General features: G+C 46.4%; 58 protein-coding genes (2 of these 58 only partly in view). 50 read left to right on the plus strand and 8 right to left on the minus strand.

The features are described from left to right. The 41 genes from GN277_RS11565 to miaB form a co-directional block, all read left to right on the plus strand. Positions 1–381, plus strand: the end of a protein-coding gene (locus GN277_RS11565; RefSeq protein WP_159751175.1) for a 5-bromo-4-chloroindolyl phosphate hydrolysis family protein. The gene continues 915 nt to the left of window position 1, outside the view; the window shows 381 of its 1,296 coding nt (coding positions 916–1,296); its start codon lies off the left edge, out of view; it ends in the stop codon at positions 379–381. 21 nt (positions 382–402) lie between these two features. Beyond that, positions 403–1,536: a toxic anion resistance protein gene (locus tag GN277_RS11570; RefSeq protein WP_159751176.1), complete on the plus strand. Its 1,134-nt coding sequence runs from the start codon at positions 403–405 to the stop codon at positions 1,534–1,536. 167 nt (positions 1,537–1,703) lie between these two features. Then, a complete protein-coding gene (locus GN277_RS11575) occupies positions 1,704–2,171 on the plus strand; it encodes a ribosome maturation factor RimP (RefSeq protein ID WP_159751177.1) in 468 nt (155 codons plus the stop codon). 50 nt (positions 2,172–2,221) lie between these two features. Continuing rightward, positions 2,222–3,502, plus strand: a complete 1,281-nt coding sequence (gene nusA / locus GN277_RS11580) for a transcription termination factor NusA (RefSeq protein ID WP_159751178.1) — start codon at positions 2,222–2,224, stop codon at positions 3,500–3,502. A gap of 8 nt (positions 3,503–3,510) precedes the next feature. Then, entirely contained in the window at positions 3,511–3,792 is a 282-nt protein-coding gene (rnpM, locus tag GN277_RS11585; RefSeq protein ID WP_159751179.1) for an RNase P modulator RnpM, read from the plus strand. Beyond that, positions 3,776–4,102, plus strand: a complete 327-nt coding sequence (locus GN277_RS11590) for a L7Ae/L30e/S12e/Gadd45 family ribosomal protein (RefSeq protein WP_330587231.1) — start codon at positions 3,776–3,778, stop codon at positions 4,100–4,102. Before rnpM ends, GN277_RS11590 begins: the two co-directional genes overlap by 17 nt. Positions 4,103–4,116: 14 nt before the next feature. Continuing rightward, positions 4,117–7,146 (plus strand): translation initiation factor IF-2, encoded by a 3,030-nt coding sequence (gene infB, locus GN277_RS11595; protein WP_159751181.1) that lies wholly within the window; start codon positions 4,117–4,119, stop codon positions 7,144–7,146. Between the two features lie 16 nt (positions 7,147–7,162). Continuing rightward, positions 7,163–7,543 (plus strand): 30S ribosome-binding factor RbfA, encoded by a 381-nt coding sequence (gene rbfA / locus GN277_RS11600; RefSeq protein WP_159751182.1) that lies wholly within the window; start codon positions 7,163–7,165, stop codon positions 7,541–7,543. Next, the gene (locus tag GN277_RS11605) at positions 7,533–8,483 is read left to right on the plus strand and encodes a DHH family phosphoesterase (protein WP_159751183.1); all 951 of its coding nucleotides are present in this window, start codon (positions 7,533–7,535) and stop codon (positions 8,481–8,483) included. The genes rbfA and GN277_RS11605 overlap by 11 nt, the downstream gene beginning before the upstream one ends. Before the next feature lie 17 nt (positions 8,484–8,500). Then, on the plus strand, positions 8,501–9,433 hold the full coding sequence (truB, locus tag GN277_RS11610; protein WP_159751184.1) for a tRNA pseudouridine(55) synthase TruB: 933 nt from the start codon (positions 8,501–8,503) through the stop codon (positions 9,431–9,433). A 29-nt stretch (positions 9,434–9,462) separates the two neighbouring features. Beyond that, a complete protein-coding gene (gene ribF, locus GN277_RS11615) occupies positions 9,463–10,383 on the plus strand; it encodes a riboflavin biosynthesis protein RibF (RefSeq protein ID WP_159751185.1) in 921 nt (306 codons plus the stop codon). 17 nt (positions 10,384–10,400) lie between these two features. Next, complete coding sequence (locus tag GN277_RS11620) at positions 10,401–12,059, plus strand: Na/Pi cotransporter family protein (protein WP_159751186.1); 1,659 nt, start codon at positions 10,401–10,403, stop codon at positions 12,057–12,059. Positions 12,060–12,217: 158 nt separating this feature from the next. Further along, a complete protein-coding gene (gene rpsO, locus GN277_RS11625) occupies positions 12,218–12,484 on the plus strand; it encodes a 30S ribosomal protein S15 (RefSeq protein ID WP_159751187.1) in 267 nt (88 codons plus the stop codon). Positions 12,485–12,702: 218 nt separating this feature from the next. Beyond that, positions 12,703–14,790 (plus strand): polyribonucleotide nucleotidyltransferase, encoded by a 2,088-nt coding sequence (locus tag GN277_RS11630; RefSeq protein ID WP_159751188.1) that lies wholly within the window; start codon positions 12,703–12,705, stop codon positions 14,788–14,790. 153 nt (positions 14,791–14,943) lie between these two features. Next, positions 14,944–15,894: a stage III sporulation protein AA gene (gene spoIIIAA, locus GN277_RS11635; RefSeq protein WP_159751189.1), complete on the plus strand. Its 951-nt coding sequence runs from the start codon at positions 14,944–14,946 to the stop codon at positions 15,892–15,894. Continuing rightward, positions 15,885–16,406, plus strand: a complete 522-nt coding sequence (locus GN277_RS11640; protein ID WP_159751190.1) for a stage III sporulation protein AB — start codon at positions 15,885–15,887, stop codon at positions 16,404–16,406. Before spoIIIAA ends, GN277_RS11640 begins: the two co-directional genes overlap by 10 nt. A gap of 12 nt (positions 16,407–16,418) precedes the next feature. Beyond that, positions 16,419–16,613 carry a stage III sporulation protein AC gene (spoIIIAC, locus tag GN277_RS11645; protein ID WP_159751191.1) on the plus strand — a complete coding sequence of 65 codons (195 nt, stop codon included), beginning with the start codon at positions 16,419–16,421 and terminating at the stop codon, positions 16,611–16,613. Between the two features lie 31 nt (positions 16,614–16,644). Beyond that, positions 16,645–17,031, plus strand: a complete 387-nt coding sequence (spoIIIAD, locus tag GN277_RS11650) for a stage III sporulation protein AD (RefSeq protein ID WP_159751192.1) — start codon at positions 16,645–16,647, stop codon at positions 17,029–17,031. Further along, entirely contained in the window at positions 17,028–18,188 is a 1,161-nt protein-coding gene (locus GN277_RS11655; RefSeq protein WP_159751193.1) for a stage III sporulation protein AE, read from the plus strand. The genes spoIIIAD and GN277_RS11655 overlap by 4 nt, the downstream gene beginning before the upstream one ends. A gap of 9 nt (positions 18,189–18,197) precedes the next feature. Continuing rightward, positions 18,198–18,551, plus strand: coding sequence for a stage III sporulation protein AF (locus tag GN277_RS11660; protein WP_159751194.1), 354 nt, complete (start codon positions 18,198–18,200; stop codon positions 18,549–18,551). Positions 18,552–18,556: 5 nt separating this feature from the next. Beyond that, positions 18,557–19,165, plus strand: coding sequence for a stage III sporulation protein AG (locus GN277_RS11665; RefSeq protein WP_159751195.1), 609 nt, complete (start codon positions 18,557–18,559; stop codon positions 19,163–19,165). Positions 19,166–19,190: 25 nt separating this feature from the next. Next, a complete protein-coding gene (locus GN277_RS11670; RefSeq protein WP_159751196.1) occupies positions 19,191–19,823 on the plus strand; it encodes a SpoIIIAH-like family protein in 633 nt (210 codons plus the stop codon). Positions 19,824–20,021: 198 nt separating this feature from the next. Further along, positions 20,022–22,502 carry a cell division protein FtsA gene (locus GN277_RS11675; RefSeq protein ID WP_159751197.1) on the plus strand — a complete coding sequence of 827 codons (2,481 nt, stop codon included), beginning with the start codon at positions 20,022–20,024 and terminating at the stop codon, positions 22,500–22,502. Positions 22,503–22,691: 189 nt separating this feature from the next. Continuing rightward, positions 22,692–23,093: a hypothetical protein gene (locus GN277_RS11680; protein ID WP_159751198.1), complete on the plus strand. Its 402-nt coding sequence runs from the start codon at positions 22,692–22,694 to the stop codon at positions 23,091–23,093. A gap of 13 nt (positions 23,094–23,106) precedes the next feature. Further along, the gene (locus GN277_RS11685) at positions 23,107–23,766 is read left to right on the plus strand and encodes an HAD family hydrolase (protein ID WP_159751199.1); all 660 of its coding nucleotides are present in this window, start codon (positions 23,107–23,109) and stop codon (positions 23,764–23,766) included. A gap of 157 nt (positions 23,767–23,923) precedes the next feature. After that, on the plus strand, positions 23,924–24,421 hold the full coding sequence (gene ilvN / locus GN277_RS11690) for an acetolactate synthase small subunit (protein ID WP_159751200.1): 498 nt from the start codon (positions 23,924–23,926) through the stop codon (positions 24,419–24,421). Between the two features lie 91 nt (positions 24,422–24,512). Continuing rightward, a complete protein-coding gene (ilvC, locus tag GN277_RS11695; RefSeq protein WP_159751201.1) occupies positions 24,513–25,523 on the plus strand; it encodes a ketol-acid reductoisomerase in 1,011 nt (336 codons plus the stop codon). A gap of 185 nt (positions 25,524–25,708) precedes the next feature. Next, on the plus strand, positions 25,709–25,906 hold the full coding sequence (locus GN277_RS11700; RefSeq protein WP_159751202.1) for a YjfB family protein: 198 nt from the start codon (positions 25,709–25,711) through the stop codon (positions 25,904–25,906). 198 nt (positions 25,907–26,104) lie between these two features. Then, positions 26,105–26,428, plus strand: a complete 324-nt coding sequence (locus tag GN277_RS11705; protein ID WP_159751203.1) for a hypothetical protein — start codon at positions 26,105–26,107, stop codon at positions 26,426–26,428. A gap of 108 nt (positions 26,429–26,536) precedes the next feature. After that, the gene (gene yqfC, locus GN277_RS11710; RefSeq protein WP_244324684.1) at positions 26,537–26,836 is read left to right on the plus strand and encodes a sporulation protein YqfC; all 300 of its coding nucleotides are present in this window, start codon (positions 26,537–26,539) and stop codon (positions 26,834–26,836) included. A gap of 15 nt (positions 26,837–26,851) precedes the next feature. After that, on the plus strand, positions 26,852–28,123 hold the full coding sequence (locus GN277_RS11715; protein WP_159751205.1) for a sporulation protein YqfD: 1,272 nt from the start codon (positions 26,852–26,854) through the stop codon (positions 28,121–28,123). A 3-nt stretch (positions 28,124–28,126) separates the two neighbouring features. Next, positions 28,127–29,137, plus strand: a complete 1,011-nt coding sequence (locus GN277_RS11720; RefSeq protein ID WP_159751206.1) for a PhoH family protein — start codon at positions 28,127–28,129, stop codon at positions 29,135–29,137. 16 nt (positions 29,138–29,153) lie between these two features. Further along, positions 29,154–29,648, plus strand: coding sequence for an rRNA maturation RNase YbeY (gene ybeY, locus GN277_RS11725; RefSeq protein WP_159751207.1), 495 nt, complete (start codon positions 29,154–29,156; stop codon positions 29,646–29,648). A 13-nt stretch (positions 29,649–29,661) separates the two neighbouring features. After that, positions 29,662–31,332, plus strand: coding sequence for a putative polysaccharide biosynthesis protein (locus GN277_RS11730; protein ID WP_159751208.1), 1,671 nt, complete (start codon positions 29,662–29,664; stop codon positions 31,330–31,332). 99 nt (positions 31,333–31,431) lie between these two features. Next, positions 31,432–31,842 (plus strand): hypothetical protein, encoded by a 411-nt coding sequence (locus tag GN277_RS11735; protein WP_159751209.1) that lies wholly within the window; start codon positions 31,432–31,434, stop codon positions 31,840–31,842. 168 nt (positions 31,843–32,010) lie between these two features. Next, the gene (locus tag GN277_RS11740) at positions 32,011–32,232 is read left to right on the plus strand and encodes a DUF896 domain-containing protein (protein ID WP_159751210.1); all 222 of its coding nucleotides are present in this window, start codon (positions 32,011–32,013) and stop codon (positions 32,230–32,232) included. Continuing rightward, a complete protein-coding gene (locus tag GN277_RS11745; RefSeq protein ID WP_159751211.1) occupies positions 32,210–32,776 on the plus strand; it encodes a 5-formyltetrahydrofolate cyclo-ligase in 567 nt (188 codons plus the stop codon). The genes GN277_RS11740 and GN277_RS11745 overlap by 23 nt, the downstream gene beginning before the upstream one ends. Before the next feature lie 14 nt (positions 32,777–32,790). Beyond that, entirely contained in the window at positions 32,791–32,973 is a 183-nt protein-coding gene (locus tag GN277_RS11750) for a DUF4250 domain-containing protein (RefSeq protein ID WP_159751212.1), read from the plus strand. Positions 32,974–33,179: 206 nt separating this feature from the next. After that, the gene (locus tag GN277_RS29425; protein ID WP_204162739.1) at positions 33,180–33,344 is read left to right on the plus strand and encodes a hypothetical protein; all 165 of its coding nucleotides are present in this window, start codon (positions 33,180–33,182) and stop codon (positions 33,342–33,344) included. A gap of 63 nt (positions 33,345–33,407) precedes the next feature. Continuing rightward, positions 33,408–33,932: a hypothetical protein gene (locus GN277_RS11755; RefSeq protein WP_159751213.1), complete on the plus strand. Its 525-nt coding sequence runs from the start codon at positions 33,408–33,410 to the stop codon at positions 33,930–33,932. A gap of 68 nt (positions 33,933–34,000) precedes the next feature. Then, positions 34,001–35,476: a tRNA (N6-isopentenyl adenosine(37)-C2)-methylthiotransferase MiaB gene (gene miaB, locus GN277_RS11760; protein WP_159751214.1), complete on the plus strand. Its 1,476-nt coding sequence runs from the start codon at positions 34,001–34,003 to the stop codon at positions 35,474–35,476. A gap of 103 nt (positions 35,477–35,579) precedes the next feature. Here the strand turns inward: miaB and GN277_RS11765 are convergent, their stop codons facing one another. Next, positions 35,580–38,717 (minus strand): beta-L-arabinofuranosidase domain-containing protein, encoded by a 3,138-nt coding sequence (locus GN277_RS11765; protein ID WP_159751215.1) that lies wholly within the window; start codon positions 38,715–38,717, stop codon positions 35,580–35,582. Between the two features lie 135 nt (positions 38,718–38,852). Between GN277_RS11765 and GN277_RS11770 the strand changes: the two genes are divergently transcribed. The 3 genes from GN277_RS11770 (at position 38,853) to GN277_RS11780 (ending at position 42,364) form a co-directional block, all read left to right on the plus strand. Next, a complete protein-coding gene (locus GN277_RS11770; RefSeq protein ID WP_159751216.1) occupies positions 38,853–39,956 on the plus strand; it encodes an alkaline phosphatase family protein in 1,104 nt (367 codons plus the stop codon). Between the two features lie 93 nt (positions 39,957–40,049). Further along, positions 40,050–40,466 carry a putative ABC transporter permease gene (locus GN277_RS11775; protein ID WP_159751217.1) on the plus strand — a complete coding sequence of 139 codons (417 nt, stop codon included), beginning with the start codon at positions 40,050–40,052 and terminating at the stop codon, positions 40,464–40,466. A gap of 191 nt (positions 40,467–40,657) precedes the next feature. Continuing rightward, positions 40,658–42,364: an ABC transporter ATP-binding protein gene (locus tag GN277_RS11780; RefSeq protein ID WP_159751218.1), complete on the plus strand. Its 1,707-nt coding sequence runs from the start codon at positions 40,658–40,660 to the stop codon at positions 42,362–42,364. A gap of 100 nt (positions 42,365–42,464) precedes the next feature. Here the strand turns inward: GN277_RS11780 and GN277_RS11785 are convergent, their stop codons facing one another. The 5 genes from GN277_RS11785 to GN277_RS30170 all read right to left on the minus strand — a co-directional run bounded on the left by GN277_RS11785 (position 42,465) and on the right by GN277_RS30170 (position 44,530). Then, entirely contained in the window at positions 42,465–42,662 is a 198-nt protein-coding gene (locus GN277_RS11785; RefSeq protein ID WP_159751219.1) for a hypothetical protein, read from the minus strand. Positions 42,663–42,729: 67 nt separating this feature from the next. Further along, positions 42,730–43,227: a hypothetical protein gene (locus tag GN277_RS30155; RefSeq protein ID WP_244324685.1), complete on the minus strand. Its 498-nt coding sequence runs from the start codon at positions 43,225–43,227 to the stop codon at positions 42,730–42,732. Between the two features lie 202 nt (positions 43,228–43,429). Next, entirely contained in the window at positions 43,430–43,612 is a 183-nt protein-coding gene (locus GN277_RS30160) for a hypothetical protein (protein WP_159751220.1), read from the minus strand. 63 nt (positions 43,613–43,675) lie between these two features. Next, positions 43,676–43,861, minus strand: coding sequence for a hypothetical protein (locus GN277_RS30165; RefSeq protein WP_244324686.1), 186 nt, complete (start codon positions 43,859–43,861; stop codon positions 43,676–43,678). 231 nt (positions 43,862–44,092) lie between these two features. Beyond that, positions 44,093–44,530: a hypothetical protein gene (locus GN277_RS30170; protein ID WP_244324687.1), complete on the minus strand. Its 438-nt coding sequence runs from the start codon at positions 44,528–44,530 to the stop codon at positions 44,093–44,095. A gap of 170 nt (positions 44,531–44,700) precedes the next feature. Between GN277_RS30170 and GN277_RS11805 the strand changes: the two genes are divergently transcribed. From GN277_RS11805 to GN277_RS11830, 6 genes are all read left to right on the plus strand, one after another. Then, on the plus strand, positions 44,701–45,117 hold the full coding sequence (locus GN277_RS11805; protein ID WP_159751221.1) for a hypothetical protein: 417 nt from the start codon (positions 44,701–44,703) through the stop codon (positions 45,115–45,117). 56 nt (positions 45,118–45,173) lie between these two features. After that, positions 45,174–50,357, plus strand: coding sequence for a DUF4132 domain-containing protein (locus GN277_RS11810; protein WP_159751222.1), 5,184 nt, complete (start codon positions 45,174–45,176; stop codon positions 50,355–50,357). A gap of 94 nt (positions 50,358–50,451) precedes the next feature. Further along, the gene (mutS, locus tag GN277_RS11815) at positions 50,452–53,097 is read left to right on the plus strand and encodes a DNA mismatch repair protein MutS (protein ID WP_330587234.1); all 2,646 of its coding nucleotides are present in this window, start codon (positions 50,452–50,454) and stop codon (positions 53,095–53,097) included. Positions 53,098–53,137: 40 nt separating this feature from the next. Further along, complete coding sequence (gene mutL / locus GN277_RS11820; RefSeq protein ID WP_159751223.1) at positions 53,138–55,195, plus strand: DNA mismatch repair endonuclease MutL; 2,058 nt, start codon at positions 53,138–53,140, stop codon at positions 55,193–55,195. A 3-nt stretch (positions 55,196–55,198) separates the two neighbouring features. After that, positions 55,199–56,140, plus strand: a complete 942-nt coding sequence (gene miaA, locus GN277_RS11825; protein WP_159751224.1) for a tRNA (adenosine(37)-N6)-dimethylallyltransferase MiaA — start codon at positions 55,199–55,201, stop codon at positions 56,138–56,140. Next, positions 56,137–56,427, plus strand: coding sequence for a hypothetical protein (locus GN277_RS11830; protein ID WP_244324688.1), 291 nt, complete (start codon positions 56,137–56,139; stop codon positions 56,425–56,427). Before miaA ends, GN277_RS11830 begins: the two co-directional genes overlap by 4 nt. Before the next feature lie 63 nt (positions 56,428–56,490). On the opposite strand, the gene GN277_RS11835 is transcribed toward GN277_RS11830, so the two are convergent. After that, on the minus strand, positions 56,491–57,135 hold the full coding sequence (locus GN277_RS11835) for a restriction endonuclease subunit S domain-containing protein (protein ID WP_159751225.1): 645 nt from the start codon (positions 57,133–57,135) through the stop codon (positions 56,491–56,493). 5 nt (positions 57,136–57,140) lie between these two features. Further along, a protein-coding gene (locus tag GN277_RS11840; protein ID WP_159751226.1) for an HsdM family class I SAM-dependent methyltransferase crosses the window boundary here: on the minus strand, positions 57,141–57,671 show its 3' end. 687 nt of this gene lie beyond the right edge of the window; only the last 531 of its 1,218 coding nucleotides appear in the window; the start codon falls outside the window, past its right edge — the gene reads right to left on this strand; its stop codon occupies positions 57,141–57,143.

Raw genomic sequence — 57,671 nt, forward strand, 5'->3', positions numbered from 1 at the left:
AATGACGCTATCTCCGGCGCAGAGATATCTGCGAAGATTTCCCACATGGAGATGCTGGTGGATAAGATTTTCGACAGGGTAGAGCAGGAGCCTGAAGCTGTGGACGACATCCGCAGGCTGATGGAATATTATCTGCCCACCACCGTGAAGCTTTTGGAGGCGTACCGAGAGCTGGATGCACAGCCAATCGACGGCGAGAATATCCGTTCCTCTAAACGGGAGATTGAGGCCACGTTGGATACGCTGAACCTGGCGTTTGAGAAGCTGTTGGACGGCTTATTCCAGGAGACGGCGTGGGACGTTTCCTCGGATATATCGGTATTGCATACCATGCTTGCCCAGGAGGGGCTTACGGACGACGGCTTGCACAAGCCGAATTGATTGTGAAGGATGGGAGATAAGATGAAGAACGAATTTGAGAACTTTCAGGCGACTCCAAAGTTGACGCTTAACCCGTTTCAGGACGAGCCAAAACCTCAGATAGTGACAGAAGAAAAAGCGCCTGTGCTGGATGAGAATATTTTATCAGAGGAGGAACGGCGGGCGGTGGATGCCTTTGCCGCACAGATTGACTTGATGAACTCCAATGCGATCTTACAGTATGGGGCTGGGACCCAGAAGAAGATGGCGGATTTTTCCGAGGCGGCGTTGGAGAATGTGCGGACAAAGGATCTGGGAGAAGTGGGCGAGCTGCTTCAAGGAGTGGTGAAGGAGCTTCGCAGTTTTGACGAGGAGGAGGAAAAGGGCATCTTTGGAATCTTCAAGAAGGGCTCTGGCAGAATCCAGGCCATGAAAGCTAAGTATGCCAAGGCAGAGACGAATATCAACCAGATTTGCAGAGTACTGGAATCCCATCAGGTGCAGCTTCTTAAGGATGTTGCGGTGCTGGATAAGATGTATGAGCTGAATCTGACATATTTTAAAGAGTTGTCCATGTATATCCTGGCAGGAAAGAAGAAGCTTGCCGAGGTGCGAAGCACTAAGCTTCCCGAACTTCTTTCTAAGGCGTCGCGCTCAGGGCTTGCAGAGGATGCCCAGGCGGCAAGGGATTTAGATGCCATGTGCAACCGGTTCGAGAAGAAGATTCATGATCTGGAGCTGACTCGAACGGTTTCCATGCAGACGGCTCCCCAGATACGGCTGGTCCAGGGCAACGATACTTTGATGGTGGAGAAGATTCAGTCTACCATTGTCAATACCATTCCTCTCTGGAAAAGCCAGATGGTGCTGACCCTTGGCGTAGAGCATTCTGCCCAGGCTGCCGCCGCTCAGCGTGAAGTGACGGATATGACCAATGAGCTTCTGCGAAGGAATGCAGATAAGCTCAAGCTGGCGGTCACAGAGACGGCCAGGGAGTCGGAGAGGGGCATCGTGGAGATTGAGACTCTTAAGCATACCAACGAGACTTTAATCTCTACTCTTGATGAGGTGATGCAGATTCAGAGAGAGGGAAGGAAGAAGCGGGCAGAGGCAGAGCAGGAGATGGTGCGTTTGGAGCATGAGCTGAAGACAAAGCTTTTGCAGGTACAGGGCTAGTACGCTTTAGATAAAAACAAATAGGTCAGTGCACGAAAGGAATTATTTAGAAAAAAGCCTTGATTTTACAGGGATTTGGTGCTATACTGTGTAACAGTTACATAAGGAAATCGGCATAAGAGTGGACGGATGTTCACTCTTATTTGTTGGTAAGGAGGAATTTGCCGTTGACAAAGAGAGAGAGCTATGAACAGAAGACAGAAGATATCCTGAATCCCATAGTGGATGAGTACGGATTTGAACTCGTGGATGTGGAATATGTAAAGGAAGGCAGTACCTGGTATCTCAGGGCATATATTGATAAGCCTGATGGAATCAGTATTGACGATTGCGAAGCTGTGAGCCGCAGACTTTCGGATATCCTGGATGAGAAGGATTATATAGATGAGGCATACATCCTGGAGGTAAGCTCTCCCGGACTTGGCAGGCCTCTTAAAAAGGAGAAGGATTATAAGCGGAGTCTGGGAAAAGAAGTGGAGATTCGGACTTACCGTATGATTGAGAAGCAGAAGGAATTTACTGGAATTTTGAAGGAATATGACGAGACGACGGTAACCATCGAAGAGGACGGCGGGAATGTGAGAACATTTGAGAAGGCTGATATTGCGCTGATACGTCTTGCGTTTGATTTTTAAGAGATTGGCAAAGCTTTCGCGTTTGATTTTTTAGATAGGAGGATGATACGATGAATACGGAATTGTTAGAAGCGTTGAATATATTAGAAAAGGAAAAGGAGATCAGCAAAGAGACGCTGATGGATGCCATTGAAAATTCCTTACTGAATGCCTGTAAGAATCATTTTGGAAAAGCTGACAATATCAGGGTGATTATGGACAGAACGACCTGTGACTACAGACTGTTTGCGGAAAAGACGGTGGTGGAAGAAGTGGAGGATAAGCTGGAGGAGATCAGCTTAGAAGATGCCAGAGGTATTGACGGCAAGTATGAGCTTGGGGATATTGTGCAGATTCCTATTGAGTCCAAGTCTTTCGGCCGTATTGCGACTCAGAATGCGAAGAATCTGATTCTTCAGAAGATTCGTGAGGAGGAGCGAAAGGTGGTCTATGACCAGTATTTCGAGAAGGAGAAGGATATCGTCACCGGTATTGTACAGAGATATATTGGAAGGAACGTCAGCATCAACCTTGGGAAAGCAGATGCAATGCTGACGGAGAATGAGCAGGTGAAGGGGGAGGTATTTAAACCCACCGAACGTGTGAAGCTTTACATTGTGGAGGTTAAAAATACTACCAAGGGGCCGAAGATTCTGGTTTCCCGTACCCATCCGGAGCTTGTGAAGCGTCTCTTTGAGGCGGAGGTTACAGAGGTTAAGGACGGCGTGGTAGAGATTAAGAGCATTGCCAGAGAGGCGGGAAGCAGAACCAAGATTGCCGTGTGGTCCAATGATCCGGATGTGGATCCTGTGGGAGCCTGCGTGGGTATGAACGGAAGCCGTGTCAATGCCATTGTCAATGAGCTGAGAGGCGAGAAGATTGATATTATCAACTGGAGTGATAATCCGGCGATTTTAATTGAGAATGCCTTAAGTCCTGCCAAGGTCATTTCGGTTATGGCGGATCCGGATGACAAGACGGCGGGCGTAATCGTACCAGATTACCAGTTGTCCCTTGCCATCGGCAAGGAGGGACAGAATGCCAGGCTTGCCGCCAGGCTGACTGGCTATAAGATTGATATTAAGAGCGAGACCCAGGCGATTGAGTCCGGTGATCTTCCGGAGAATTATCTTGAGCTGAGTGAGGGCGTTTACGAAGAAGAATACGAGGAGACCTATCCTGAGGAGCATATAGAAGAATACGCAGAGGATGAAGGGCAGGCTGCTCCTTGGGAAGACGAGGGAGTTCATGATTCTGAGGCCGACGGTTATGACGGGGACAATGCAGAGGAATTTTCACAGGACGATTATGGCGAGGAAGACGAGATTATATTTCAGGAAGTAGAGGATTAGGTGATTATTTGAGTGCAAATAAAAAAGTACCCGTTCGCAGATGCGTAGGCTGTCAGGAGATGAAGGGTAAAAAAGAGATGATTCGAGTGATTCGGACGAAGGAGGGCCAGTTTATGCTGGATGCTACAGGCAAGAAAAACGGAAGGGGCGCATATATCTGCCCATCTGGAGAGTGTCTTAAGAAGGCGGTTTTGAATAAGGGACTTGAACGTTCATTTAAGCAGTCCATTCCGGCAGAAGTATATGAGGCATTGGAAAAGGAGATGGGATTACTTGGGTCAAAGGAGTAAAGCGTTGTCGCTCATTAGTTTGGCTACGAAGGCCCAAAAGACGGTCAGCGGGGAGTTTTGTACGGAGAAAGAAGTGAAGTCCGGCGCCGCCGCGTTGGTTGTCATAGCTAATGATGCGTCTGATAATACAAAGAAAAAGTTTAAGAATATGTGTGAGTTTTATCACGTGCCGATCTGTTTTTATAGAGACAAAGATACCTTGGGGCATGCAATGGGGAAACAGTTCCGGGCATCTCTGGCAATATTAGATCAGGGGTTTGCAAAGGGAATCAGAGAGAGTATGGATGCAGAAGATAACACAGTTGCATAGAGGAGGTAGTAAATATGGCAAAAATCAAAGTATATGAGTTGGCGAAGGAATTGGGTGTTCCAAGTAAGGAGGTACTTGAGTTCCTTGGCGGAAAAAATATAGAAGTAAAGAATCATATGAGCGCGCTGGAGGAGGCAGATGCTAATGTGGTAAGAAAAGGCATGGCAAAAGGCGAGCCGGCAGCGTTAAAGCAAGAGCAGGATGCTCCAAAGAAGAAGAATATTGTTCACGTTTTTCGTCCGCAGAATACCCAGAACGGAGCCAGGCAGGGAAAGAGAACAACAGGAAGAACGGCTCCGGCAGGCAGCGGACGGGGGGCTCAGACACAGGGGAAACCTATGCAGGTGAACAATGGCCGTCCAGCTAAGTCAGCTATGGCGCGTCCGGCAGGGGCTCCATCGGCTTCGGCTAAGTCGGTTATGGCACGTCCGGCAGAACCGGCGAAGCGTCCGGCAGCGTCCGACATCGTGGCGGCAACGGAGGCGGCAGAACCAATGAAGCGTCCAGCAGCGCCGGCAGAAAAGCCGCAGAATGTACAGCAGACGGCCAGAGAGGCAGAAAAGCCAGCAGACAGAGGCCCAGACCGTCCGGCAGCTTCCGAGAGGAAGCCGGCGCCAAGGCGTCAGGAGCGTTCTGAGCGCGGTGAGCGTTTTGAACGGGGACAGGACAGACGTACAGATTCCAGAGGCCCAAGGCCCCAGCGCGGGGAACGCTCTCAGGAGGGACGCGACAATCGTTTCCAGGGAGGAGACCGCGACAGAAATCGTGACAACCGCTTCCAGGGAGGGGACCGCGACAGAGACAGAAATCGCGACAATCGCTTCCAGGGAGGAGACCGCGACAGAGATAGAAACCGCGATAACCGCTTCCAGGGAGGGGACCGCGACAGAGACAGAAATCGCGACAATCGTTTCCAGGGAGGAGACCGCGACAGAGATCGCGACCGCGATAACCGCTTCCAGGGAGGGGATCGTGACAGAGACAGGAACCGCGATAACCGTTTCCAGGGAGGAGATCGTGACAGAGATCGAGATAGAGTACAGGGACGCAGACCCGGAGAAAGAGGCGACCGCCGCGGAGGCGAAAAAAGAAGCGGCAATTCCAGTATCCCGTCTCCTGCTGTGGAAGGGCAGAAGCCTCAGCGCAGCAAGGGAAAAGGTAAGGAAGACCATAAGAAAAAGGAATACCGCCGTGAGGAGGAGGAAGACAGGAATCTTAAGGGCAAGAAAAAGAATGACACAAAGCAGCAGTTCCAGAAGCCTCAGCAGCGTGAGCAGAAGGTGGAGGAAGAAATTAAATCTATCGTGATTCCTGAGGTTTTGACCATCAAAGAGCTGTCAGATAAGATGAAGATCGTGCCTTCTGTCATCGTCAAGAAATTGTTTATGCAGGGCAAAATTGTGACTGTGAACCAGGAGATTGACTATGAGACTGCGGAAGGAATTGCGTTGGAGTTCGATGTACTCTGTGAGAAGGAGGAGGTCGTAGACGTAATCGAGGAGCTTCTTAAGGAGGACGAGGAGGATGAAAGCACCATGAAGAAGCGTCCGCCTGTAGTCTGTGTTATGGGTCATGTTGACCATGGCAAGACCTCCCTTCTGGATGCGATCCGTCATACGAATGTCATTGACAAAGAGGCAGGCGGCATTACACAGCACATCGGCGCTTATGTGGTGGATGTAAATGGTGAAAAGATTACCTTCCTGGATACGCCGGGACATGAGGCATTTACTGCCATGCGTATGCGCGGAGCCAGCTCTACGGATATCGCAATCCTGGTGGTTGCTGCGGATGACGGCGTGATGCCTCAGACTGTGGAGGCGATTAACCATGCAAAAGCGGCAGGCGTTGAGATTGTGGTTGCAGTCAATAAGATTGATAAGCCCAGCGCCAATATTGAGCGTGTGAAGCAGGAGCTCACCGAGTATGAACTAATTCCGGAGGACTGGGGCGGAAGCACAGTGTTTGTGCCAGTATCAGCTAAGACCGGACAGGGGCTTGAAGACCTGATGGAGATGATTGTCCTGACTGCAGAGGTGCTTGAGCTTAAGGCTAATTCTGACCGCCGCGCCAGAGGGCTTGTGCTGGAGGCTCAGCTTGACAAGGGAAGAGGCTCAGTGGCCACCGTCCTGGTACAGAAGGGTATTCTGCGGGTAGGAGATTCCATTGCGGCAGGCTCAGCCTATGGTAAGGTAAGAGCTATGATGGATGATAAGGGCAGACGTGTAAAAGAGGCGGGTCCTTCCATGCCAGTGGAGATTCTGGGCTTAAATGACGTGCCCAACGCAGGAGAAGTGTTTGTAGCGTGCGAGAATGATAAAGAGGCTAGAAGCTTTGCGGAGACGTTTATCTCACAGAGCAAGGCGAAGCTGATTGAGGATACGAAGTCAAAGCTGTCTCTGGATGATTTGTTCAGCCAGATTCAGGAGGGTAATTTAAAAGAGTTGGGAATCGTCGTAAAGGCGGATGTACAGGGCTCCGTGGAGGCTATGAAACAGAGCCTTCTGAAGCTGACCAACGAGGAGGTTGTGGTGAAGATCATCCATGGCGGCGTGGGCGCCATCAACGAGTCCGACGTAAGCCTTGCGTCTGCCTCCAACGCAATCATCATTGGATTCAACGTGCGTCCTGATGCGACAGCGAAGGAGACGGCGGACAGAGAAGGCGTGGATATCCGGCTGTACCGCGTTATCTATAATGCGATTGAAGACGTAGAGGCAGCAATGAAGGGTATGTTAGACCCGATCTTTGAGGAGAAGGTGCTTGGCCACGCAGAAGTACGTCAGACCTTCAAGGCGTCCGGAGTGGGAACCATTGCCGGTTCTTATGTACTGGATGGAACCTTCGAGAGAGACTGTTCTGTACGCCTGACCAGAGATGGAATTGTGATCTTTGAAGGACCTCTTGCATCCCTTAGACGATTCAAGGATGATGTAAAAGAAGTCAGAGCGGGATACGAGTGCGGATTTGTGTTCGCTAACTTTAACGATATTAAGGAAGGCGACCTTGTAGAAGCATTCAAGATGGTAGAAATCCCAAGATAGATAGGGGTGTAAGAAAATGAGAAAGAGAAGCATAAAGAATACCAGGGTCAATACCGAGGTCCAGAGAGAACTCAGTGATATTATCAGGAATATGAAGGACCCCCGCGTCGCGCCATGGACCTCCGTGGTCGCGGCGGAGGTTGCGCCGGATCTTAAGACCTGTAAGGCGTATATCAGTGTGCTTGGCGGTAAGAAGGAGCAGGAGGATACCATTGCGGGTCTTACCAATGGGGAGGGGTTCATCCGGCGTGAGCTTGCCCGTACGCTGAATATGCGGAACACGCCGGAGATACATTTTGTGTTGGACCAGTCCATTGAGTATGGGGTAAATATGTCCAGGAAGATTGACGAAGTGACCAGGAATATTTCAACGGAAGGGGATGCTGATGCTGAATAAGATTCTGAAAAATGCCGTGACAATCGCTATCGGCGGTCATATCCGTCCGGATGGGGATTGTGTAGGATCAAGTATGGGATTGTACCATTATATTAGGGATAATTACAACGATAAAAAAGTGGACGTGTATCTGGAGGAGATACCAGATAAATTCTACTGCCTGAAATCCACGGAACTCATCCGGCATGAGATTGCAGAAGATAAAGAGTACGACCTGTTTATCAGTCTGGACTGTGGCGATAAGGAGCGTCTGGGATTCTCTGCCTCTCTTTTTGACAAGGCCAAGAGAACCTATTGTATTGACCATCATATCAGCAACACGGGATTTGCTCAGGATGAATATACTGTGGCGGACGCCAGCTCCACCTGTGAGCTGGTCTACCAGCTCATGGAGTATGATAAGATTTCCCTGGATACGGCGGAGGCCCTCTACCTGGGTATTGTGCATGATACGGGTGTATTTCAGTATACCTGTGCGACTCCCTCCACGTTCCGAATGGCGGCAAGCCTTCTGGAGAAGGGGGTGGATGGCGCCAGACTTATTCAGGACACATATTATGAGAAGACCTATGCCCAGAACCAGATTTTGGGACGTACCCTCCTTGAGAGCATACTGTTTATGGATAAGACCTGTATCGCGTCCTACGTGACCAAGAAGACCATGGATTTCTATGGTGTGAAGGTAAAGGATTTAGACGGAATCGTAAGCCAGCTTCGGGTCACAAAGGATGTTGAGGTAGCAATCTTCATGTATGAGCTGGAGACGAATGTTTTCAAGGTAAGCTTACGCTCCAAGGAGAGAGTGGACGTGAGCAAGGTTGCAAAGTATTTCGGCGGCGGCGGCCACAAGAAGGCTGCCGGACTTACTATGGCGGGGACGTACTACGATGTGCTCAATAATCTGTCCAGGCAGATTGAGGCCCAGATGATGCAAAAATAAAGATGGCGGGGATACATATGATACATGGAATTCTGAATGTGCGAAAGGAGAAGGGCTATACGTCCCATGACGTGGTGGCGAAGATACGGGGAATTACCCATCAGAAAAAAATTGGCCATACAGGAACCCTTGATCCGGATGCGGTCGGGGTTCTGCCGGTGTGTCTTGGACGGGCAACCAGGCTGTGTGATCTAATTACAGACAGAGATAAGACCTATGAAACTGTGCTGCTTCTTGGACGGGCGACAGACACTCAGGATACCAGCGGACAGACGATTCGGATGGGAGATACGTCTCACCTTACGGAAGATGAGGTGAGAGAAGCAGTCATGGGATTTGTGGGAGACTATGATCAGATACCGCCCATGTACTCGGCTCTTAAGGTGAACGGCAGGAAGCTTTACGAGCTTGCCCGTGAGGGAAAAGAAGTCGTAAGAAAGGCAAGGCAGGTTCAGCTTCTTGGTATCGAGCTTCTTAAAATCCAGCTTCCCAGGGTGCATATGAGAGTAACCTGCTCGAAGGGAACCTATATCCGTACCCTGTGCCACGATATCGGAGATAAGCTTGGGTGCGGCGGTTGTATGGAAGAACTGGTACGCATACGCGTAGGTCGGTTTTTATTGGAGGACAGCGTAACTCTTGATACGCTGGCAGAGAAATATAAGGAGGGATGCCTTGGAAAGCTATTGCTTCCTATGGATGGAATGTTTAAGGAGTATCCAGGGCTGACTGTTGGGGGAAGATGGGATTCTCTGGCAAAGAACGGCAATCCGCTTCCAGGACATGCGTTTCTTGACGCTTCAGACCCCAGGGGATGGAAAGACGGGAAGGCGCAGGAGCATCCTGAATATGTCCGAATCTATGACGAGAAGGGGCAGTTCATTGCAGTCTGCCGTTGGCAGAAGGAGGAATATCGGATTGTGAAGATGTTCTATATAAGCGGAGAATAACAGCAGTGGTAGAGTAAAGAGGAACAGATATGCAATACATCAATAGACTGTCTGATTATGAGGGCAGGAGGGAATCAGCAGTAACCTTTGGCAAATTCGACGGCCTGCACACAGGGCATCAAAAGCTTATAGAGCAGGTTCAGAGCTTGGGGGAAGCCGAAGGGCTTGTTAGGATCGTGTGCGCATTTGACATGCACCCTTTGTGGGAGAGGATTGGAAAGACGCCGCGTATGCTGATGACAGGCAGGGAAAGACAGAGGCAGCTTTCAGAAAAGGTGAATGTTCTGGTGGAATGTCCCTTTACCTTGGAGTTCAGTAAAATTCACGCAGAAGAATTTATACGTGATATTGTAAGCAAAAGGCTTTGCGCCAGATACGTGGTAGTCGGGACAGATTTTCAGTTTGGTTATGAAAAACAGGGAGATATCCATATGCTTCGGCAGTTTGAGGAGGTCTACGGATATCGCTTGATTGTAATCGAGAAGGAACGATATGAGGACCGTGTCATCAGCAGCACTTATATTAAGGAGCTTATAAGCGGGGGAGACCTTGCCCTTGCAAACCGGCTTCTGGGATATTCCTACGGAATCACCGGACAGGTAGAGCATGGGAAAAAGCTTGGGAGAACCTTAGGTTTTCCAACCCTTAACGTGGCGTGGCAGAAGGGAAAGCTTGTGCCGCCCCGCGGGGTGTATCTGAGCAATGTACAGGTGGACGGACAGTGGTTTCACGGAATCTCCAATGTGGGTGTGAAGCCGACGGTCAGCAAAGAGGAAAGGGTATTGATAGAAAGTTTTCTGTTTGGTTACGACGGGGATGCCTATGGGAAGGAAGTGACCATCGAGCTCCTTGCTTTTCGGAGACCGGAGTGTGTGTTTGGAAGCGTTTCCGAGTTGAAAGCATGCATTGACAGGGATATTGAGTACGGAAAACGTTTCTTTGGAATGTAGAGTAAAGGAGAATACGAATGAGGATCACGACAATTTTTATGCTGCTCGGAGGACTGGGATTCTTCCTGTACGGGATGAAGATGATGAGTGAGGGACTCGAAAAGGCAGCCGGTGCAAAGATGCGCAGCATATTGGAATTCTTTACCAAGAACCGGTTTATCGGTATGATGGTTGGAATTGTGTTTACCGCAATCATACAGTCATCCAATGCAACCACGGTTATGGTCGTTAGTTTTGTGAATTCGGGGCTGATGAATCTCATGCAGGCGTCGGGAGTTATCTTAGGTGCGAATATCGGGACAACCATCACAGGGCAGTTGATTGCCTTTAACCTGTCGGACATTGCGCCTTTGATTGTCATCATTGGCGTGGTGATGGTCATGTTTTGCAAGAAGCAGGGGATTAAGAAAATTGGGGAGGTTATCTTAGGCTTTGGTATCCTGTTTATGGGCTTAAGCATCATGGGAGACAGCATGGAGGCGGTCAAGGAATCCCCAAGGGTTATTGAATTCCTTTCGTCTCTGACAAACCCCTTTGCGGCGATTCTGACGGGATTTGCCATTACGGCTGTGCTGCAGAGTTCATCTGCCACTGTGGGTATCATCCTGCTGATGGTATCTCAGAACCTTTTGGAATTTGCCATTTGTCCGTTTATGATACTTGGCTGTAACATTGGCGCCTGCGTGTCTGCGCTGGTGGCAAGCTTAAGCGGCAAGAAGGACGCAAAGCGGGCGGCTCTGATTCATTTTTTGTTCAATGTGATTGGGTCTGCCGTGATGTTTATCATCCTTTGGATTGCCATTGAGCCGTTTACAGACATGATGCTCTATATCTCCGGCGGCAATCTTGCCAGGTCGGTTGCCAATGTACATACCTTGATGAAGGTCTTTGAAGTGGCGATGCTGTTCCCGTTCATGGGATGGATTGTAAAGGCTACTTACCGGATTGTTCCGGGCGAGGATGAGACGGCGGAGGATGAGTACGAGCTGCCGTTCATCGGTACTGGAAAGATTCTGTCTACAACCACGGCTGTGGTAAACGGAATCGCGGAAATCGAGCATATGGGAAAGGTAGCCACAGAAAATCTGCGGGTTGCCATGGAGGTTTTGTGTAATCCCGACGAGGAGAAGATTCAGGAGGTCTACCAGCGGGAGAAGTACATTGATTATATGAACAGTAAGATTACGGATTATCTGGTCCAGGCAAATGAGCTTGTGCTGCCGATTGCGGATGAGCGTCTAATCGGCGGACTGTTCCATGTGGTCAATGATATCGAGCGTGTAGGCGACCATGCAGAGAATATTGCAGATTCGGCAAAGACAAGGCTTGATAGGGGGATTGATTTCAGTGAAAAGGCAAAGCGCCAGCTTCAGGAGATGAACGAAAAGGCTGTCATGATTATGGAGTATTCACTGGAAATGTTCAAGAATCGAAACTACAAGCATATGGCGGAGATTCTGCGGCTGGAGGACGAGATTGATGAGATGGAGAAGAAATTACAGAATTCCCACGTAAAACGTCTGACCAAGAATAAGTGTACTCCAAAAGCGGGAATGATGTTCTCAGATACGGTTTCTGGCTTAGAGCGTGTGGGCGACCACGCCACCAACATTGCCTTTGCAATCTTGGAGCCGGCAGAGTCTGTGGACTCTGTGGATGATGATGAAGACGAATAGTTACTGTTAGAGCCGTATTCACAGCAACTAAAATAATTCTTTACATGTGCCATGCACTGTGCTATACTTGACTGGTGTGAAAGCCGATGTTCGGTAAATGGAAGCTCCAACCCTTACTTAATATCAGGCGTTTATTGAATTAAAAGGAGGATAAGAACATGATTTCCAAAGAGAGGAAAGAACAGATTGTAGCAGACTATGGAAGGTCACAGGGGGATACCGGTTCTCCGGAGGTACAGATCGCAATCCTGACAGCAAGGATTAACGACTTAACCGAGCATTTCAAGAGCAATCCGAAGGATCATCATTCAAGAAGAGGTCTTCTTAAGATGGTTGGACAGAGAAGAGGACTGCTTGCATATCTGAAGAAGACGGATATCGAGAGATATCGTACACTAATCGAGAGATTGGGACTTAGAAAATAGTTATATGGAAGGGCGCAGATTGATTTTGCTGCGTCCTTCATTAAAAACTGTCGGAAAATGGCTGGTATACCTGTATCAGTTGTATTTCGGCAGTTAATTAGTGGATGGAAGTATTATCCGAGACCACTGAAAAGCATATTTGTATCTGTGTAAATGTGTTTTTCAGTAGTTTCGGCATCTTTCATTCACGGAAATGTATCATAAAAAGGAGAAAATGTATGTACAAAAAATTTGAGATGGAGTTAGCCGGAAGAAAGCTCTGTGTAGATGTGGACAGAGTGGCGAAGCAGGCAAATGGCGCCGTACTGATGCATTACGGGGATACCACCGTACTGTGTACGGCTACGGCTTCTGAGAAGCCAAGAGAGGGAATTGATTTCTTCCCCTTAAGCGTAGAATATAACGAGAGACTGTATTCCGTAGGAAAGATTCCTGGCGGATTCAATAAGAGAGAGGGGAAAGCTTCTGAGAATGCGATTCTTACCTGCCGTGTTATTGACCGTCCTATGCGTCCTTTGTTCCCTAAGGATTACCGAAATGATGTGACTCTTGAGAATCTGGTGCTGTCTGTGGATCAAGACTGCTCGCCAGAGCTTACGGCCATGTTGGGAGCTGCCATTGCAACCAGTATTTCTGATATTCCTTTTGACGGGCCGATTTCCACCACTCAGGTGGGACTGGTAGAGGGTGAGTTTGTGTTTAACCCAACGGTGGCCCAAAAGGAGGTATCCGACCTTGCGCTGACTGTGGCGTCCACCAAGGAAAAGGTTATCATGATTGAGGCAGGAGCCAATGAAGTTCCTGAACAGCAGATGATTGAGGCGATTTTTGCTGCCCATGAGATGAACCAGAAGGTGATTGCATTTATCGACACCATCGTGGCAGAGTGCGGCAAGGACAAGCATGAATATGAGAGCTGCGCGGTTCCAGAGGAGTTGTTTGCGGCAATCCGTGAGATTGTTTCTCCGGAGGCAATGGAGGAAGCCGTATTTACAGATGAGAAGCAGGTGCGTGAAGAAAACATCCGCCAGATTACTGAGAAGCTTAAGGAAGCATTTGCAGAAAAAGAAGAATGGCTTGCCCTCCTTGGGGAAGCGGTATACCAGTACCAGAAAAAGACGGTGCGCAAGATGATCTTGAAGGATCATAAGCGTCCTGACGGAAGGGCCATCGACCAGATTCGTCCGCTGGCGGCTGAGATTGACCTGATTCCAAGGGTTCACGGCTCTGCAATGTTTACCCGCGGACAGACCCAAATCTGTACCATTACAACCTTAGCTCCCCTTGCGGAGGCACAAAGGCTTGACGGGCTTGACGAAACAGAGACTTCCAAGAGATATATGCACCACTATAATTTCCCGTCTTATTCCGTGGGAGAGACAAGGCCCTCAAGAGGACCGGGACGCCGTGAGATCGGCCATGGGGCGCTGGCGGAGAGGGCGCTGATTCCCGTACTTCCAAGTGAGACGGAATTCCCTTATGCAATCCGTACCGTGTCTGAGACTTTTGAGTCCAACGGCTCTACGTCACAGGCAAGTATCTGTGCCTCCTCCATGTCGCTGATGACGGCTGGAGTGCCCATTAAGGCGGCGGTTGCAGGTATCTCCGCAGGTCTGGTGACCGGTGAGACGGACGACGATTATCTGGTGCTTACGGATATTCAGGGACTTGAGGATTTCTTTGGAGATATGGATTTTAAGGTTGCCGGAACCCATAAGGGAATCACGGCGATTCAGATGGATATCAAAATTCATGGTCTGACAAGACCGATTATTGAGGAGGCAATCGCGGCCACCAAGAAGGCGAGAACCTATATTCTTGACGAGGTGATGGAAAAGACCATTGACAAGCCAAGACCGGAGGTAGGGCCTTATGCGCCAAAGATTATCCAGATGCAGATTGACCCACAGAAGATTGGAGATGTTGTGGGACAGCGGGGCAAGACCATCAATGCGATTATTGAGCAGACTGGTGTGAAGATTGACATTACGGACGATGGTTCTGTGTCTATCTGCGGAACGGATGCCCAGAGTATGGACGAGGCGAGAAAGCTGATTTATATCATTGTCACTGACTTCGAGGCTGGACAGGTTTTGGAAGGAAAGGTTGTCAGCATCAAGGAGTTTGGCGCGTTTATCGAATTCGCACCGGGCAAGGAGGGAATGGTGCACATTTCCAAGATTGCCAAGGAGAGAGTAAGACAGGTGGAGGATGTACTGACACTGGGAGACGTGGTGAAGGTAGTCTGCTTGGGCAAGGATAAGATGGGACGGATTTCATTTAGTATGAAGGACGTTGCTGAGTAGAATAGGGACATACCGATAGAGGGATGCTGCAGGATTATTAATTTGATGATAATTCTGTAGCATCTCTTTTTTTGTTTACCCCATCAATCCAAAGAGAATTTTATTCATAAATGCGATGCCTGTACATATATTGGAATTAAGAGGTGGACAGATATGTTAAATGACAGAATTTTAAGAGTCCTGCCCCGAAATGTCCGGCTTGCGCTAAATAGGGAACGGTTTATTGCTTCCGATATACACGAGCTCAGGCTTCGGGTGGGAAAGCCCCTTCTTGTGATTTGCAAAGGTGGTGAGCGAATGATTGGAAATGAACGGGACGGGCCATATACGGTTACCAAGGAGGACGTAAGGGAAATGCTTGAGTATGTCAGCAATTTTTCCTTATATGCATACGAGCAGGAAATGAAGCAGGGATTTATTACGATTGAGGGAGGGCATAGAGTGGGGATTACAGGTCAGGCAATCATAGAGAATGGAACGGTGAAGAATCTGCGCTATATATCTTCCATTAATCTTCGGATGTCCCATGAGGTTTTAGGGTGTGCGGATTCCGTATTTCCATATATCACACAGGAGGGAAGGCTATGCCATACACTAATCGTCTCTCCGCCAGGGTGCGGTAAAACGACGCTGCTTCGGGACATGATACGCCAGATTTCCGACGGGAACCGCTGGATTTCGGGCATGACGGTGGGGGTGGTGGATGAACGGTCGGAGATTGGCGGATGCTTAAGGGGCGTTGCGCAAAATGAGCTGGGGCTTCGTACCGATATTCTGGACGGATGCCCGAAGGCAGAAGGAATGACCATGCTGCTTCGCTCTATGAGTCCGGCAGTTCTGGCTGTGGACGAGATTGGGTCAGCGAAGGATGTACATGCCATTGAACACGCTATGCACTGTGGCTGCCGGATGCTTGCCACGATTCATGCAAATTCCATGGAGGAGCTTCGCAGGAAACCGCTGATTGACTGCATGGTGGCAAAGAAATGGTTTGAGAGGTATATTCTGCTGGGAAACCGTGAGCGCGTCGGGCAGATTAACGGACTGTTCGACAGTCGGGGAAGCCTTCTCTACAGTGAGACAGTGAGTGCATCATGCTGCTGAAAACCATGGGTGGTGTGCTGGTCATTGCAGCCACATCTATGTGGGGGCACGCTGCGGCAGAGAGGGTGAAGAATAGTTATGACCAGCTTCAATATCTGCAAAAGCTTTTGTATCTGTTAAGGAGTGAGATTTTATATGCCAGGTCTTATTTAGGAGAGGCATTTCTACAGATTGGACAGAAGGCAAAAAGCCCCTACCGTGAATGGCTCCTTGGGCTGTGCAGCCAGATGGAGGGAGAAAGGGGCGGCACATTTGCCGAAATGTGGGAGGTAAGTACAAAAGCCGGCCTTAAGGATTCAGGGCTTTTGGAAAGTGAGCTTCTCCGCCTTGCCGCCTTTGGAAGCCAGCTTGGAATCGCAGATGCCGAGATGCAGGTTAAGCTTTTGGATTTATATCTGGATGAGCTCAGGTTGACTATGGATGAGCTGCGGGAGGAAATGCGGACGAAGATAAGGATATGCCATTGCCTTGGAGTAATGAGCGGAATCTTTATTACGGTCTTATTGATATAGAGGGAGGAGTACATGAGTGTGAACCTGATATTCAAAATTGCGGCTGTGGGAATCCTGGTCTCTGTGTTAAGCCAGGTCTTAAAGCACAGTGGGAGAGAAGAACAGGCGTTTCTTACAAGCCTTGCAGGGCTTTTACTGGTTCTGTTCTGGATTGTGCCGTACATTTACGATTTGTTTGAATCCATGAAACGGCTGTTTTCATTATAAGAATATCCGACAGTAGAAAGAAGGGATTACCATGGACATGTTGCGTATCGGAATCATGGGCGTAGCCGGAACACTTCTTGCCATACAGTTTAAAAGCGGAAAATCCGAGTATGGAATCTACATTACTGTGGTTCTAAGCCTGATTATTTTCTTTAGCGTACTGGGGCATATTGGGACCATCGTGGAGGCGATGAAGGGCATTGGCAGATTTATCCAGATGGACCAGGCTTACATCGGAACATTAATCAAGATGCTGGGCATTACATATATTGCAGAATTTTCATCGGGAATCTGCAAGGATGCCGGATATCAGACCATTGCGTCCCAGATTGAAATTTTTGGAAAGCTGGCGGTCATGCTTCTAAGCCTTCCCATTCTCATGACTCTGCTGAATACGATTAGGGAATTTCTGTCATGAGAAAAAGGAAATGTGCCTTACTGGTATTAGCCGTGGCTGTAGCAACGCTCGTTTTCTTTTCGCCTATGAAAACAGCGGCATCAGAAGCCGCCACATTTTCAGATATCAGAGACAAGCTGGTCAGTCAGTACGATTTTGAGGAAATAGATGGCTCGCTTAAGGAATTGTTCCCAGACGAACAGCTTGATTTCAAGGAAACTCTAATGGGCATCCTGTCCGGCGACTTGGATTTTTCCCTTCAGTTACTGGGAGAACTGGCGGCAGACCAGCTTGGATATGCGTTTCAAAGCAGTCGGAGCAATTTGATTCATATGCTGCTTATAGCATTGCTTGCCGCCGTGTTCAGTAATTTCTCCAAGGTGTTTCAGAGCCGCCAAATTTCTGATATCAGCTTCTACGGCCTGTACCTGCTGCTCATTGCTCTGGCCATCAGCTCATTTGAAGCTGTGGTCAACTGGGTACGGGGAGGGATTGAAGCGCTGACTGCCTTTATGGGCGTATTCTGCCCGCTGTATTTTCTGGCAGTCTCCGTGGCAAAAGGAAGCGCTACCTCCGTAGCCTTCTACCATCTGGTGTTGTTTTTAATCTTTCTGACAGAGGTAGTTATCCTGAATTTTCTTCTGCCCATGCTTCATATCTACATGATTGTGCGGGTGCTGAATTACCTGTCAGATGAAGATTATTTGAGTAAATTTGCGGAGTTAATCGAGATGGCGGTGTCCTGGCTTCTAAAGACAGTTCTCGCCTGTATTGTAGGGTTAAATGTAATCCAAGGCTTAATCAGCCCTGCCATAGACACTGTAAAACGAAGCGTAATCACCCGAAGCGCCGAGGCAATCCCTGGAATCGGGGATGCCATAGGAGGTATGGCGGAAGTAGCTATTGGTACCGCTGTTCTTGTAAAAAATGGGATCGGCATGGCAGGGGCAGTCATATCCATCGCTCTGTGTGTGGTTCCCTTGGCACAGGTAGCTTGTATCGTTCTTCTCTACAAACTGGCCGCCGCAATCATACAGCCTGTCTCAGACAAGAGGATTGTTGGATGCATCGAGACTGTAGGGGAAGGGTGCAGAATGCTGCTTGGCGTAATTTTTACCACAGGATTTCTGTTCCTTCTGACAATCGTGGTAGTGGCGGCCGTCACAGGAAATGTATGAGGTGTAAGGATGTTTTCTTATTTGTATGAGTGGATTATGAAGCTGTCGTTTTACATGGTTATGGTAACAATGGTCCTCCATGTGGTTCCTAATTCCGATTATAAGAGGTATATTCGGTTCTTTACCGGACTGGTGCTTACGGTGATGCTTACAGATCCCTTTTTTCGTCTTCTGGGCATGGGGCAGTTGTGGCAGAATCTATATGAAAGCCCCGTATATCGGGAGCAGGTGGAGAAAATGGAAGAGGGGGCCCAGTATTTAAAGGAGATGTCAAAGGATGTGGAGAAGGAATTTGAAGATGTTTGGCTTAAGGATGATGACAGTACATCCATAGGCGTGGATGAAATCAAAATAGGGAGATGATGAAGATGAATTTGGAAGGAGGAAAAGAGCAGTTATTCAAGATTTCCAGGAAGATTTCCCTCAAAAAGCTAAAAAAAGACCAGCTTCTGATTCTCGTACTTGCAGGGATTCTCCTGCTTATCATAGCGCTTCCTACGGAAAAGAAAGGGGTTGAGAAGGGAAAAACAGAAACGGGCTTAGGCGTCAGCGAGGGAAAGAAGGAAGTAAGCCAGGATGAATATCTCTTTAACCTGGAGAGCCGGCTTGAGGCGGCCCTCTCCCAGATGGCAGGGGTGGGCGATGTGACGGTGATGATTACGCTGAAATCCTCAGCGGAGAAGGTGGTGGAAAAAGATTTGGAGGTGACAGACGAGGCGGTGACAGAGTCGGACAGCCAGGGTGGGGCAAGAGCGAGCCAGATCAACAGCCATGGGGAGACGACCGTATATCATGATGGAGGCACATCAGGAGAACCCTATGTCAGCAAAGAATTAAGCCCTCAGATTGAGGGCGTGGTGGTCATTGCCGAGGGCGGAGGAAATTCAGTGGTCAAACAGAATATAACTGAGGCAGTTCAGGCATTATTTGGGATAGACACGCATAAGATTAGGATAATGAAGAAGAGTTCAAAATAATGTGGCAGAAGTAGGAGGAAGAACAGTGAAACAGATTGTGAAGAAGAACCAGATCATTATTGCGGCTTTGGCCGTCATGATTGCGGCGGCAGGATACCTGAATTATTCAGGGAAAATCTTTGGGGACAAGAAAGAGGCGGAAGCTACCAATGCTGAACTTGCCAACCAGGAGCTTCTGGATATTTCAGAGGAGGATCTTGCCAGCGCGTCAAAGGATATTGAAAGCCAGGACGGGGAAGGCTCTGACGGAAGCGTGGACGGCACGCCGGGCGAGGCTGTGCTCACTGGCGGCGAGGCCAGCGCAGTGGTGGCTGAGGCAAAGGTGGCAAGAGAGCAGGTTCGTGCAAAGAATAAAGAGTCCCTGCTTGAGATTATTGACAATGAGACATTGAGCGACGCCCAGAAACAGGATGCCGTCAACCAGATGGTGGCAATGACGGATCTGGCGGAGAAGGAGGCTGCGGCAGAGACGCTTCTTGCCTCTAAGGGCTTCGATGAAGTGGTGATAAGCCTTACGGCGGACACGGCAGATGTGGTGGTGAATGCGGCAGACTTAAGCGACGCCAATCGAGCGCAGATTGAGGATATTGTGGCGCGAAAGACCGGAGTGGCGGCCCAGAATATTGTGATTACGCCGGTGAGTACAGAAGGGAAGTAATCATTAAATAGAAGCCATGGCACAGAGGTATTCATAGGTTTGACTGGATGAATACCTCTGTTAAATTTACAGTTATCTCAGATTTCAAAAGGTTTCCAACAGAAAAATATTTACATTGAAATAGAAGTTTATTATAATAGTCTATAGTGAAAATTTTGGGGTGGGATAAGTATGCCCATATTACACAGGAGGACGGACATGGCAAAGGGACAAGTTAAAAAGGCACAGATTCAGAAGGTTCAAAAGTTGCAGGCTCAGGCTGAAAATGCCATATTTGCTCTGGATATCGGAACTCGGAGTATTATTGGAATGGTAGGAATCGTGGAAGAAGACAAGGTCAGGATCATTGCCATTGATAAGGAAGAACATACAGAGCGTGCGATGATCGATGGGCAGATTGAGAACATAGAGAAGGTAACCACATTGGCGAGGAAGGTGAAGAAGCGTCTTGAGGAAAAAGTGAATTTCCAGTTAGAGCGTGTCTGCGTTGCCGCGGCAGGGAGAGCCCTGCGGACGAAGCGCGCGGAGTTTGAGATTAACCTTCCAGGCAAACAGGTGATTGACGACGAGATCATAAGCCGTCTTGAGGCAGGGGCCATCAGCAAGGTGGAGGAAGCCTTTGACGCGGAGAACAGCGCCAGGGAGGATATGCGCCGTTTCTATCTGGTAGGTTATACAGTGTGCCAGTATTATTTGGATGAGTACAGGATTTCCAGTTTAAAGGATCACAGGGGACAGGATGTAAAGGTAGATTTGATTGCCACCTTCCTGCCCAGTGAGGTGGTGGAGAGTCTTTATACGACCATGAACAAAATTGGCCTTGAGGTAGTCAGCGTGACCTTGGAGCCGATTGCGGCAATCAATGCCGCGATTCCGGAGAATTTGCGGCTTCTGAACCTTGTCATGGTAGACATTGGGGCAGGGACTTCTGATATTGCCGCGTGTACCGGCGGAAGCGTGACTGGTTATACCATGGCGACTGTGGCAGGAGACGAAGTCACGGAAGCAGTTATGCGGGAATATTTGGTGGATTTTGGGACAGCGGAAGCCATGAAGGCGCAGATTGAACAGGAGGAGGTCATTACATTTACGGATATCCTTGGATTCGAGCGGAAGGCGTCACGGGAGGAGGTTTTACAGTGTATCCAGAGCACCTCAGAGGTACTCTGTAAAGAGATTGCGGCCAAGGTGTTAGAGGTCAACGGCGGCGCGCCGTCCGCCTTGTTCCTTGCGGGAGGCGGAAGCAAGCTTACAGGGCTTCGGGAAGGAATTACGGCGGCGCTTCAGATGGATGCTAACCGTGTGGCAGTTGCTGGAAATAATTTCCGTATCAGTGCATTTTCTGATGAATACGATCTGAACAATCCAGAATATGCGACTCCTCTAGGAATTACGATTTCATCCGGCCTGAACCTGATTAATGACAGCTTTCGTGTGACGTTAAACGGAAGACCAGCCAAACTTTTCCGCAGCGGAAGCTTTACAGCTTTAAACCTTCTGATGATGAATGGCTATAGCTTCCAGGATATTCTGGGACGCCCAGGCACTAGCCTGCCAGTGACAGTCAACGGAAAGCGCAAGGTATTCTACGGTACGGCGGCGCAGCCGGCGTCACTGTTTATCAATAAGAAAGAGGGAAAGCTTTCTACCGTAATCAATGCAGGGGATTGTATTGATTTCGTTCCCTCAATTCCAGGAATTCCGGCAAGTCCATGTCTGGGAGATATTGAAGGGGCTTCTGAATGTCTGGAAATCACCCTGAATGGGGTGTTTATGCCTTTGGAGACTCCCCTTAAAATAGGGGATGTAATCCGAATCCGGATGCCGAAGAGTGAGGAAGATGAGAAAGACGAGGAAGATATTTTAGAAGAGCCATCTTTGGGAGATGGGGACAAAAATGAAGATGGCGCAGGCGAAGGAGATGGCGCCAAACATGTGACGGATGGCAAGCTGTCTGGGAATGACGCCGATGAGAAGAAGGAAGAAGCTGTATCTGGCAAAGAGGACAAAAAGAATTTCGATGCCAGTGAGACTGCCGACGTAAGGGAAAAAGAGGAAGTAATAGATACGGCAAAAGCTGACTTAAAAATAGAGGATGTGAAGCCGATAAAACAAGGGGGGTTGGAGTCTGAGAGGGAAATCAGGCATCAGGAGGTTACGGCGGCGCCTCCAGATATGAAAAGCAGGACAGAACCGGTAAAAAGTGAGGCGATAGATGCTGTGACACAACAGGTATCCCTGAAAAGGAACACCATATCACCGGCATCAGGAGTGCCCAATGCGGCAGCAGCAAGCAGACCAAGAAACGGTTACATGGAGGAGGGGCAGTTAGAGTTAGATTTTGGTAAGGGCGGAACGAACATATCCAATAATATATCGGGAATATCGCCGCCACAAGCGCCAAGGACAACGGGAATAGCTTCAGCGGGAATATCGCCTCAACCCTCCCGTATGGGCGCGGGAGGCAGCATCCTCTTTCAGCTTAATGGCTCTCCTTTGCGGCTGCCGCGTAAAGAAAATGGAGGGTCCTATTACCTGATGGATCTGCTTCAGTATTCTGGAATTAATCTCAATAATCCTAAAGGTTCGATTGAACTGGTTGTGAACGGAGAGCCGGGGATGTTCCAGCAGAAGCTACGGGAAGGGGATTCTATTACGATAGAGGAAAAGATGCTGTAAATAATCGTAGCAGATTACAGGCTATGTGCATTATAGTGCATGTAGCCTTTTGGTGGTTTCCTGCACGAAAAGATGACCAGCGGATTATTTTGAAGCCAGATGCATGAAAAGTATACTAGATGAACAAAATATTGGATAAAATGACAGCGCTTTTAGAAAAAGAGCAGTTAGGAAAGGATTTTTATCGTGTTGGAGATTGATTACTGTATATCATTGATACAACTTCAAAAGTATACTGATACTCAACTATGCCAGTTGTTTATATACGCAAGCAGGGATAAAGACGAGATATTCCGCGCAGATTGTACTTACCGAATGTGCATCATGGAGCTTAACCGAAGGAACCACGACAGGTGGCCCTGTGAGATGGATGTGATCTCGTATGTCAATATTTATGATGAAGACGGGGAGATTTTATTTGGTTATGGCAGACAGTATCAGATGTATATCATCCATGGCTCTGTGCTGGTGTATGACGACGACTGGGTTCCGTACCTGTTCAGCAGCAGAGAGGAGGACAAGAGATGTATATGGAAATATTTCTGCGTATCGCGTGAGGAAAAGACTGACGCCAAATACGTTACGAGTTAAGGGGATAAATCTTATGAATAATAAGAATAAAAGTTATGATATTTTTTTCTTTGATTTGGATGGTACATTAACGGATTCCTCCCTTGGCATAACCAATTCTGTAATTTATGCCTTGAAGAAATTTGGGATTGAAGAGACGGACCGCAGTAAGCTTTATTCATTTATCGGGCCGCCCCTTCTGCTGTCTTTTGAGAAATTTTATGGCTTCTCAAAAGAACAGTCAATGGATGCAGTCAGGTATTATAGGGAGTACTACTGTGACAGGGGGATCTTTGAGAACCGTGTGTACGATGGAATGGAAAATGTGTTAAAGGAATTGAAAAATCAGGGAAAGCTTCTGGTGGTGGCAACTTCCAAGCCAGAACCTTTTGCGCGGCAGATTATAGAGCATTTTCATCTAATGCAATTCTTTGATTATGTGGCGGGGATGGAGATGGACGGAAGACGCCAAACCAAGGAGGAGGTAATCCGCTATGCCCTGGATACCTGTAGAATTACGGACAAGTCCAAAGTGTTGATGGTGGGTGACCGTGAGTATGACGTGATTGGAGCGCAGGCTTTAGGGATTGACTGTCTGGGGATTTTATATGGATTTGGATGCCGAGACGAGCTTGAAAAAGCCGGAGCAGATTATATTGTAGAGACGGTGGAGGAGATTCTTGGATTTGCATAAGAATGAAAAAGGAAAATGTAAATATTGATATTTTACTTGACAAAGAGAAAAGATGTTGTTATGATTAAAAAACAGAACGCACTCTGTTTTTTGAAATATTATCATTTTTCATGTCTATGCTGGATATTAAAATGAAAATAAAAGAAAGAGGTGCAATATGCAGAGAGTTTATTCATTGATCGTTGATAATACCACAGGCGTTTTAAGCCGGATTTCCGGACTTTTCAGCAGACGGGGGTATAGTATTGACAGTATTACAGCCGGTGTGACGGCAGATCCCAGATTTACCAGGATTACCATTGTTGCGTCAGGAGACGAGCTGATTCTGGCTCAGATTGAGAAGCAGGTAAGGAAGTTAGAGGATGTAATCGAGATTAAGGTGTTAAAGCCAGAGGAATCGGTGTACCGTGAGCTGATTATGATCAAGGTGCGGGCGAATGCGTCAGAAAGGTCAGAGATTATCTCTGTGGCTGATATTTTTCGAGCCAAGATCGTGGATGTGGAGAATGGCTCTCTTATGATTGAGCTTACAGGAAACCAGTCCAAGCTGGAGGCATTTATGAATCTGTTGGATGGGTATGAGATTTTAGAGCTTGCCAGGACAGGAATTACCGGACTATCCCGTGGAAGCAAGAATGTTACATATATTGACTAGCAGGTAAACAGAGGGTAGTTTGTCTGCCCTCCGTTTTACAATATGAAATCAACATATTTTTACACATTTAAAATGTAGGAGGAAAGTTAAGATGGCAAAAATTTATTACCAGGAGGATTGTAATTTATCATTACTGGAAGGAAAGACAATCGCTGTAATCGGATATGGAAGTCAGGGACACGCACATGCCCTGAATGCAAAGGAGTCCGGCTGCCATGTGATTATCGGTCTGTATGAGGGCAGTAAGTCTTGGGCAAAGGCAGAGGCCCAGGGCTTCGAGGTTTATACGGCTGCTGAGGCGGCAAAGAAGGCAGATATCATCATGATTCTGATTAATGATGAGCTGCAGGCTGCTATGTATGAGAAGGATATTGCACCGAACCTTGAGGAAGGCAATATGCTGATGTTTGCCCATGGCTTTGCAATCCATTTTGGACAGATTGTTCCGCCGTCAGGTGTGGATGTTACGATGATTGCACCAAAGGGACCTGGACATACGGTAAGAAGCGAGTATCAGGCAGGTAAGGGTGTTCCTTGTCTGGTGGCTGTAGAGCAGGATGCCTCCGGCAAGGCTCTTGACAAGGCTTTAGCATACGCCCTGGCAATCGGTGGTGCAAGGGCAGGGGTTCTTGAGACAGATTTCCGTACAGAGACAGAGACAGACCTTTTTGGCGAGCAGGCAGTTCTGTGCGGAGGTGTCTGTGCGCTGATGCAGGCAGGTTTTGAGACTCTGGTGGAGGCTGGATATGATCCGAGAAACGCTTACTTTGAGTGTATCCATGAGATGAAGCTGATTGTTGACCTGATTTACCAGTCTGGTTTTGCAGGAATGAGATATTCCATCTCCAATACAGCAGAGTACGGCGATTATATTACTGGACCAAAGATTATTACAGAGGATACCAAGAAGGCTATGAAGAAGATTCTCTCCGACATTCAGGACGGAAGCTTTGCCAAGGAGTGGCTGACAGAGAACAAGGTAGGCGCACCTCATTTCCGCGCTATGAGAAGAAATGCTGCAGAGCATGAGTGTGAAAAGATTGGCGAGGAGTTACGTAAGCTGTATAGCTGGAGTGATGAGGATAAGCTGGTGAACAATTAAATATTTGGCTGCTGTGATTATTTTAAAAATACGCGCATCCCTGAGAGAATGGGGGATGTGCGTATTCTTAATTTTAGAGTTAAGTATGTACAGATAAAGCCGATATATAAATATATACCTGCAGGGCGCACCATAATGTATGCCCTGCGGAAGTATACTCTTGATATGGGAAAGGAGAAGAATATATGGATATTGCAGGATTATCATCAGTTATGTCCATGGAAAAGCTGCAGATGAATGTGGGATTTGCCATGATGTCCAAGGTTATGGACGCAATGGAGATGTCAACTGAGGCTATGGCTGAGATGATGGATGCAGCGGCCCAGGTTTCTGGCGGCGCGGCGATACCAGGATTGGGAGAGAATCTTGATATATTGGTTTAATTTCGTATGTTAAGATGAATTAGTCTTACATAGAGGTAAGACTAAGAAAAGAGGTCTGCGAAGATTATGAGAATCATGTTCGCAGACCTCTTTTTTTTGCGACACGAAAAATGTAGAAAATTGCGAATTTTTTTACTATATTCCGACAGTAAAATCTTGTACAATAGATACAGAATTATTTAAGGGGGATAAGGGAAAATGGGTGAGAAAGAATTATCAGTTTGTATCGGGATTCATCATATAGCAACATTGCTTGGGATATCGGAAGGGATATACTATTTATTTGCGGGAAAGCAGCGGTTTTGGAGAAGCAGCGGCGTATTCCTGCTCACAGTTTTTCAATCATGGGCAGGACTTAAGATATTGGCGGATTTACAGAAGGGGAAGTCAAGGCTTAATGAAAGCTACCGGAATCTGGAAAAGATAAAAAGCAGCAGGAGACAGAGGCGGGGAATTCTATGGGGGATGGTGTTGTCCTCCACATTGTTTAAGCTTCTGCCAGTACACTTATTGGGGCAATGACAGAGGATTGATATCGTTAATCGGCGCTGGGGATTTAACAAAATATTCCTATGCATATTCCCTTCTGTCCCCGCATAAACTACTGTAAAATCCATGAATGGCATTTTTATGAGACCGAAAAGACAGAGACAGGAAGAAGAAAGTCATCCTTTTAGGAATAAAATCGCAGAATTGTCAGAGCTGCCTAAAGACGTTGCCTTGGGCATGCCAATCTTAACCGTTATCGGGCAGATGGAGTTGTGTCTTGAGAATTATAGAGGGATTCTTGAATACACCGACACTCTGGTGCGTATCCAGACCAGAACCGGACAGATTCGGATTACAGGGCAGAAGCTTCAGGTAGTCTATTATACCAATGATGAGATGAAAGTGAACGGCCATATACAGTCTATTGAATATCAGCATTAGCGAGGAGGTACGACATTGCTGTTAAAGATCATCCGATACATAAAAGGATACATCCGTATTCGGATTACAGGGTACTCGACGGAGAGATTCTTAAATGCGTGCAGCCATAAGGGGATTGTGTTGTGGGGGCTTACGCCGGTAAACCGAGCATACGAGATGAATATCCAGGTTAAGGGCTTCCGGCAGTTAAAACCAATCATCAGGAAGACGGGAACGAAGGTGGTTATTGTAGGGCGGTTCGGTCTTCCTTTTTTTTTACATAAATACCGTAAACGGAAATTATTTTTTGCAGGGGCCCTTCTTTCCCTGGCTCTTGTATTTCTTTTGTCCAGGTATATCTGGAATATTGACATTCAAGGAAATCTTTCCTACACAGACGAGACGCTGCTTCGTTTCCTTGAAAGTACCCAGGTGACAAACGGAATGCCTGTATCTGAGGTGGACTGTGCAAGGATTGTAAAAGATATCCGAAAGGAATATAATGACATCATCTGGGTTTCCGCCTCAATAAAGGGGACACGGCTGATTATACAGGTGAAGGAGAACGAGGATTCCCTTCCTGCCATGGATGAAGTTAATCCAGAGCCGGCAGGGGAACAGCTACAGGAAGATAAGGCCATGGATATCGTTGCTGACCAGGACTGCATCATTACTAAGATTGTGCCGAGAAATGGGATTCCCATGGTGAAAGAAGGGCAGCAGGTGAAGGCAGGGGAGATTCTGGTTTCCGGCCAGGTTCCGGTGCTGGACGATTCGGGCACTGTAATCGGCTATCAGTACCATAAGGCGGATGCAGATATCCAGGGACGGACCTCCATAGAATATCAGAATGAGATTAGCCTGACTTATGAGGAAAAAGAGTATGCGGACATTGAAAAAAAGGAATATACCCTGAAAATAGGGAGTTACTATCTGAGGCTTGGTTCAATCCGAAATTCCTACGAGGCATGGGAAATGTACGGCTTCGCAAAGCAGTTGTGCATCGGAGATAATTTCTATCTTCCCATCTGTTATGAGAAGAGAATCGCGAAGCCTTACCGTCCTTTGGAGAAAAAATACACGAAAAATGAGCTTCAAAGGATATTAAGTAAAAGTTTTCAGCGATATTGTAAAGATTTGGATAAAAAGGGGGTAGAAATTATTGAGAATAATGTTAAAATATACACAGGGTCAGAAAAAGCTGAGGCGAAAGGCAGACTTACAGTCTTAACGCCCATCGGAACCTTGACCCAATCTCAATTACTGGAGATTCCGGTAATCGAAGAACAAGACGAGACAGGAGAATAGCGGATGGGATTGATGGAGGCAGTCATCGACATTCCGGCTGAGCATGAGGCAAATGTGTTCGGCCAGTTTGATGTTTTTGCGAAGAAGATAGAACGGACGCTTCACGTTACACTGATCGCAAGGGGCGAGAGCGTGAAGATTATGGGGGAAGCGGCGAACGTAGAGAAGGCGAAAAAGGTTCTTATGCAGCTTGCAGAGTTGTCCAAACGGGGCACCGCAATCAATGAGCAGAATGTGGACTATACCCTTGCCCTTGTGCTGGAGGACAGTAAAGAGAGTATACTTAAGCTGGACGGAGAGATTATCTGTCATACCCTGCAGGGCAAGCCTATTAAGCCCAAGACTCTGGGACAGAAGGCTTACGTAGACGCTTTGCGAAGGAAGATGATTGTATTTGGTTTAGGGCCGGCAGGTACGGGCAAGACCTACCTTGCCATGGCTATGGCGATTACGGCATTTCGCAACAATGAGGTGGGAAGAATTATTTTGACAAGACCCGCCATAGAGGCAGGGGAGAAGTTAGGATTTCTGCCAGGAGATTTGCAAAGCAAGATTGACCCCTATCTTCGGCCATTGTATGATGCTCTGTATCAGATTATGGGGGCGGAGAGCTTCCTTAAGAATTCAGAGCGGGGGCTGATTGAGGTTGCGCCGCTGGCATATATGAGGGGACGGACGTTGGATAATGCCTATATTATATTAGACGAGGCGCAGAATACCACACCTGCTCAGATGAAGATGTTTCTGACCAGAATTGGTTTTGGCTCTAAGGTGGCTGTCACAGGGGATACCTCACAGAAGGATTTACCTGCCGGACAGGTATCAGGTCTTGACGTGGCGATTTCTGTTCTTAAGAATATTGACGATATTGCAATCTGTAGTCTGACCAGCAAGGATGTGGTGCGCCATCCCTTGGTACAAAAGATTGTAAAGGCATACGAGGAGTATGAGAGCCGCAGCCGGAATCGGGGCAGAGACAGCAGAAAGAAACCGGACAGAGTCAAAAAGAGATAAACAAAAGGAGAAAATCATGACACTTTATTTTGAAGAAGAAGGGGACTTAAGCCTCCCTTTAAAGTGCCGCGAGATTGCAAAGAAGGTAATTGAGTCAGCCCTTGACGCTGTGGGCTGCCCTTATGATGCCCAGTTAAGCCTTCTGCTTACTATGAATACACAGATTCAGGAGATGAACGCAAGGTTCCGAGACATAGAAAAGCCTACGGATGTGCTGTCATTTCCCATGATTGAATACCCTGCGTCGGGTGAATTTGATTTCCTTGAGGAGAGGGACGACTGCTTTGACCCAGAAACAGGCGAGCTTTCCCTGGGGGACATCGTCATTTCCAAAGAAAAGGTGATAGCCCAGGCAAAAGAATACGGACATTCCATTCTGCGGGAATATGCGTTCCTGATTGTACATTCTATCCTGCATCTGACCGGATACGACCATATAGAAGAGGACGAACGCCGGATTATGGAAGCAAAGCAGGATGAGATTATGGAAGTCCTGAATATAATACGATAAGAGGGAGCAATTTATGGCTGAACGACGAAGAAAAAGAGATAAGAATTTTCTTGTGCAGGGCTCTATACTGGCATTTGCAGGGGTGATTACGAAGATTATAGGCGCTGTTTACAGAATTCCGCTTACCAATACGGTGGGGACGGAGGGAATGGGTTACTATAACGTGGCCTTTTCCATCTACACCATTGCTTTGATGCTTACCTCCTACAGCCTTCCACTTGCCGTCTCAAAGCTTGTGTCGGCGCGGGTGGCCATCGGTCAGTATCGGAATGCCTACAAGGTGTTCAAATGCGCCCTGATGTTTGCAATCGTTGCAAGCGGCATCGTTTCCCTTGCAATCTTTTTTGGGGCGGAATTCATCGCAAATACGTTGATGTCCATGGATTTGAGCGTCTATGCCCTGCGTATCCTTGCGCCCTGTATTTTCGTGGTGGCGCTGCTTGGCGTCATCCGAGGTTTTTTCCAGGGAAATGGCTCTATGATGCCTACTGCGTTTTCTCAGGTAATCGAGCAGATTGTCAATGCAGTAGCTTCTATTGTGGGAGCATATCTTTTACTCCAGACAGGCAAGGAGATTGCAAAGACGAGAGGGGACGACTCCTACGGTCCGGCTTTTGCGGCGGCCGGAGGTACGGTGGGAACCATCATGGGCGCGTTTGTGGCGCTCTTGTTTGTGTTCGTGGTGTTTATTGCCTATTACCAATTATTCCGCAGGAAGATGAGAAGGGACAGAAGCCGGAAGCGGGAGAGCTACCGCAAGATTTACCGGATTCTGTTAATGACCATTGCGCCGGTGATCTTAAGCGCGACGGTTTATAATATCAGCGACTTTTTGGATACCGCTATTTTTAACAATATTATGGCTGCCCAGGGCGTTTCAAAGACGGAGTATGCCAGTCTTATGGGTATCTTTGGGAGCCAGTTTAATACACTAATCAATGTGCCTCTGTCCGTGGCAACGGCTCTGGCGTCGTCGCTGATTCCAAGCCTTGTTGCAACTGTTCAGACAGGCAGCCGTAAGCAGGTACATAATAAGATTGATACTGCAATCCGTTTTAATATGATGATTGCAATTCCATGTGCCGTGGGACTTACCATCCTGGCAAAACCGCTGATGGATCTTCTGTTTTATACGGAGGATAATACGACGGCTGCACTGATGCTGCAGCTTGGAGCCGTTTCCGTGGTATTTTTCTGTCCCTCCACACTAACGAACTCCGTTCTTCAGGGATTGGACGACATGATGACGCCTGTGAAGAATTCTTCCATTGCGCTGGCGGTCCATGTACTTTCGCTGCTTGTGATGCTGGTGGCGTTTAAATGGAATATTTACGCTGTGGTAATGAGCAGGACGATTTTTGCCGCCACAGTTTATATGCTGAACTCTCACGCTCTGCGGGAGAGAATCGGATATGTGCAGGAGAGGAAGCGGACGTTTATTCTGCCCACCATTGCAGCCGGAATCATGGGGGCTGTGGCTGTAATTGTGCACCTGCTCTTTGAACTATTTGCAGGAACCCGAATTGCCACCGTATTTGCACTGTTGGCAGCAGTTCCAACTTATGGGATCGCTCTGGTACTCCTTGGGGGTGTGACGGAGGATGAGATTGAGAATATGCCAAAGGGCGCCCTGCTTTTATCTATTTGCCGGAAAATGCATCTGTTTCGGGATGTTTATCGCTAATTTGCCAAATGTTACCTAAAGATGTTGACGAAAAAATGATGGAATCTGTATAAAATCATGAAAAATGACCGATACTGAACTAAAAAAGGAGTTGTCCTTATGAGAAATAAGTTAGGTATCGGTTTTTTTGGGGTTATGATTGTGGCGTTGATGCTGGTTACAGGGGCTTACCAGTTAAGCTACCAGAGGGCTAAGGAGAATATGGAGGTCAAGCTTAAAGTTGCAAAGGAGACCCAAACAGAAGGAAGCCCAGGGGAGGAGACGAAAGCAGCCACCCCAGATCCGGCTACAGTTGCTGCGGACGGACAGGCTTTGAAGGAGGATTGCTATTATCTGATGGAGGTAAATGGCTATGTCGTGGTTTACTTAAGCGACAAGAAGACGCCTTATGAATATACGGATATTAAGTATGACGACCTTCCGGCAGAGCTTCGGGATGAGATTCGCAACGGAAAATATATGGAGGATGCAAAATCCCTGTATGGATTTCTGGAAAATTATTCTAGTTAAGAAATATGCAAGTTATTGTAAATCCTTTGTAGACATTCAGGGGAAGATAGTGTAAGATAAGGTGAAGCTTTAAGGAAGATAATCTGGAAAAATACGAAGGAGGCTAAGGCACGTGGCTAACGGAATGGGGAAGATATGTGCCTGCGCTTCAGGGGAAGGAAATGAGCTATGGACAATCAGAAAATTGCCAGGATTAATGAATTATACCACAAGTCCAAGGCTGAGGGGCTGACGGAGGATGAGTGCAAAGAGCAGCAGCTCTTACGGCGGGAGTATGTGGATTCGTTTAAAAGGAATCTGCGTGGGCAGTTAGATCAGATTTCGATTCAGGAAGCAGACGGTTCGATTACAAATCTGGGGGAAAAATTTGGAATCAAAGAAGGAAATTAGACAGAGAATCCGGCGGGAACGAGCGAAGATGGTTAAGGCCCGCTGGATTTTGGATACCCAGAGAATCGCCGCCGCCGTTATAAACCATCCTTGGTTTGTTACCGAGAGTGACCTTTATATTTATGTGGATTATAACAATGAGGTGGGGACGAGGACGATTATGGAGGAAGCATATAGGAGAGGAATGAATGTGTGGGTTCCCCGTGTGACGGGGGATACCATGCTTTTTTGCCGTATACAAGGGAAGGATGATTTAAAGCCTGGCGCATATGGGATTCTTGAGCCCACAGGAAAAGAAATTGGGGATGGAAAGCAGGGGCTTATGATAATGCCAGGGGTGGCTTTTGATGAAAAATGCCACCGTATTGGTTATGGCAAAGGTTTTTATGACAGGTATATTGAGAGCCATAAGAATCTGCGCAGGATGGCAGTTGGGTTTGAATTTCAGGTCTTTGGGGAGGTGCCTTATGAAGAATATGATATCTGTCCGGAGATTCTGATTACTGAGCAAAGAGTTATTGAAGCGGAGGGGATTAAGAGATAGAGGGAGGAGATTTTATGTTGACAGGATTACCGAAGGATCCCGTATTGCTGCTCAGTGTGGTGAATACGAAGCTTAGGGATGTTTATCATACGTTGGATGAGCTGTGTGAGGATATGGATGTGGAAAGAGATGATATTACAGGTAAATTAAAGGGGATTGGGTATGAGTATGACGAGGGGCGAAGGCAGTTTGTTTGAGTGATGAAATATATCACATGAAGCTATAAACTGGGATTGAATCTAAAAAAGAAACGAGTATCCCGCTTAAGCCTTAAAGCTGTATGGTAAAAACCCGTTTCTTTTTATATACCTAAATGGACGCAGTCCACCCGCCCCGCTAGGGGCATGCATTACGGGGTGCCCTTTGGGTATACTTTATAAGAGAAAGGGAAAAGTCAAGCAAAATGTATAATGAATTCGATTTTGATAAAATAGATTTAAGCCAAGAGCCACCACAGGCAGAACCGGCCAGACAATATTACTTCATGGCGAAGTGTCGGAAATGGGTGGAGAACTTTAAACAGGAAAACGGGCGTATTCCTACCTCCTGTGTAACCACCTTCGGCTAGCCCGTTCGTGTGAGTAAACAAGATTCTGAAAAAATACGAGAGGAGGGCGGATAGGGAGGGAATATGGAAAGGAACATAAGTGTTATAAAGGATGTGAATGGGAAACAGATTGTGGTAATAAATGACATATGTTTTAAAGGTAGACAGAATATTGACTGGAATGAGGTTGAACAGTATTTAAAGCAATATGTCGGAGAATTTGTAGAAATTGCTGAAAGTAAAGAAATCATATATATAGGCAATGATCTTCCTGATGAATACACAGGTTCCAATTATACGGCAAAGTTGAAAGGTGCTCTTGCAAAGGCGAAAGCAAATGCTACACAGGGAATTCCTGAGATGATTGAAATTGCGGAAAATAAGAGATTCCGAGAAAATCTAGCGAAAAAGCATGATAAAAATGCCAGATTTGGATGGTATCGATATGATTCCCGATTTGCCCTTCCGATTTTTGATGACGATGGAGAAGTTTTGCGTTATAATGTTTTTCATGTGGAGCTTGTTATAAGACATGCAGTGGATAGGAAATTGTATCTATATGATATTATAAACATAAAAAAAGAAACGAGTACCCCGCTTGAGCCATAAGACTGTACGGTTAAAAACTCATTTCTTAATTTTTATTATATGACAGAAAGGGAGTAAAGTCAATAGAAATGTATCAGGAAATTGATTTGGAAATTGATTTAGATAAAATAGACATTCATGCAGAGCCGCCAATAGAAGAACCGGCCAGGCAATACTACTTTATGGCAAAATGTAGAAAATGGGTAAAAGGCTTTGAACAAAGAAATGGTCACTTACCAAAATCTTGTGTACTCAATTTTGGCTGCCAGATGAATGCCCGCGACTCCGAGAAGCTGCGGGGAATCTTAAGAGAGATTGGCTATATAGAGACAGCCGAGGATGAGGCGGATTTTGTCATTTATAACACCTGTACGGTCCGCGAGAATGCGAATACCCGCGTATATGGAAGGCTTGGGCAGCTAAAGCCCAGAAAGAAAAAGAATCCCCATATGATGATTGGGCTTTGCGGCTGTATGATGCAGGAGCCGGAGGTGGTGGAGAAATTAAAGAAAAGTTACCGGTTTGTGGATATCATTTTCGGGACGCACAATATCTATAAGTTTGCAGAGCTGCTTTCAACCCGACTTGAATCAGAACGTATGGTAGTTGATATCTGGAAGGATACGGACAAGATTGTGGAGAACCTTCCCAACCAGAGAAAATATGGGTTTAAATCTGGAATCAATATTATGTTCGGCTGCAATAATTTCTGCAGCTATTGTATCGTGCCCTATGTGCGCGGCAGGGAGAGAAGCAGAGCGCCCCAGGAGATTATTGGAGAAATCAAGAGGCTTGTTGCAGACGGAGTCAGCGAAGTGATGCTTCTTGGGCAGAATGTGAACTCCTATGGAAAGACGCTTAATACTCCCATGACATTTGCCAAGCTGTTACAGGAGATTGAGAAGGTTGACGGCCTTCAGAGGATTCGGTTTATGACCTCCCATCCCAAGGACCTGTCGGATGAATTGATTGAGGTGATGGGGAATTCAAAGAAAATCTGTAAGCATCTCCATCTACCTGTGCAGTCGGGAAGTACGGATATCCTGACGAAGATGAACCGTCGGTACACAAAAGAGCAGTATCTTAGCCTGGTGGAGAAAATCCGTAAGGCTGTGCCAGACATTTCCCTTACAACGGATATTATTGTGGGATTTCCAGGGGAGACGGAGGCAGATTTTGAAGAAACCCTTGATGTTGTCAGGAAAGTTCAATATGACAGCGCATTTACATTTATCTACTCCAAGCGGACAGGGACCCCTGCTGCTGTGATGGAGAACCAGGTGCCAGAGGAGGTAATTAAGAACCGGTTCGATCGGCTGCTTAAAGAGGTGCAGACTATTGCGGCTAAAGCCTGCGCAGTCCATGAAGGTACGGTTAAGGAGGTATTGGTGGAGGATATTTGCGACCATGACCCCAAGATGGTAACAGGGAGGCTTAGTAATAACCTGCTGGTTCATTTTTACGGGGGGAAGGAATTGATTGGAACCTATGTGGACGTACTGCTTAAGGAGTGCAGAGGGTTTTATTATATTGGGGAAATGGCTGAGGCAGGAAAAGCTTCATAGAACATAAAATAGGGCACGTTTGGAAAAGGGATGCTTCTATATTTTCCAAAGCGTGCCATATTTTATATGAAAGTCTGTTTACTTATATCAACATTCCACCAATTTAAGCAAGATGGATTTTAAAATAAGTATGATAGGGCCTGTTATGGGCTGCATAGGAGGGAATAAACTCCAAATCATCATACCAGAGAGTGGGTAATTTCTTCCATTGGATGTCAAATGCATCCTCAAGAACCGGAGGAAGCTTTAGTGTAATCCAGTCCGTCGAAGCGCTTAGCGCGGTCATAACCAAAGGCCCATACATGAGGCTGGCAGCAGGATACCCCTCATAAGCGTCATTAGTATAACACAGATGCAGGGCATAGGGGGTGGAAACAGTAAGAAAGTCTCCGTCGGCAAATGTCCTGTTGATTCTATAATATCCTCCATCTCCTGACATTGGGGGAAGGGGTTCATTGGAAGCTGCCACCCGAAACGTTTTTTGACACCAGTAAGGGATACGGATGTTCAGATTCAGAAGAATCGTCCCGCCTGGTTCATCTGTATTGATTTTAAGCCGGAAGGACTCGGACGGAAAATCGCCTTCCAGGGAAAGGGTGACGCCTTTTTCCTCCCAATGATAGACAGAAGGTAAAAATAGGTTCAGGTACAGGCTGTCATCCTCCCCATGATGGTAAATGTGTTCTGTGTACCGCACATGGTTCTCCATTCCGGTTCCGTGACAGCAGGTAAAATCTTCATAGTCATTGCTGTATTCCTTCTGGGCTCCTGGCCCGATGGGAAGCATGTAGGTAACGCCGTTAAGAGCCCCTTCCTTTGTGACAGGATTCTGGCTGGCGGCAATATGGTTTAAAAGCCCGCGCTCGTAGTAGTCCATATAAGGGCTGTGCTCTGGGGCATATTGGTATAACATTCCAGTAAGCTTAAGCATATTGTAGGTGGCGCAGGTCTCGCAGTTGCGCCCGCTCTCAATGTGGTTGGCCAGGATGTCCGCCTCTCGGAAATTTTCTCCCCGTCCCACGCCTCCGATGGAGTACATATACCGGTTCACAGTCAGCTCCCAGAAATTCTTTGCCAGATGGTAATAACGTACATCCTCTGTGGAGCGAAAGATTTCCATTGCGCCAATAATCTGGGGGATGTGCTGGTTAGCATGGATTCCCTTTAAAGGGTCCCGTCCATGGATAAGCCCGTCAAATAAAGGCGGATTGTCGAACATCTGTGCCGTTTTGAGGTAAGCAGGGTTGCCAGTGACTTTATACAAGGCTGCAAGGGATTCATTGATTCCGCCGTATTCGCCTGCAATGTAAAGCTTCCACATAGCGGCGCGCTGTTCCTTTGTCGTTGCAGAAAGGCGGCGGCAGACCCAGTCTCCAATACCGCGGGCACAAAAGAGAGCCTCATCGCTTTGAAGGAGAAGGAAACAGTCCAAAAGCCCTGCCAGGATTTTGTGGAGTGTATAGTAAGGGGCCCAGATGGTGGCATAGGGCGTAAATTTCTCCAGAAGATCGAACTGGTCGGGAGAGTATGCGCTTAAATAACCTTCTCCCCAGGTGTCTGGTGTGCGGCTCCAAAGGGACTGTCCCGCATTGTTTGGGGTGCAGTCTGTGTGAAAGTCTTCAGGTTCTCCATGGCAGGTCTTTTGAAGCCTGCGAAGCTCTGTGATGATCTCATCTGCCCTGCGGCGAAAACGGCAGTCGCCTGTGGAGGCAAATGCATGGGCAAGGGCGGACAGATAGTGGCCCGTGGAGTGCCCGCGCAAAAGTCCAGAGGGCTCCTCCCAACCTCCTGGCGGAACGGCTCCCTTGGTATCAAAGCCAAAGGCTTTGCGGAAATTATAGAGCATACGGTCAGGGTCCAGGAATAAAAGGTAGTTCAGGCAGCGCTTCTGATTATCATAGAACACGCCGCTGTCGGTCAGCCGAAGCTGTTTTATAAAAGCAGGCTTTACCTGGGTTTTTGGAACACCATCTGTAGTCGGGGCAGCAGGAATATACTCCCTTACAGGAAGGCTTCGGCAGCAATCGGCAAGGATTGTGACCGGAAATTCCCGTGTAACGGATGCACTTCCATAGGATGAGGTCAGGGTCAGAGTCAGCTTTTCGGGTGCTCTGTCCGGTCTTTTTTGAAGCTGCCCCTGATGATTCAGCCAATCCGGACGGCTGCTTACCCATTGGAAGGAGGAACCCTTCTCTCCGTTAAGGGGAAGCGTAAAGCTCTCTGTGACATGCTTAGGAAATGGAAGAACCACCTGTTTGGCATCTGTGCGGGCAATCACAAAATCCTCAGGTAGAGGTTTGATTTGGCACTGAAAGACTTGTGTGATTTGGCAGTCGTCATAAAAAAAAGTTGCCTCCAAAGCTCCAGTAAGAGCAGGTTCTTTAGCTTTGGGGCGGGTGAATTCTCCGCAGTCTGAGATGACATGGGGTGTCAGACTCCTCCACCTAATCTTTGCGCCCATCTGTCCCTCTGACGGAAGCGTAATGATATTCTCTAGTGGCTCTGCAAACAGAGGTTCAAGGCGCTTGGCTTCAAGCTTAAGGCGCATCATTGGTGTAATCTGGAACAAGGCTTCAATCTCCTCTGCCTTAAGCACCTGGGAGAAGATGCGGATATGGGAAAAAGACGCTGCAAGAGGGATTGGGGCAAAAACTCCGTATCCAAAGTAACATTCCTTACAGTGATTGAGCGCCGAAGCCTCCATCCGCGGATGTTCAAAAGAGCCGCAGAATTTCCCGTCTATATAGAGCGTCAGATGGGAAGGAAGACCAGAGGAAAAGGAAACGGCAGCATGGAACCATTGATTGGCAGGAATCGGAAACCAGGGGGTAAGGCTTCTCTCCTGGCTTCGTCCGCCTCCTGTGGCGCAGGGGGACAAAAGAATTAGTTCCTTTTCGTCTGGCTTTGGCATGGCAGAAAGATAGAAGCATTCGTCCATGCCAAAGGAAAACAGAACCCCGTATTCGGACAAGGGGGAAAGTTTTGCATAAAAACTGAGGGTAAAGCCCTCATTAGTGTTCAGGATTCCATCCGGCAGTTGAAGAAAGCCTCCTTCTTTCCCGCCAGTAAGGGTAAGAACCGGAAGCTCGTGTCCAAATACGGAAGCTGTATCCATATAGGCACCACCTCGGTCACAGCCCCGAATAACGCCTGCATATCCGTTTCCAGTCAGATCTGGAACAATGGTGCTGCTGACCTTAGAGAAATCATAGTGAGCAGTTGTATTTGCTGTTGTAGACATGTAAGAAAACCTCCTGTGAATAGATTGTCATTAAAAAAAATTTGTGTAAAATTCTTTCCTACTATGATAGATTATATAGGAGAGAGAAGGAGAAAACAATGTAAACTTTATGATTGTTTTGAATAAGGAAAGATTATGAAACAAAAATTTCCAGATTATGATAATTGTATCGTTAATTTAGCGAATTCTATTTTGAACGAGTTTACTCTCCCAGAAGTAGGGAGGCAAGGCTTAAAGGGATTTGCTTCATATCTGGCAAAGAATTATGAGAATATTGTGGTGATTCTTCTGGATGGAATGGGGACGGCCATTATGGAGAAGAATTTGGATGAAAATGGATTTTTCCGGACACATTTTAAGAACAGCTACAGTTCTGTGTTTCCGCCTACCACCGTAGCTGCCACTACGTCTATGAGCAGCGGCTCTATGCCCTGCTTCCATGGCTGGCTTGGGTGGGATTGTTATTTTCCAAAGCTTAATAAAAATGTCACTGTTTTCCTGAATACAGAGACAGGGACGAAGACTTTTGCGGCCCCATATCATGCCGCCCATACGTTCTGCGGATATGAGAGCGTGGTGTCAAGAATCTGCGCAAACGGAGGGCAGGCTTATGAGGTTACGCCGTTTGCAGAGCCATTTCCCAAAACGTTTGATGAACTCTGTGAGCAGGTTAAGACGCTGTGCAAAAAATCGGGAAAGAAATATATCTATTGCTACTGGAATGAGCCGGATGCAACAATGCATGACAAGGGCTGTTATAGCAATCAGGCCAGGCAGGTTGTGAGGAGGCTTGAAGGCCAGGTGCAGGAATTGTGCAATGACCTTAAGGATACATTGGTGATTGTGACGGCTGACCATGGGCATATGGATTCTCAATGTGTGGCGATTACGGATTATCCGAAGATTATGGAGTGTCTGGTGCGTATGCCGTCCATTGAGCCGAGGGCTTTGAATCTGTTCGTCAGGGAGGAGAAAAAGGCACAGTTTGAGGAGGAATTCCAAAAAGAATTTGGAGAGAAGTTCCTTCTGTGGACAAAGGAGGAGGTATTAAGCCGTAAGATTTTTGGGACGGGGGATGAGCATCCAGATTTTCGGGAAATGCTTGGCGATTATCTGGCTGTGGCAGTAGATGATTTGACAATTTTCAATACACGAAAGGAGGCGGAGACTGTGATTGGTGTACATGCAGGATTTACGGAGGATGAGATGACGATTCCGTTCATTGTGATTGAGAGATGACAAATACTTTTGAAAGAGAAATAAATACCACCTATAATATGGCCAAAAAATGTTCACACTATGTATGAATAACATAAGTGAGGGCGTATTTACATGAAGAAACTGAGCGAATATTTATTGCTGTGGACACTTGGCGGGTGCCTTTATTATTTTTTTGAAATCTTTTTCCGTGGCTTTTCCCATTGGTCTATGTTTGTACTTGGCGGGATTTGTATGGTATTTTTCACAATACAGGGGCAGATGGTGCATTGGGAGGACCCTCTGTGGAGGCAGATATTACGGTGTATTATTTTTGTGACAGCAATGGAGTTTATTACTGGAATTATTGTCAATAAATGGCTGCATTTGGCTGTGTGGGATTATAGTAACCAGCCGTTCCAATTGTTTGGCCAGATTTGCCTGCCCTTTATGATCATATTTTCCGGATTGTGCGCATTGGGCATTTTTCTTGGAGGATATCTTGCTTATTGGCTGTATGGGGAAGAAAAGCCCCATTATCATGTGCTGTAGGGGGGGATTTGGTATAGTGAAATTTTTGTGATAAGAGTGGAGGTGAATTTATTTATGAAATATATCCGAGGTAATTACTCAGTACAGTTGATATAGCTGTTGGCAGATTGTGCTGAGGATAATTGAATATGCTGACAGATGCAACTGTACTGTTCCAATGAAAATATTATCATTAGAAAAGGAGTACAGTTATGCGTTATATGAAAGAAGTATTGAGAAACAACAAGATATGGATAGTTGTCTATCTGTTCATAGGCTTATTCAATGCTTTTATGGCAAACTACAAGGCGGACTATTTTCAAAAGATTGTAGACGGACTGACAGACAGGACAATAACAGTTTATGGAATTTTGTTTTATGGTGCCGTTCTTTTTGTAGATTATGGAATGAACTATTTGGACGAATATCCGTCTGCAAAACTGGGGAATGAGATTTACTTAGATTTCAAGTTATTAGCATTGCGTACAATAGGCAGAATGGATTATTCTGAATACCAAACCTTAGGGACTGGAAAGCTGGTACAGCAGATTGAAAATGGTGCCAATGCAGGAAAAAACGTTCTCTATGATTTTTGGTTTTGCGTTGCTAGGAATTTACTTCCTACAATTCTTTTCAGCCTGTATTTTATTTGGAAAATAGACAGAACCATTACCTATTTTCTTTTTGCAGGATATATTGTTGTATTTTTGGTAACGAATCTGCTGCTGAATGGATTGTATCAGATAAAGGAAAAGATACTGACAGGCGAGGAAGAATTAAATCATTTTCTTGTGCGTGGTTTTATGGAAATGCCAGTTTTCCGTATGAAGCATCAATTCCCAAATGAAGTAAAAAAAGCATTGGAAGCCAAGCGTGTTATTGTATCATCAAAAGTAAAAATGACTATGATACATGAAGCGTTTTTTACAATATTTGCATTATTAGTTGCCTGTTTAGATATTGGGATTTTAACCTATGTGTGGAAAAATAATCATTTATCTATTGGCTCTGTGGTCGCTTTAATCACATTGATTGATAATGCGTATACTCCTATCGCAATTTTTAACGTTATTTATGTTCAATATAAACTGAACAAAACGGCTTGGTTGCGATTTACGGGGCTTTTAGATCTGAAAGAAGATACGCAGCTTGAACAAGGCATGGATTTTGCAGAACCCTTAAATGAAATTCGTATTGAGGACGTATCATTTTCCTACGGAAGCAAAGAAGTGCTTAAATGTGTCAATCTGACAATTAAAGGGGGCGAAAAAATAGCATTTGTCGGTGAATCGGGTTCGGGAAAATCAACATTGATAAAAATCTTACTCGGATTACTCAAGTATAATGATGGAAATATTCTTTTTGATGACAAACCTCTCAAAGATATTTCGCTGGAATCACTGTATGAAAAAGTATCCTATTTATCACAAGACACTCCTGTTTTTGATGGGACAATTAAAGAAAATCTGGTGTTTGATAATGAAGCTTCAGAAGCCGATATTCATGTAAGCCTTGAAAAAACACAACTATTATCAATGCTTGCAACATTGGATAAAGGAGTAGAAACAAGAATTGGTGAGAAAGGAACTTGTTTATCGGGAGGGGAAAAGCAGCGCTTGGCATTAGCCCGACTTTGGTTTGATAATCCCGATATAGTCGTTTTAGATGAAGCAACATCAGCGCTGGATAATGTGACCGAAGGTATCGTTATGAAAAATGTTTTAGAGCAGATAAATCATGCTACAGTGATTGCTGTTGCCCACCGTCTGTCTTCCATTAGGGAATTTGACCGTATCGTTATATTTAGAAATGGAAAAATTGTCGGTAGCGGAACTTTTGAGGAATTGTTGGAAAGTAACAGCTATTTTTTTGAGTTATACAGGAAGGAAAAAGAAAATTCTAATTCAATGGTAATGTAGATTGCCAGCTCAAAAATATACAGCAGAGTAACCAAATAAAAATTTGGACTCTGCTGTTTTATAAGAAATTACCAAAGTTTTAGCTAATGGTTCACCTAAATCACAGTCTTGAAATATATCCTGAACGGTTAGGGACAGGGATATTTAAGGCAGCCATGGCCTGTTCAGCCGAAAAATTTAAGTTGTGCATCAGGCTTTTAATATTTTCAAGTATGGTATCCTGCGTTGCAATCTGAGCCGCTTCCTGCCTTTCCTTATCAATCTCATCTTTCATCAGTTCTTTTAACGCTTCACACATATTGGAATCCCTCCTTACTTCTTGCAAGTTCACAAAAAGCAGTTGTAAATGTAATGGATTAGCAAAATCACAGTCTTGAAATATATCCTGAACGGTTAGGGACAGGGATATTTAAGGCAGCCATAGCCTGTTCAGCCGACCAATTCAAGTTGTGCATCAGGCTTTTAATATTTTCAAGTATGGTATCCTGCGTTGCAATCTGAGCCGCAGCCTGAGCCGCTTCCTGCCGTTCTTTTTCAATCTCGTCTTTCATCAGTTCTTTTAACGCTTCACACATATTTGAATCCCTCCTTACTTCTTCATACAATGCACGGTTTGCAGATGCGCTTACCTGTAAAATGGCGTCAATATTATTCCTGTCTCCTGGTGCAGTAAGCCTCATAGATTCTGCAATAAATGCCTGGACATCCTCTTTTTGGGCGTGTTTGGAAAGAATTCGCAGACTGCGGTGGGCTTCATTCTTAAGCTGACCAGTCACAACGACCTGGGTGTCAAAAAGCATCTGCCCTTTTATATAATAGATTCCCTGAGAGTGCAGTTCAATATTAACCCCAGATTTTTTCAAAGCCTTAAATAATTCTCTTGGATAGGTTTCCCGAAAGACGGAAACCGTCAGTTCTTCGGCAGGAATCTCATTAACGCTTTCACCGAGTCCCTTATAGAGACAGGCATAACCAATGGTCTTATAAAAATCGTCGATGGACAGTCCGTCGTCTGGGCTTTTGTACTCAATGACATTATATCTTTTGAAAATATGTCCGATTTCATCATTGAATCCGGACTTTATCTGGCTTTTTAATAATCAGCAAATCCATGCGCAGAGGCTCTTTGCTTAATTGAAATTCACGCAGGAATTCCAAATCCTCCTTATTGGATATTAACTCAATCTCAGTGGCGCCCAAAAAGCCCAAATGCCATTGAATCGCCATGGTTTCTAAATGCTCTGCCAAGGGCTGTCACCTCCAATCTGCAAGTTCACAAAAAGCAGTTGTAAATGTAATGGATTAGCAAAATCACAGTCTTGAAATATATCCTGAACGGTTGGGGACAGGGATATTTAAGGCAGCCATAGCCTGTTCAGCCGAAAAATTTAAGTTGTGCATCAGGCTTTTAATATTTTCAAGTATAGTATCCTGAGCCGCTTCCTGCCGTTCTTTTTCAATCTCATCTTTCATCAGTTCTTTTAACGCTTCACACATATTTGAATCCCTCCTTACTTCTTCATACAATGCACGGTTTGCAGATGCGCTTACCTGTAAAATGGCGAATATTATTCCTGTCTCCTGGTGCAGTAAGCCTCATAGATTCTGCAATAAATGCCTGGACATCCTCTTTTTGGGCGTGTTTGGAAAGAATTCGCAGACTGCGGTGGGCTTCATTTTTAAGCTGACCAGTCACAACGACCTGGGTGTCAAAAAGCATCTGCCCTTTTATATAATAGATTCCCTGAGAGTGCAGTTCAATATTAGCCCCAGATTTTTCAAAGCCTTAAATAATTCTCTTGGATAGGTTTCCCGAAAGACGGAAACCGTCAGTTCTTCGGCAGGAATCTCATTAACGCTTTCACCGAGTCCCTTATAGAGACAGGCATAACCAATGGTCTTATAAAAATCGTCGATGGACAGTCCGTCATCTGGGCTTTTGTACTCAATGACATTATATCTTTTGAAAATATGTCCGATTTCATTGTGAATCCGGACTTTATCCGGCTTTTTAATAATCAGCAAATCCATGCGCAGAGGCTCTTTGCTTAATTGAAATTCACGCAGGAATTCCAAATCCTCCTTATTGGATATTAACTCAATCTCAGCGGCGCCCAAAAAGCCCAAATGCCATTGAATCGCCATGGTTTCTAAATGCTCTGCCAAGGGCTGTCACCTCCAATCTGCAAGTTCACAAAAAGCAGTTGTTCTTGATTTTATTTTACCATCCCCCTGTAAAATAGGCAACCCACAGCAAAGAATCCCAAAGAAGAAGTTGCCATTTTAAGTCTTCCTAAGTATACTTAAATATATAACACAAAAGCGGAGGAAACAACATGTCATTTACCATTTATGTAAGAATGAAGAAGCCAGGCAGACGGATGCTGAAAGAGCTGCCCCCCACGCCCTTCGTTTTGAATGAAAAGCCGGAAACCCTAAGAGAACTGCTGGTTGGGCTGACAGAGCTTGGCGTAAAGGACTATAACGCAAGAAAAGACGAAGGAGGGCTGCTGCCTTTTCTGACAAAAGAGGCGATTGCAAATCAGGCAGTACAAGGAAAGGTATCTTTTGGCGTTCACGGCGGGGCAAAAGCCAATGCCACTCAGGCGGTGGAGAATACAATTCAAAGCTTTGAGGACGGAATCTACCGTGTTTTTGCCGGAAATGAGGAGATGACAGGGCTTGATGACAAGGTACCCTGGAAGGAGGGCCTGGTATTTACACTGATACGCCTTACCATGTTATCTGGTTAGGCCAAGAATAAGAAAATGCAGAGCAAAACGGTTGAAAAACCCAGAAAGGAAAGGTCATGGCGGAATTTACATATGAGACAAAAGAAAAATTAAAAGAAGCATGGGAAAAGCATTTTGAGAAGAAGGGAAAGCGCCTTTCCAATGAGGAGAAGGAGATGCTTCCGGCTTTCTACTGTTATTTCGCGCCCCAGGAGGTCTGCCGTTCTATGGAGAAGCTTCTGGAAAAAGGAGCTTACCACACATTAAGCGGGCTCTATAAGGGGGAGTTTTCTGAAGTGGTAAAGGCCTGCGTTCCAAAAAGCAGCCGAGAGGAATTCTACGAAGCCCTAGACGCAATGAACCAGTACCAGATGACGGCAGGGTGGTACAGAAGAAGTCTGCGCTCCAAAAGCTATGTGCCTTTTGTAGAGCAGAGCATCAAAGTGCTACGTACCTACGGGCTGTTAGATTTTTATGGAATCAGCCTGGCAGATTTTCTAATGGGAAATGTCCACCCAATGATTTACGACCAAGTAAGAAACACGTTTTTTTCTTATGCAGAAATACTGGCAGCACAGATTGACAGGGGAAATGAGGAGACAATCAAGGCTGTCAGGGAGATTCTCCTTGGGGAAGGGAACACGGCCATGATTAGCCACAACCTTATCTGCGGAATCGTGATGAGCAAAAACCAGGAGTTGTACGACCTTCTTGGCAAGTTCCTTGTGGCGGCCAGACTCCAGGAGGGGGCGCGTCAGGCAGTCTGCGAGACCATGGACGCGGGACGTCCTGAGGCATTTCTTCATCTGTTTCATGTCATTGAGGAGCATAACCTCATCCGTTATTCATCGGTAAAACGGGCGGCCGCCACCTGGATTGGGATTTTCAATGAGAAAAGCGCAGAAAGGATGAGTGAGAAGCTTCTTGGCTTGATGGGGAAATGTCTTGGGGATGCTGCCTTCTGTGATGAACAGCTATCCACAGAGGATTCAGTAGCCATTAGCTGCGCCCTCTGGGCAAAGGGGTTCTATGACGCCGAAAAGGCTGTGGACTCTGTGCGTCGTCTCATAATCCATGGCACGAAGCACCAGAAGATGACTGCCTCTTACTTTATTATGTCCATTCAGGATACAAAATTGAAGATGAGGGCCGCGAAAGAGGTGATTTTTAGTTATCCTGAGGATTTGGAGTTGGCGGCTTGCTTTATGCCCAGCTTTATGGAGACTGTAAATTCCTATTTTTACAGTCTTGTAAAGGATGAGGACAGCAACTCTTATTCTTACCGAAGGGGCAAGGTCATTGAGCCTAAGAAGCTTAATCCCAAGGAATTCTTTGAAGGCAAGGAGGAGGCCAGGCTTTGCTATGGGATTTTGAAGGAGATGTTAAAAAAGATACCTAAAAAGGGATTGGTTCTTTCCCCATGTATCTTTCCCTGGCACCAGGTATCCTTAGGTCCGTCTGGGATTGCCGCCAGGCTTTGTTTGATTGCATGGATGCTCCAGGAGGATGAGGTGTTGGATGAAGCGGCAGGTTTTATTCCCTTGATTGGACAGGGCGAGGGATATTGTTATTACAGCATGTCCAGGTCGGCGGCCGCCAGGCTTCTGCTTTATCGTCCCAAGTCTGCGGCAAGAAAAAAGGTCTTGTTTGAGCTTTTACATAACGCAGAGGAATATACCAACGAGGAGGCCTATCATCTGGCGGATGATATGGAGTTGGCGTCGGAGGATTATATTTCCATTGAAAAAAATCTCAAGTATAAGAAGGGTCGGCAGGGGACTCTGGCTCTTTTGCGGAAGCAGGATGGAAAAAGTCTGGCCGCCTGTATCGTAAGGAACCTTGGGTTAAAATCCGAGGAATGCCGTATGGGCGCCCTGGACCTTGCGCTATATTTGAAAAATAAGGACAGAAAATGTCTGGAGGAAATCCTTCCCCATCTGCGGGATTTTCCCAATCCTACCGGAAAAGAGCAGGTGCTTTTAGGGGAAATTTTAGAGGGCGCAAGCAAGGCGCAGGATATCCTGAACACGCCGGGGTATGGCTTGTATGACCCTGAGAAGGATTGGGTTCTGCCGCCTTTAGAGATTCCTTCCAACCAGGCAGACCAGTTGTTTACCTATGGAGAAAAAGCATGTATCCGCGTGTGCCAGAAGCTGTCTCAGTTGATTGAAGATCATGCCACGCTGTCCTATAAGACTGCCTGGGACCAGGATGAGCTTCTTGGAAATGAGCTGAAAAAGTCAAGGTATATTCACGACGACCCCAATGCAAAGCCTCTGGAGGAATACCCCTTTCGTGAGATGTGGGAGGAATTCTACCAAAAGGAGATTGGTAATCCCAAGCTTCTCTTGGAGGTAGAGCTATACCGTCAGTGCTGTATACAGAGTAGTTTTTATAAGTACAACTATGAGCTGTATCAGCAGGTATTCGGAGGGAAGCAGATTTTTAAAAATTTTGTGAGTGAGCTTCCCTATATGAGCCAGACATGGACGGTGATTTCTGTGTTGGCTAACCAGTATATTCCGGATTCCTTAAAGGCTGATTTTGCGCTTAAAGGAATGACAAAATTCCTCTCTATACTGAATACCTCTAACGATATTTTTCCGGTGAAGCACAGGCACTGGAATGGAGAAAACATTGTTTATACCAAGCGGGCGGTGGAGCTTCCTATCTTTGCCAATATGCTTCATTGTCTTTCTTTGACAGAGGAGAAGGATTGGGGAAGCGCATTCACCTTGAGATTCCGGCTTCAGAAACACTATTTAGAGCAAGGGGACAGAGAGAAGAACCAGCAGTATTCCTACCAAAGTACTGTGAAATGTTATCTTGGGATTTCCGATTATGTAAAATGCTATGTGAAGAAGGTATGGGATAAGGAGTTATTTTATAAGGCGATTTTCATGTTTTCAGATTTGGGAAGCCTGTTAGAGCCAATTAGTACCGTAGAACAAAAGGGGGCGGTTTCCTTACGAACGGCGCGGGTGTATGCATTGAATTCATTCTTTGGGTACAATGTTATCAAGCCTGTTGACGGGAAATATCGTTTTGATGTCTTGGGGGATATGGCAGAGATGGCCTTTGCCCATGAGCTATATGGGGAACTCATACCCCTGATCTTAAGTGTGGAGTTAAAGAGGGGAGAGCAGCCCACAGCCTTTTCTGAGCATATCCATAAGATACGGGTCATCTATGGCATTGACTATATGATTCAGATTTTGACGGCGTTGGGGAAGGAAACGTTAAAGCGGGGATTCAGTTACTATTTTTCAAGCAGCGATAGGGGGTCTGTGCTAAGTCATCTGCTTAAGGTCTGTATGCCTAAGCCAGAGGAAACTGCCAAAGATTTGAAGAAGGCTCTTAAGGGGACGGATATTACCAAAAAGCGGCTAGTCGAGCTTGCCATGTATGCGCAGCAATGGATTCCGATGATTGAAGATTATCTGGGAATTTCAGGCTTTGCAAGCACATGTTATTATTTTATGGCACATACCAGCGAAGGGTTTGACGACCAGGTTACCAGTGTGATTGCGAAATACACACCACTTTCCCCAGAAGAACTTAGGGATGGGGCGTTCGATATTCATTGGTTTTTTGAAGCCTATGAAAATGTGGGGGAGAAGGATTTTAAACTCATCTATGACGCGGCAAAATATTCCTCAAGCGGCGCGGCTCACACAAGGGCGCGCAAATATGCAAACGCCGCCCTCGGAAATGTTGAGAAGGAGGATTTGAAAGCAGAGATAGACGCGAAACGAAATAAAGATTTGTTGATGAGTATAGGGCTTCTTCCCCTTGGAAACCTGAAAGCAGATCGGGAAAACGAGCTTTTAGACCGCTACCAGTTTATTCAGAAGTTTAAGAAGGAGAGCAGGCAGTTTGGGGCGCAGCGTCGGGCAAGCGAGGGGCGCGCCGCAGAGCTTGCGCTTCGCAACTTAAGCGTAAACGCCGGCTTTACGGATGTGACCCGCCTTGTACTGCGGATGGAGGGGAAGCTTACGGAACAGTCTTCGGCCTATTTTGAATGGCAGCCTGTGGAGGATGGCATTGAGTTGATGGTGTCTGTGGATGAGAACGGAAGGAGCTCGCTGAAATGTAGGAAGAATGATAAGCTCTTAAAGTCTGTTCCGTCGAAGTATAAGAAGAACGAGACGGTTCTTAGATACCAGGAGGTCACTAAAAAGTTAAAGGAACAGTATAGCCGTACAAAACAAATGATGGAGCAGGCCATGGAGGATCGGACAGAATTCCAGGTATGGGAATTGCGGGAGTTGAAGTCCAATCCTGTGGCCCGTCCCATTGTGGAATTTCTGGTTGTGCGAACCGTTTTAGAAAATGTCTTGGCAGAAGGAAAAGGGCCTGGCTCAAAGAAAGAGGGGGCAGACCGGTTTAAAATAGGATTTTTGACAGAAGAGGGGATTGTGGACGACACAGGAAATGTAAGTCCCATTAAGCCGGACGATAAGGTGTGGATTGCCCATCCCTTTGATTTGTACATAAGCGGCCATTGGCATGAATACCAGAAGCTATTGTTTGATAAGCAGATTAAGCAGCCATTTAAGCAGGTGTTCCGTGAGCTGTACTTAAAACTTGACGAGGAAATGGAAAAATGTGAATCCAGAATCTTCTCCGGCAACCAGATAGAGCCTCAGAAGACGGTAGGCGCCCTCAAGGGCCGCAGGTGGGTTGCGGATTATGAGGATGGCCTTCAGAAGATTTACTATAAGGAAAATATCATTGCCTGTATCTATGCCATGACGGATTGGTTTACCCCCAGCGATGTGGAGGCCCCTACTCTTGAGTGGGTGGTATTCTCCCACAGGAAAACGGGAAAGCAGCTAAAGCTTAAAGAGATTCCGGATGTCATTTACAGTGAAGTCATGCGGGATGTGGACCTGGCCGTAAGCGTGGCCCATGCAGGCAGCGTGGACCCTGAGACCAGCCATTCCACCATTGAGATGCGAAGGGACATTGCCAGATGTAATCTTGAGCTGTTCGGGCTTAAGAATGTCCGTCTTAAGGGGAATCATGCTATGATCGACGGAAAGCTTGGGCAGTATTCCATTCACCTGGGAAGCGGCGTGGTGCATCAGGTTGGGAATTCTATGCTGTTTGTGGTGCCTGTACATTCACAGCACAGAGGGCGGATTTTCCTTCCGTTTATTGACGATGACCCAAAAACTGCGGAGATTATGTCCAAGCTTCTTCTTTTTGCAGAGGATACAAAGATCAAAGACCCTAATATTCTGTCACAGATAAAGTAGGGGAATGAAATAAAAATTTATCTTTTTTATTATAGGGAATAATGCTATAATGAATAAGCAAATGAGCAGAATACTACAAAAGAGAGGTACAACAGTGGCGGAATTAACACCAATGATGCAGCAATATGTGGAGACAAAGAAGGAGTATCCGGACTGCATCCTGTTTTATAGATTGGGAGACTTTTACGAGATGTTTTTTGACGACGCTCTGACTGCGTCGAAGGAGTTGGAGATTACCCTGACCGGAAAGAACTGCGGACTTGAGGAACGCGCACCCATGTGCGGCGTTCCTTTCCATGCGGTAGACGCTTATTTAAATCGTCTGGTTTCCAAGGGATATAAGGTGGCAATCTGTGAGCAGATGGAGGATGCGGCCACCGCAAAGGGGCTGGTAAAGCGGGACGTGGTGCGGATTGTGACGCCAGGGACGAACCTGGATGTCCAGGCATTGGATGAGACCAAGAATAACTATATCATGTGCGTGGTCTACCTTGCAGACCATTACGGGCTTTCAGTTGCGGACGTGACTACTGGGGAATATATGGTCACAGAGCTTACAGAGGCGGAGAAGTTGTTCGACGAGATTTACAAGTTTATGCCTTCAGAGCTTGTGTGCAACGAGGCTTTCTATATGAGTGGCATGGATTTGGAATTGTTAAAGGAAAAGCTGGGGATTACGTTGTATTCCCTGGAGGCATGGTATTTTGACGATACCATCTGCCAGAGGACCCTTACAGACCATTTCCATGTAAAGGGCCTTGAGGGTCTGGGGCTTTCGGACTATGACTGCGGCGTAATTGCAGCGGGGGCGCTGCTTAAGTATCTGATTGAGACCCAGAAGAGGGATTTGTCCCACATTACCAGGCTTTCGGTCTATGCTACAGGGAAATATATGCTCCTTGACAGTTCTACCAGAAGGAATCTTGAGCTTTGCGAGACCCTTCGTGAGAAGCAAAAAAGGGGGTCTTTACTCTGGGTGCTGGACAAGACAAAGACGGCTATGGGGGCCAGGGCGCTGCGCAGGCATATCGAGCAGCCCTTGATCGACAAAAAGGAGATTGAACGCCGCCTAGATGCCGTGGAGGAGTTAAAGGACAACGCCATTTCCCGCGAGGAGATTCGGGAATATCTTTCTTCTATCTATGACTTAGAGCGTCTGGTGTGCCGGATTACATATCAGTCGGCAAATCCGCGGGATCTGATTGCATTTGAACATTCTCTGGCTATGCTGCCCCATATCAAATATATTTTACAGGAAATGAAATCGCCCCTTCTTCGGGAATTGTATGAGAGCATGGACACATTGGAGGATCTCTGCGAGCTTGTAAAAAGCGCCATTAAGGATGAGCCGCCCATTGCCATGAGAGAGGGAGGCATTATCCGAGAGGGATACGATAAAGAGGTGGACCAGCTTCGCTTGGCGAAGTCGGACGGAAAGGAGTGGCTTGCAAAGCTTGAGGCAAACGAGCGTGAAAAGACAGGCATTAAGAATCTGAAGATTCGTTTTAATAAAGTGTTTGGCTATTATCTTGAGGTGACCAATTCCTTTAAGAATCTGGTGCCGGATTACTATACCCGCAAACAGACCCTTGCCAATGCAGAGCGTTTTATCATTCCAGAGCTGAAGGAGCTTGAGGATACCATCCTTGGGGCGGAGGATAAATTATATGCATTGGAGTATCAGCTTTACTGCGAGGTGCGGGATAAAATCGGAGCTGAGATTTTAAGAATCCAGTCAAGCGCAAGGGCCGTGGCTCAGTTGGACGCTTTTTCGTCTCTGGCGCTGGTGGCGGAAAGGAATCAGTATGTGCGTCCAAGTATCAATGAAAAGGGCGTTATCGACATCAAGGATGGGCGTCATCCTGTGGTGGAGAGAATGATTCCCAATGATATGTTTATTGCAAACGATACCTTTTTGAATGATAAGAAGAACCGGATTTCTGTAATTACAGGGCCGAATATGGCGGGGAAATCTACCTATATGCGCCAGACTGCGCTGATTGTCCTGATGGCCCAGATTGGCTCCTTTGTTCCTGCCGCCAGTGCAGATATGGGGCTGGTGGACCGGATTTTCACCAGGGTGGGCGCGTCTGACGATCTGGCCAGCGGACAGAGTACGTTTATGGTGGAAATGACGGAGGTTGCGAATATTCTGCGCAATGCCACCAGCAGAAGTCTTTTGATTCTGGATGAGATTGGACGGGGAACCAGCACCTTTGACGGCTTAAGTATTGCCTGGGCTGTGATTGAGCACATCAGCAACAGTAAGCTTCTTGGGGCAAAGACTTTGTTTGCCACCCACTACCATGAGCTGACTGAGCTTGAGGGGAAGATTCACAATGTCAATAACTATTGTATCGCCGTGAAGGAGAAGGGTGACGATATCATTTTCCTGCGCAAGATTGTAAAAGGCGGCGCGGACAAGAGCTACGGAATTCAAGTTGCCAGGCTTGCAGGGGTGCCGGAGTCTGTCATCCTCCGTGCAAAGGAGATTGTAGAAGAACTGGTGCAGGCGGATATCACGGAAAAGATTAAGGATATTGCAAACCACGGCCATGAAAAGCCGGATAAACCTAAGCATTATGACGAGGTGGATTTGGCGCAGATGTCGCTGTTTGATACGGTAAGGGATGATGACGTGATTGATGAGATTAAGAATCTGGACCTTGGGAATCTGACGCCGATTGATGCACTCAATACCTTGTATCAGTTACAGAATAAGCTTAAGAATCGTTGGTAAACGGGATTGTTATTTTGGCAGGAGGTGAGCAGGATTAGCGATGGGTAAGATACAGGTTTTGGATACGGTTACAATAGATAAGATTGCGGCGGGCGAGGTCATTGAGCGTCCGGCCTCTGTGGTCAAGGAGTTAGCAGAGAACGCCATTGACGCTGGGGCAACAGCCATTGTGGTGGAGATTCAGGACGGTGGAATATCTCTGATTCGTATTGCGGACAATGGGTGCGGCATTGCAAGAGAGGAGGTTCCCAATGCGTTTTTGCGCCATTCTACCAGCAAGATTCGTTCTGTGGAGGATTTGGTTCATATTGGCTCTTTAGGCTTTCGCGGCGAGGCGCTCTCCAGTATTGCGGCGGTTTCCCAGGTGGAGTTAATCACAAAGACAGGAGAGCAGACCTTTGGGACGAGATACCGGATTGACGGCGGGCGCAAAGTGGATATTGAGGATACAGGGGCCAGGGACGGAACTACGTTTCTGATTCGGCAGTTGTTTTATAATGTGCCTGCCAGAAGGAAGTTTTTGAAAACACCTATGACGGAGGCAAGCCATGTGGGGGATTTGATGACAAGGCTTGCCCTGTCCCATCCAGAGATTTCTTTTCAGTTTATTAATAACGGACAGTCAAAACTTCATACTTCAGGAAATGGAAGCCTTAAGGATGTGATTTATCACGTCTATGGGCGGGAAATTGCCTCTAACCTCCTTCGCTCAGAGTTTTCGAGTCAGGGAATACGGATTACCGGATTCCTGGGAAAGCCCCTTATTTCCAGAGGAAACCGGAATTTTGAAAATTATTTTATTAATGGACGTTATGTGAAGAATCAAATTGTTTCAAAAGCCATTGAGGACGCCTACAAGGATTTCTCCATGCAGCATAAGTATCCTTTCGTAGTACTTCATATGGAAATCGACGGGGAGGGCGTGGATGTCAATGTGCATCCGGCCAAGATGGAGATTCGTTTCCATAACCAGCAGGAGGTCTATAATCGGGTGTATGAGGCGGTAAATAAAGGGCTTCATGCAGAGGAGTTGATTCCTCATGTAGAGCTGGATGCGCCGAAAGGGAATCAGGGAACTGATTCTGGAAATAATAATAGGATAGAGAAGGTTAAAGAAAATCGGCTTCCATTCGAGGGGCTTAAACGGATGTCTGGTATTGACGGCGCAAGAGGGCAGGAGAATGTGCAAAATCCGGTTGAACCGCAGGCTTTGAAGGATGGCGGTAAACCGGTTGAGAGCATTGGCGCCAGTTTGGGTACAGTTCAGACTAAGGCGAGGGAACAGGCTTTGCCGCCTCCGTCAGAACGGAATCTGGATTATTTTATGGGGAAGATGCAGGAGAGAGTAAAGGCGTACCACAGCCAGAGAGCATCTGCTAAGGTTACTTGCCGAAACGGGATTTTTAAGCCAGAGGTACAGTCTGACCGTATCCGCGAGACTGTGAAATATGCTAAAAAGACAGAAGAACCAAAGCAGTTAAATTTATTTGAGGAAAAGCTGCTCACAAGAGAGGCCAAGGACGAGTATCATCTGATCGGGCAGATTTTTGAGACGTTCTGGCTGGTGGAGTACCGCGACAACCTCTATATTATCGACCAACATGCCGCCCACGAACGGGTTTTGTATGAGCGAACCTTAAAAAGTATGAAAACCAGAGAGTTTACCTCTCAGATGATTACGCCGCCGTTGATTCTTGAGTTGAGTATGCAGGAGGCAGAGCTTTTTAACCAATATAAAGAGCAGTTCCTACGGATTGGGTTTGAGTTTGAGGATTTCGGGCAGGAGTCGTTTGTGATTCGGGCGGTTCCGGACAACCTGTTCAGTATTGCGAAGAAGGAGTTGCTTTTGCAGATGCTAGACAGCCTGTCGGACGAGGTGAACCGGAATCTTTCTCCGGAGTTGATTGATGAGAAGATTGCTTCCATGTCCTGTAAGGCGGCTGTAAAGGGGAATATGAAGCTGACAGCCGCAGAGGTAGATACGCTCATTGGAGAGCTTCTCACCCTTGAGAATCCTTATCACTGTCCTCACGGGAGGCCCACCATCATTGCCATGAGCCGGCGGGAGTTGGAGAAGAAATTTAAAAGGATTGTGTAAATTATGAAGAAACCATTAGTAGTTCTGACAGGGCCTACGGCTGTCGGGAAGACGGAAATCTCCATTAAGCTTGCCAAAGAAATCGGCGGGGAAATTATTTCCGCGGATTCCATGCAGGTTTATAAGCATATGGATATCGGCTCTGCCAAGATTCGTCCTGAGGAGATGGCAGGGATTCCTCATTTTCTGGTGGATGAGTTGGAGCCCTTTGAGGAATTTCACGTCGTACGTTTTCAACAGATGGCAAAGGCAGCAATGGAAAAAATTTACGCTCGTCGGCATATCCCTATTGTGGTAGGCGGGACAGGATTTTATATTCAGGCATTGCTTTATGACGTTGATTTTTCGGAAAATGACGGGGACGCTTCCTACCGCCATGAGCTTGAAGAAATTGCCCGTAAGGAGGGAGGGCAGGTTCTTCACGAGAAATTGCGCTTAGTTGATAAAATGGCGGCAGAGCAGATTCATGCCAATAATGTGAAGCGGATCATCCGCGCCCTGGAGTTCTATCACCAGACAGGACAACGGATTTCTGAGCATAACGAAAGGGAACGGCAGAAGGAATCGCCGTACCAATTTGTCTATTTTGTGCTAAATGATGACAGGAATCGATTGTATGAACGAATTGACAGACGGGTGGATCAGATGCTAAAGGATGGGCTTGTAAAGGAGGTGGAGGCTCTTAAGAGCATGGGCTGCACCAGGGACATGGTGTCCATGCAGGGGCTTGGATATAAGGAAATTCTTGCCTATCTGGAGGGGGAGTTAAGTCTCAAGGAAGCAATCTACCGGCTGAAACGGGACACCAGACATTTTGCAAAGCGGCAGATTACATGGTTTAAGAGGGAACGTGAGGTTATCTGGCTTAATAAGGATGAATATGGTTATGACGAAGACAGAATCCTCCACGATATGATAAGATATGTAAGGGGCGAACTGGGTTGAGAAAATTATTTCGGAGTAAGTTTATTAAGAAAATGAATACTTTGCTGATGGTCTATGCCCGTTCTCAGAATGCGGAGGCTACTTATCGGGAATTGATGGCTCTTAAACCTTTGATTCGGGATAAGGGGGAGGAGGCTTTGTTTGAGCTGAATAGGGCGTCGCTGCTTTATGATATGAAGAAGTATAAGGAGGCGGCGGAGGTAATTATGCAGATCAAACCGCTGAATCCTGTGTTTGACGCAAAATGTGCGGTTGTGAGGACAAAGATTTTGGATTCGTGGGTGTAAACTGTAAATATCATAATTTTAAATAAAATCCTCCAGGAAGTGGAAGCTTGGAGGATTTTTATCTTATATAGGCATTATATTATTAACATGTCTAATTGTTGCTTCTAATGATTTTTCATATTCTCTATATCGGGTAATAGCCTTCTCAATATCTTGTGAAATTTTCTCCCTTTCCTCAAATAACTGGGAGGGGACAACCAAGTTCAAGAGATCATTTTCCTTGAATCTGGGATGCTGGCTTCCTTCTACAGAATTTGCAAAAACAATCTGAACCGCTTTGGAAAGCAAAAAAGGAACTAAAAAAGCAATGGATTCATGATTTCTTGCTCTCAGTATATAGAATTCTGTTGAAGCGCAAATCGGCTCGTCTGTGTCTATATCGACATACGCAACCTGACGAAGATAAGGGCGCAGGCGTGAGATGATAACGTCTCCATGCTTTAGAATTTTTTTATTGCTGTTTAGTTTACCTGGCTTGGATGGAATTCTTAAATATCCACTCATTGCATCGGAGGTATTTATCTGATGCCAATCAGACGAATTCTTTTTAGATGTAACAATATCATTTTCTAATGTAATGATTTCAGACAGTAGAACGCCATTATTTTCATCCGGTAAATTCATATGTCTTTTAGGATTATATCTTTCTGGAGTCAATACAAATAGAGGCCCTAAGTGAGTTGTTTTTTTGATTACACATATAGCCATATTCATTACCACCTAATTCCTTCAGTCATGAGAAATGTTTTAAACTCGGAAGCAATTTGGTCTAAGTCATGTTCAACATTTTTCCATGTTCTTGATTTTTCATCTTTGAATAACAGATTGCCTCGGCTGTCTTTTCCGGATTGTTCGCTGATTCCGAAAAACACTTCTTCTGAAAATTTTCTTTTCTGTTCTCGCTTCTGTAAGAACAGGATGCTTGTTTTTATGGCCGTGTGCGGCATAAAAGCATTTCTTGGTATACCGATGACTCCAATGACTCGGCATGTGTCATAGATCCAGCGTCGCAATACTTCATTGTCCTTACTGCCAAAAATATTGTCGGGAAGGATGATTGCCATCCGTCCCCCCAATTTTAGCAGACTGATACATCTTTCCACAAAAAGAACATCTCTCTCAATTCTTGCTTTTCCATAAGAGATATTGTAACTTTTCAAAAGATCAGGTTCAATGATTTCACCGGCAAAGGGGGGATTTGTAATAATGATATCAAATAAATCTTTTTTCTTTTCGATTCTTAA

Source organism: Sporofaciens musculi (assembly GCF_009830285.1).
Classification (GTDB): Bacteria; Bacillota; Clostridia; order Lachnospirales; family Lachnospiraceae; genus Sporofaciens; species Sporofaciens musculi.

What these genes read in the sequence shown, in the direction of transcription:
- GN277_RS11740 (WP_159751210.1), top strand. Translation starts at nt 32,011, where the DNA reads ATGGACAATCAGAAAATTGCCAGGATTAATGAATTATACCACAAGTCC.
- ilvC (WP_159751201.1), top strand. Translation starts at nt 24,513, where the DNA reads ATGGCAAAAATTTATTACCAGGAGGATTGTAATTTATCATTACTGGAA.
- GN277_RS11770 (WP_159751216.1), top strand. Translation starts at nt 38,853, where the DNA reads ATGAAACAAAAATTTCCAGATTATGATAATTGTATCGTTAATTTAGCG.
- GN277_RS11705 (WP_159751203.1), top strand. Translation starts at nt 26,105, where the DNA reads ATGGGTGAGAAAGAATTATCAGTTTGTATCGGGATTCATCATATAGCA.
- GN277_RS11835 (WP_159751225.1), bottom strand. Translation starts at nt 57,135, where the DNA reads ATGGCTATATGTGTAATCAAAAAAACAACTCACTTAGGGCCTCTATTT.
- GN277_RS11640 (WP_159751190.1), top strand. Translation starts at nt 15,885, where the DNA reads ATGCTGCTGAAAACCATGGGTGGTGTGCTGGTCATTGCAGCCACATCT.
- ilvN (WP_159751200.1), top strand. Translation starts at nt 23,924, where the DNA reads ATGCAGAGAGTTTATTCATTGATCGTTGATAATACCACAGGCGTTTTA.
- GN277_RS11660 (WP_159751194.1), top strand. Translation starts at nt 18,198, where the DNA reads ATGTTTTCTTATTTGTATGAGTGGATTATGAAGCTGTCGTTTTACATG.
- miaA (WP_159751224.1), top strand. Translation starts at nt 55,199, where the DNA reads ATGAAGAAACCATTAGTAGTTCTGACAGGGCCTACGGCTGTCGGGAAG.
- spoIIIAD (WP_159751192.1), top strand. Translation starts at nt 16,645, where the DNA reads ATGGACATGTTGCGTATCGGAATCATGGGCGTAGCCGGAACACTTCTT.
- GN277_RS11605 (WP_159751183.1), top strand. Translation starts at nt 7,533, where the DNA reads ATGCTGAATAAGATTCTGAAAAATGCCGTGACAATCGCTATCGGCGGT.
- GN277_RS11735 (WP_159751209.1), top strand. Translation starts at nt 31,432, where the DNA reads ATGAGAAATAAGTTAGGTATCGGTTTTTTTGGGGTTATGATTGTGGCG.
- GN277_RS11755 (WP_159751213.1), top strand. Translation starts at nt 33,408, where the DNA reads ATGGAAAGGAACATAAGTGTTATAAAGGATGTGAATGGGAAACAGATT.
- GN277_RS11630 (WP_159751188.1), top strand. Translation starts at nt 12,703, where the DNA reads ATGTACAAAAAATTTGAGATGGAGTTAGCCGGAAGAAAGCTCTGTGTA.
- GN277_RS11675 (WP_159751197.1), top strand. Translation starts at nt 20,022, where the DNA reads ATGGCAAAGGGACAAGTTAAAAAGGCACAGATTCAGAAGGTTCAAAAG.
- GN277_RS11570 (WP_159751176.1), top strand. Translation starts at nt 403, where the DNA reads ATGAAGAACGAATTTGAGAACTTTCAGGCGACTCCAAAGTTGACGCTT.
- GN277_RS11620 (WP_159751186.1), top strand. Translation starts at nt 10,401, where the DNA reads ATGAGGATCACGACAATTTTTATGCTGCTCGGAGGACTGGGATTCTTC.
- GN277_RS11785 (WP_159751219.1), bottom strand. Translation starts at nt 42,662, where the DNA reads ATGTGTGAAGCGTTAAAAGAACTGATGAAAGATGAGATTGATAAGGAA.
- spoIIIAC (WP_159751191.1), top strand. Translation starts at nt 16,419, where the DNA reads ATGAGTGTGAACCTGATATTCAAAATTGCGGCTGTGGGAATCCTGGTC.
- GN277_RS11700 (WP_159751202.1), top strand. Translation starts at nt 25,709, where the DNA reads ATGGATATTGCAGGATTATCATCAGTTATGTCCATGGAAAAGCTGCAG.
- ybeY (WP_159751207.1), top strand. Translation starts at nt 29,154, where the DNA reads ATGACACTTTATTTTGAAGAAGAAGGGGACTTAAGCCTCCCTTTAAAG.
- spoIIIAA (WP_159751189.1), top strand. Translation starts at nt 14,944, where the DNA reads ATGTTAAATGACAGAATTTTAAGAGTCCTGCCCCGAAATGTCCGGCTT.
- GN277_RS11775 (WP_159751217.1), top strand. Translation starts at nt 40,050, where the DNA reads ATGAAGAAACTGAGCGAATATTTATTGCTGTGGACACTTGGCGGGTGC.
- rpsO (WP_159751187.1), top strand. Translation starts at nt 12,218, where the DNA reads ATGATTTCCAAAGAGAGGAAAGAACAGATTGTAGCAGACTATGGAAGG.
- rbfA (WP_159751182.1), top strand. Translation starts at nt 7,163, where the DNA reads ATGAGAAAGAGAAGCATAAAGAATACCAGGGTCAATACCGAGGTCCAG.
- GN277_RS11750 (WP_159751212.1), top strand. Translation starts at nt 32,791, where the DNA reads ATGTTGACAGGATTACCGAAGGATCCCGTATTGCTGCTCAGTGTGGTG.
- GN277_RS11810 (WP_159751222.1), top strand. Translation starts at nt 45,174, where the DNA reads ATGGCGGAATTTACATATGAGACAAAAGAAAAATTAAAAGAAGCATGG.
- GN277_RS11685 (WP_159751199.1), top strand. Translation starts at nt 23,107, where the DNA reads ATGAATAATAAGAATAAAAGTTATGATATTTTTTTCTTTGATTTGGAT.
- GN277_RS30165 (WP_244324686.1), bottom strand. Translation starts at nt 43,861, where the DNA reads ATGTGTGAAGCGTTAAAAGAACTGATGAAAGATGAGATTGAAAAAGAA.
- GN277_RS11655 (WP_159751193.1), top strand. Translation starts at nt 17,028, where the DNA reads ATGAGAAAAAGGAAATGTGCCTTACTGGTATTAGCCGTGGCTGTAGCA.
- GN277_RS11805 (WP_159751221.1), top strand. Translation starts at nt 44,701, where the DNA reads ATGTCATTTACCATTTATGTAAGAATGAAGAAGCCAGGCAGACGGATG.
- GN277_RS29425 (WP_204162739.1), top strand. Translation starts at nt 33,180, where the DNA reads ATGTATAATGAATTCGATTTTGATAAAATAGATTTAAGCCAAGAGCCA.
- GN277_RS11720 (WP_159751206.1), top strand. Translation starts at nt 28,127, where the DNA reads ATGGGATTGATGGAGGCAGTCATCGACATTCCGGCTGAGCATGAGGCA.
- GN277_RS11780 (WP_159751218.1), top strand. Translation starts at nt 40,658, where the DNA reads ATGCGTTATATGAAAGAAGTATTGAGAAACAACAAGATATGGATAGTT.
- yqfC (WP_244324684.1), top strand. Translation starts at nt 26,537, where the DNA reads ATGAGACCGAAAAGACAGAGACAGGAAGAAGAAAGTCATCCTTTTAGG.
- nusA (WP_159751178.1), top strand. Translation starts at nt 2,222, where the DNA reads ATGAATACGGAATTGTTAGAAGCGTTGAATATATTAGAAAAGGAAAAG.
- miaB (WP_159751214.1), top strand. Translation starts at nt 34,001, where the DNA reads ATGTATCAGGAAATTGATTTGGAAATTGATTTAGATAAAATAGACATT.
- GN277_RS11665 (WP_159751195.1), top strand. Translation starts at nt 18,557, where the DNA reads ATGAATTTGGAAGGAGGAAAAGAGCAGTTATTCAAGATTTCCAGGAAG.
- GN277_RS11765 (WP_159751215.1), bottom strand. Translation starts at nt 38,717, where the DNA reads ATGTCTACAACAGCAAATACAACTGCTCACTATGATTTCTCTAAGGTC.
- truB (WP_159751184.1), top strand. Translation starts at nt 8,501, where the DNA reads ATGATACATGGAATTCTGAATGTGCGAAAGGAGAAGGGCTATACGTCC.
- mutL (WP_159751223.1), top strand. Translation starts at nt 53,138, where the DNA reads ATGGGTAAGATACAGGTTTTGGATACGGTTACAATAGATAAGATTGCG.
- GN277_RS11730 (WP_159751208.1), top strand. Translation starts at nt 29,662, where the DNA reads ATGGCTGAACGACGAAGAAAAAGAGATAAGAATTTTCTTGTGCAGGGC.
- infB (WP_159751181.1), top strand. Translation starts at nt 4,117, where the DNA reads ATGGCAAAAATCAAAGTATATGAGTTGGCGAAGGAATTGGGTGTTCCA.
- ribF (WP_159751185.1), top strand. Translation starts at nt 9,463, where the DNA reads ATGCAATACATCAATAGACTGTCTGATTATGAGGGCAGGAGGGAATCA.